52 protein-coding genes, 1 pseudogene and 1 riboswitch (1 of these 54 cut by a window edge) are annotated in these 55651 nt (G+C 75.6%); of the genes and pseudogenes, 32 read left to right on the forward strand and 21 right to left on the reverse strand.

The features are described 5' to 3' along the window. Both ACFSJS_RS03060 and ACFSJS_RS03065 read right to left on the reverse strand, forming a co-directional pair. Positions 1-179, reverse strand: the beginning of a protein-coding gene (locus ACFSJS_RS03060) for a MarR family winged helix-turn-helix transcriptional regulator (protein WP_380896346.1). The gene continues 259 nt to the left of window position 1, outside the view; 179 of the gene's 438 nt are visible here — the first part of the coding sequence; it begins with the start codon at positions 177-179; its stop codon lies beyond the left edge, outside the window. A gap of 346 nt (positions 180-525) precedes the next feature. Further along, a complete protein-coding gene (locus tag ACFSJS_RS03065; protein ID WP_380896348.1) occupies positions 526-2007 on the reverse strand; it encodes an NCS2 family permease in 1482 nt (493 codons plus the stop codon). Positions 2008-2286: 279 nt separating this feature from the next. On the opposite strand from ACFSJS_RS03065, the gene ACFSJS_RS03070 reads away from it, so the two are divergent. Next, positions 2287-2628 (forward strand): DUF2530 domain-containing protein, encoded by a 342-nt coding sequence (locus ACFSJS_RS03070; RefSeq protein ID WP_380896350.1) that lies wholly within the window; start codon positions 2287-2289, stop codon positions 2626-2628. A 133-nt stretch (positions 2629-2761) separates the two neighbouring features. After that, complete coding sequence (locus tag ACFSJS_RS03075) at positions 2762-5272, forward strand: HAD-IC family P-type ATPase (protein ID WP_380896351.1); 2511 nt, start codon at positions 2762-2764, stop codon at positions 5270-5272. A 105-nt stretch (positions 5273-5377) separates the two neighbouring features. On the opposite strand, the gene ACFSJS_RS03080 is transcribed toward ACFSJS_RS03075, so the two are convergent. Continuing rightward, a complete protein-coding gene (locus ACFSJS_RS03080) occupies positions 5378-5710 on the reverse strand; it encodes a hypothetical protein (protein WP_380896353.1) in 333 nt (110 codons plus the stop codon). Between the two features lie 211 nt (positions 5711-5921). Between ACFSJS_RS03080 and ACFSJS_RS03085 the strand changes: the two genes are divergently transcribed. Next, entirely contained in the window at positions 5922-6644 is a 723-nt protein-coding gene (locus ACFSJS_RS03085) for a Type 1 glutamine amidotransferase-like domain-containing protein (RefSeq protein ID WP_380896355.1), read from the forward strand. A 48-nt stretch (positions 6645-6692) separates the two neighbouring features. Here ACFSJS_RS03085 and ACFSJS_RS03090 read toward each other — a convergent pair whose 3' ends face one another. Continuing rightward, complete coding sequence (locus ACFSJS_RS03090; protein WP_380896357.1) at positions 6693-7103, reverse strand: NUDIX domain-containing protein; 411 nt, start codon at positions 7101-7103, stop codon at positions 6693-6695. A 99-nt stretch (positions 7104-7202) separates the two neighbouring features. Between ACFSJS_RS03090 and ACFSJS_RS03095 the strand changes: the two genes are divergently transcribed. Then, on the forward strand, positions 7203-7493 hold the full coding sequence (locus ACFSJS_RS03095) for a hypothetical protein (protein WP_380896359.1): 291 nt from the start codon (positions 7203-7205) through the stop codon (positions 7491-7493). A gap of 64 nt (positions 7494-7557) precedes the next feature. Further along, positions 7558-8097, forward strand: a complete 540-nt coding sequence (locus ACFSJS_RS03100) for an NUDIX domain-containing protein (protein WP_380896361.1) — start codon at positions 7558-7560, stop codon at positions 8095-8097. A gap of 55 nt (positions 8098-8152) precedes the next feature. On the opposite strand, the gene ACFSJS_RS03105 is transcribed toward ACFSJS_RS03100, so the two are convergent. Continuing rightward, positions 8153-11317: a sacsin N-terminal ATP-binding-like domain-containing protein gene (locus tag ACFSJS_RS03105; RefSeq protein ID WP_380896363.1), complete on the reverse strand. Its 3165-nt coding sequence runs from the start codon at positions 11315-11317 to the stop codon at positions 8153-8155. A 312-nt stretch (positions 11318-11629) separates the two neighbouring features. Between ACFSJS_RS03105 and htpX the strand changes: the two genes are divergently transcribed. The 5 genes from htpX to ACFSJS_RS03130 all read left to right on the forward strand — a co-directional run bounded on the left by htpX (position 11630) and on the right by ACFSJS_RS03130 (position 14649). Next, the gene (gene htpX / locus ACFSJS_RS03110) at positions 11630-12535 is read left to right on the forward strand and encodes a zinc metalloprotease HtpX (protein WP_380896365.1); all 906 of its coding nucleotides are present in this window, start codon (positions 11630-11632) and stop codon (positions 12533-12535) included. A gap of 26 nt (positions 12536-12561) precedes the next feature. Then, complete coding sequence (gene pspAB, locus ACFSJS_RS03115) at positions 12562-13140, forward strand: PspA-associated protein PspAB (RefSeq protein ID WP_380896367.1); 579 nt, start codon at positions 12562-12564, stop codon at positions 13138-13140. A gap of 82 nt (positions 13141-13222) precedes the next feature. After that, on the forward strand, positions 13223-13420 hold the full coding sequence (locus tag ACFSJS_RS03120; protein WP_380896369.1) for a hypothetical protein: 198 nt from the start codon (positions 13223-13225) through the stop codon (positions 13418-13420). Positions 13421-14008: 588 nt separating this feature from the next. Next, positions 14009-14308 (forward strand): hypothetical protein, encoded by a 300-nt coding sequence (locus ACFSJS_RS03125; protein WP_380896371.1) that lies wholly within the window; start codon positions 14009-14011, stop codon positions 14306-14308. A gap of 131 nt (positions 14309-14439) precedes the next feature. Further along, complete coding sequence (locus ACFSJS_RS03130; RefSeq protein ID WP_380896373.1) at positions 14440-14649, forward strand: hypothetical protein; 210 nt, start codon at positions 14440-14442, stop codon at positions 14647-14649. A gap of 11 nt (positions 14650-14660) precedes the next feature. On the opposite strand, the gene ACFSJS_RS03135 is transcribed toward ACFSJS_RS03130, so the two are convergent. Continuing rightward, the gene (locus ACFSJS_RS03135) at positions 14661-15596 is read right to left on the reverse strand and encodes a DUF3027 domain-containing protein (protein WP_380896375.1); all 936 of its coding nucleotides are present in this window, start codon (positions 15594-15596) and stop codon (positions 14661-14663) included. Between the two features lie 256 nt (positions 15597-15852). Between ACFSJS_RS03135 and ACFSJS_RS03140 the strand changes: the two genes are divergently transcribed. Genes ACFSJS_RS03140 through ACFSJS_RS03155 form a run of 4 tightly spaced genes read left to right on the forward strand, consistent with a single transcriptional unit; the run spans position 15853 to position 19500 of the window. Beyond that, on the forward strand, positions 15853-17382 hold the full coding sequence (locus ACFSJS_RS03140; RefSeq protein ID WP_380896377.1) for an MFS transporter: 1530 nt from the start codon (positions 15853-15855) through the stop codon (positions 17380-17382). A 26-nt stretch (positions 17383-17408) separates the two neighbouring features. Further along, the gene (locus tag ACFSJS_RS03145; RefSeq protein ID WP_380896379.1) at positions 17409-17894 is read left to right on the forward strand and encodes a DUF2771 domain-containing protein; all 486 of its coding nucleotides are present in this window, start codon (positions 17409-17411) and stop codon (positions 17892-17894) included. A 20-nt stretch (positions 17895-17914) separates the two neighbouring features. Next, on the forward strand, positions 17915-18598 hold the full coding sequence (locus ACFSJS_RS03150) for a futalosine hydrolase (protein ID WP_380896784.1): 684 nt from the start codon (positions 17915-17917) through the stop codon (positions 18596-18598). Next, positions 18589-19500 carry a 1,4-dihydroxy-6-naphthoate synthase gene (locus ACFSJS_RS03155; protein ID WP_380896381.1) on the forward strand — a complete coding sequence of 304 codons (912 nt, stop codon included), beginning with the start codon at positions 18589-18591 and terminating at the stop codon, positions 19498-19500. The genes ACFSJS_RS03150 and ACFSJS_RS03155 overlap by 10 nt, the downstream gene beginning before the upstream one ends. Before the next feature lie 55 nt (positions 19501-19555). Here ACFSJS_RS03155 and ACFSJS_RS03160 read toward each other — a convergent pair whose 3' ends face one another. Then, positions 19556-19939, reverse strand: a complete 384-nt coding sequence (locus ACFSJS_RS03160) for a cold-shock protein (RefSeq protein ID WP_380896383.1) — start codon at positions 19937-19939, stop codon at positions 19556-19558. A 194-nt stretch (positions 19940-20133) separates the two neighbouring features. Between ACFSJS_RS03160 and ACFSJS_RS03165 the strand changes: the two genes are divergently transcribed. Continuing rightward, complete coding sequence (locus ACFSJS_RS03165) at positions 20134-20376, forward strand: hypothetical protein (protein ID WP_380896385.1); 243 nt, start codon at positions 20134-20136, stop codon at positions 20374-20376. 47 nt (positions 20377-20423) lie between these two features. Here the strand turns inward: ACFSJS_RS03165 and ACFSJS_RS03170 are convergent, their stop codons facing one another. Continuing rightward, positions 20424-21038 carry an HAD family hydrolase gene (locus ACFSJS_RS03170; RefSeq protein ID WP_380896387.1) on the reverse strand — a complete coding sequence of 205 codons (615 nt, stop codon included), beginning with the start codon at positions 21036-21038 and terminating at the stop codon, positions 20424-20426. A 107-nt stretch (positions 21039-21145) separates the two neighbouring features. Between ACFSJS_RS03170 and ACFSJS_RS03175 the strand changes: the two genes are divergently transcribed. Genes ACFSJS_RS03175 through ACFSJS_RS03190 form a run of 4 tightly spaced genes read left to right on the forward strand, consistent with a single transcriptional unit; the run spans position 21146 to position 25135 of the window. Further along, complete coding sequence (locus ACFSJS_RS03175; protein ID WP_380896389.1) at positions 21146-22204, forward strand: FecCD family ABC transporter permease; 1059 nt, start codon at positions 21146-21148, stop codon at positions 22202-22204. Continuing rightward, positions 22201-23274, forward strand: coding sequence for a FecCD family ABC transporter permease (locus ACFSJS_RS03180; RefSeq protein ID WP_380896391.1), 1074 nt, complete (start codon positions 22201-22203; stop codon positions 23272-23274). Before ACFSJS_RS03175 ends, ACFSJS_RS03180 begins: the two co-directional genes overlap by 4 nt. Continuing rightward, positions 23271-24167: an ABC transporter ATP-binding protein gene (locus ACFSJS_RS03185; protein ID WP_380896393.1), complete on the forward strand. Its 897-nt coding sequence runs from the start codon at positions 23271-23273 to the stop codon at positions 24165-24167. The genes ACFSJS_RS03180 and ACFSJS_RS03185 overlap by 4 nt, the downstream gene beginning before the upstream one ends. Beyond that, positions 24164-25135, forward strand: coding sequence for an ABC transporter substrate-binding protein (locus ACFSJS_RS03190; RefSeq protein WP_380896395.1), 972 nt, complete (start codon positions 24164-24166; stop codon positions 25133-25135). The genes ACFSJS_RS03185 and ACFSJS_RS03190 overlap by 4 nt, the downstream gene beginning before the upstream one ends. Positions 25136-25152: 17 nt before the next feature. Here the strand turns inward: ACFSJS_RS03190 and ACFSJS_RS03195 are convergent, their stop codons facing one another. Next, a complete protein-coding gene (locus ACFSJS_RS03195; protein ID WP_380896397.1) occupies positions 25153-26235 on the reverse strand; it encodes a hypothetical protein in 1083 nt (360 codons plus the stop codon). A 65-nt stretch (positions 26236-26300) separates the two neighbouring features. On the opposite strand from ACFSJS_RS03195, the gene ACFSJS_RS03200 reads away from it, so the two are divergent. From ACFSJS_RS03200 to ACFSJS_RS03210, 3 genes and pseudogenes are all read left to right on the forward strand, one after another. After that, complete coding sequence (locus tag ACFSJS_RS03200) at positions 26301-28790, forward strand: helicase-associated domain-containing protein (protein ID WP_380896399.1); 2490 nt, start codon at positions 26301-26303, stop codon at positions 28788-28790. Positions 28791-28916: 126 nt separating this feature from the next. After that, entirely contained in the window at positions 28917-30581 is a 1665-nt protein-coding gene (locus ACFSJS_RS03205) for a DNA repair helicase XPB (protein WP_380896401.1), read from the forward strand. A gap of 104 nt (positions 30582-30685) precedes the next feature. After that, positions 30686-31382: pseudogene (locus ACFSJS_RS03210) on the forward strand (alpha/beta hydrolase family protein). A 5-nt stretch (positions 31383-31387) separates the two neighbouring features. Here the strand turns inward: ACFSJS_RS03210 and ACFSJS_RS03215 are convergent. Both ACFSJS_RS03215 and ACFSJS_RS03220 read right to left on the reverse strand, forming a co-directional pair. Then, positions 31388-32590, reverse strand: coding sequence for a glycosyltransferase 87 family protein (locus tag ACFSJS_RS03215; RefSeq protein ID WP_380896786.1), 1203 nt, complete (start codon positions 32588-32590; stop codon positions 31388-31390). A gap of 193 nt (positions 32591-32783) precedes the next feature. After that, positions 32784-33083 (reverse strand): hypothetical protein, encoded by a 300-nt coding sequence (locus ACFSJS_RS03220; RefSeq protein ID WP_380896403.1) that lies wholly within the window; start codon positions 33081-33083, stop codon positions 32784-32786. Between the two features lie 400 nt (positions 33084-33483). On the opposite strand from ACFSJS_RS03220, the gene ACFSJS_RS03225 reads away from it, so the two are divergent. Further along, the gene (locus ACFSJS_RS03225) at positions 33484-35610 is read left to right on the forward strand and encodes a HelD family protein (RefSeq protein ID WP_380896405.1); all 2127 of its coding nucleotides are present in this window, start codon (positions 33484-33486) and stop codon (positions 35608-35610) included. Positions 35611-35682: 72 nt separating this feature from the next. Here ACFSJS_RS03225 and ACFSJS_RS03230 read toward each other — a convergent pair whose 3' ends face one another. Further along, a complete protein-coding gene (locus tag ACFSJS_RS03230; RefSeq protein WP_380896407.1) occupies positions 35683-36411 on the reverse strand; it encodes a copper homeostasis protein CutC in 729 nt (242 codons plus the stop codon). Positions 36412-36470: 59 nt separating this feature from the next. Here ACFSJS_RS03230 and ACFSJS_RS03235 point away from each other — a divergent pair, with 59 nt between their 5' ends. The 4 genes from ACFSJS_RS03235 to ACFSJS_RS03250 all read left to right on the forward strand — a co-directional run bounded on the left by ACFSJS_RS03235 (position 36471) and on the right by ACFSJS_RS03250 (position 40834). After that, positions 36471-37157, forward strand: a complete 687-nt coding sequence (locus tag ACFSJS_RS03235; RefSeq protein WP_380896409.1) for an HD domain-containing protein — start codon at positions 36471-36473, stop codon at positions 37155-37157. A 192-nt stretch (positions 37158-37349) separates the two neighbouring features. After that, complete coding sequence (locus tag ACFSJS_RS03240) at positions 37350-38576, forward strand: Cmx/CmrA family chloramphenicol efflux MFS transporter (RefSeq protein WP_380896411.1); 1227 nt, start codon at positions 37350-37352, stop codon at positions 38574-38576. Positions 38577-38723: 147 nt separating this feature from the next. Further along, a complete protein-coding gene (locus tag ACFSJS_RS03245) occupies positions 38724-39524 on the forward strand; it encodes an alpha/beta fold hydrolase (protein ID WP_380896413.1) in 801 nt (266 codons plus the stop codon). Beyond that, positions 39524-40834, forward strand: coding sequence for a SpoIIE family protein phosphatase (locus tag ACFSJS_RS03250; RefSeq protein ID WP_380896788.1), 1311 nt, complete (start codon positions 39524-39526; stop codon positions 40832-40834). The genes ACFSJS_RS03245 and ACFSJS_RS03250 overlap by 1 nt, the downstream gene beginning before the upstream one ends. Here the strand turns inward: ACFSJS_RS03250 and ACFSJS_RS03255 are convergent. Continuing rightward, entirely contained in the window at positions 40821-41141 is a 321-nt protein-coding gene (locus ACFSJS_RS03255) for a DUF4031 domain-containing protein (RefSeq protein WP_380896415.1), read from the reverse strand. The two genes, ACFSJS_RS03250 and ACFSJS_RS03255, sit on opposite strands and share 14 nt — an antisense overlap. After that, the gene (locus ACFSJS_RS03260) at positions 41138-41542 is read right to left on the reverse strand and encodes a hypothetical protein (RefSeq protein ID WP_380896417.1); all 405 of its coding nucleotides are present in this window, start codon (positions 41540-41542) and stop codon (positions 41138-41140) included. Before ACFSJS_RS03260 ends, ACFSJS_RS03255 begins: the two co-directional genes overlap by 4 nt. Before the next feature lie 152 nt (positions 41543-41694). Between ACFSJS_RS03260 and ACFSJS_RS03265 the strand changes: the two genes are divergently transcribed. Together ACFSJS_RS03265 and murQ are read left to right on the forward strand one after the other, a co-directional pair. Continuing rightward, positions 41695-42594, forward strand: coding sequence for a MurR/RpiR family transcriptional regulator (locus tag ACFSJS_RS03265; RefSeq protein WP_380896790.1), 900 nt, complete (start codon positions 41695-41697; stop codon positions 42592-42594). A 195-nt stretch (positions 42595-42789) separates the two neighbouring features. Then, a complete protein-coding gene (gene murQ / locus ACFSJS_RS03270; RefSeq protein ID WP_380896419.1) occupies positions 42790-43779 on the forward strand; it encodes an N-acetylmuramic acid 6-phosphate etherase in 990 nt (329 codons plus the stop codon). A gap of 140 nt (positions 43780-43919) precedes the next feature. On the opposite strand, the gene ACFSJS_RS03275 is transcribed toward murQ, so the two are convergent. The 5 genes from ACFSJS_RS03275 to thrC form a co-directional block, all read right to left on the reverse strand. After that, on the reverse strand, positions 43920-45401 hold the full coding sequence (locus ACFSJS_RS03275) for an alanine/glycine:cation symporter family protein (protein ID WP_380896421.1): 1482 nt from the start codon (positions 45399-45401) through the stop codon (positions 43920-43922). A 277-nt stretch (positions 45402-45678) separates the two neighbouring features. Next, positions 45679-47307 carry a chaperonin GroEL gene (gene groL, locus ACFSJS_RS03280; RefSeq protein WP_380896423.1) on the reverse strand — a complete coding sequence of 543 codons (1629 nt, stop codon included), beginning with the start codon at positions 47305-47307 and terminating at the stop codon, positions 45679-45681. A gap of 374 nt (positions 47308-47681) precedes the next feature. Further along, positions 47682-47885 (reverse strand): cold-shock protein, encoded by a 204-nt coding sequence (locus ACFSJS_RS03285; RefSeq protein ID WP_004986573.1) that lies wholly within the window; start codon positions 47883-47885, stop codon positions 47682-47684. 518 nt (positions 47886-48403) lie between these two features. Beyond that, the gene (locus tag ACFSJS_RS03290) at positions 48404-48682 is read right to left on the reverse strand and encodes a MoaD/ThiS family protein (RefSeq protein ID WP_380896425.1); all 279 of its coding nucleotides are present in this window, start codon (positions 48680-48682) and stop codon (positions 48404-48406) included. After that, positions 48679-49959 (reverse strand): threonine synthase, encoded by a 1281-nt coding sequence (gene thrC, locus ACFSJS_RS03295; protein ID WP_380896427.1) that lies wholly within the window; start codon positions 49957-49959, stop codon positions 48679-48681. The genes ACFSJS_RS03290 and thrC overlap by 4 nt, the downstream gene beginning before the upstream one ends. A gap of 18 nt (positions 49960-49977) precedes the next feature. Further along, a riboswitch (SAM riboswitch) is annotated at positions 49978-50120 on the reverse strand. A 491-nt stretch (positions 50121-50611) separates the two neighbouring features. Here thrC and ACFSJS_RS03300 point away from each other — a divergent pair. After that, positions 50612-51568, forward strand: a complete 957-nt coding sequence (locus ACFSJS_RS03300) for a glucosyl-3-phosphoglycerate synthase (protein WP_380896429.1) — start codon at positions 50612-50614, stop codon at positions 51566-51568. Positions 51569-51691: 123 nt separating this feature from the next. Then, the gene (locus ACFSJS_RS03305) at positions 51692-53161 is read left to right on the forward strand and encodes an alpha,alpha-trehalose-phosphate synthase (UDP-forming) (protein WP_380896431.1); all 1470 of its coding nucleotides are present in this window, start codon (positions 51692-51694) and stop codon (positions 53159-53161) included. Positions 53162-53240: 79 nt separating this feature from the next. Here ACFSJS_RS03305 and otsB read toward each other — a convergent pair whose 3' ends face one another. Further along, positions 53241-54104, reverse strand: coding sequence for a trehalose-phosphatase (otsB, locus tag ACFSJS_RS03310; protein ID WP_380896433.1), 864 nt, complete (start codon positions 54102-54104; stop codon positions 53241-53243). A gap of 59 nt (positions 54105-54163) precedes the next feature. Then, a complete protein-coding gene (locus ACFSJS_RS03315) occupies positions 54164-54424 on the reverse strand; it encodes a DUF3263 domain-containing protein (RefSeq protein ID WP_380896435.1) in 261 nt (86 codons plus the stop codon). Positions 54425-54651: 227 nt separating this feature from the next. Here ACFSJS_RS03315 and ACFSJS_RS03320 point away from each other — a divergent pair, with 227 nt between their 5' ends. Then, complete coding sequence (locus tag ACFSJS_RS03320; RefSeq protein ID WP_380896437.1) at positions 54652-55596, forward strand: SIS domain-containing protein; 945 nt, start codon at positions 54652-54654, stop codon at positions 55594-55596. Positions 55597-55651 lie beyond the last annotated feature (55 nt).

The raw sequence follows: 55651 nt of genomic DNA on the forward strand, positions 1-55651 counted from the left end.
CGCGCCAGCTCGCCGGGGGTGGCCGAGCCGCAGCGGGCGAGGGTGCCGAGGACCGACATCTCGGTCGGGCTCAGCGACTCGTCGACGCGCTGGTGCTTGAGCCGGCGCGAGAGGCGCATCGTGGCGGAACGGAGGGCGTTGACGGCTTCGGCGTCCTCGCCCCGGGACAGATCCGGCATGTTTATTAGCCTAACTCATTACCTAGTCTAAGGACCAGTGCGAGGCAGGCGCGGGCAGGTGTCCTTCATCACCCGTACGGGTGGGTCCGCACGGAAATCGGCGCACTGCCCCCGCCTACCCCGAGACCGCGTCCTCATGAACCCGTGCATCGAAGGTGCCCAGCCTACGGAGGGGCGGCGCGCCGCTCGAAAACCTCTCCCCCGCACTCCCGCCACGCCCCCGCGCACCACCCCGCGCCGCCCCGCACGGAACGGGCGTCCGGACCGCGCGGTCCGGACGCCCGTCCGAGTCGGTGCCCGCGAGCGCCCTCCCCCTCCGGGGGGCGGCTCCGCGCGGGCGGCGGGGTCAGCCGATGCCCAGCACCTGCTGGATCGGGTCGAGCAGGAAGTAGACGAGGAAGCAGGCGCCCACCGCGTTCAGCAGCCACGGGATCTCACGGAAGCGGCCGGTGGCGGTGCGCAGCAGGATGTAGGACAGCACGCCGATGCCGATGCCGTTGGTGATGCTGTAGGTGAACGGCATCGAGATCAGCGTCAGGAACGCCGGCACCGCGACCGTGTGGTCGCTCCAGTCGATCTCCCGCACGTTCGACGCCATGATCATGAAGCCCACCACGACCAGCGCCGGGGTGGCGGCGTGCGAGGGCACCACGGTGGCCAGCGGTGTGAAGACCAGGGTCAGCAGGAACAGCGCGCCGGTCATGACGTTGGCCAGGCCGGTGCGGGCGCCCTCGCCGACACCGGCGGTGGACTCCACGAAGCAGGTGTTGGCCGAGCAGGAGCCGAAGCCGCCGCCCGCGACGCCGAGGCCGTCCACCATCAGGATGCGGCCCATGCCCGGCAGCCGGCCCTTGTCGTCGGTCAGCCTCGCCTCGTGGCCGACGCCGATGATCGTGCCCATCGCGTCGAAGAAGCCGGACAGCAGCACGGTGAAGACGAACAGCGAGCCGGTCAGCACACCGACCTCCTCGAAGCCGCCGAAGAGGCTGACCTCGCCGATCAGGCCGAAGTCGGGGGTGCTGACGATCTTCTCGGGCACGTTGGGCACCGCCAGGCCCCAGGCGGCGTCCGGGATCCGGGCGATCGCGTTGATCACCACGGCCACGACGGTCATCACGGCGATGCTGATCAGGATCGCTCCCCTGACCCCGCGCACGACCAGCACGAACGTCAGCGCCAGGCCGAGGACGAAGACCAGCACCGGCCAGCCCGTCAGATGGCCGCCCTGGCCGAGGCCGAGGGGCACGGTGGTGTGCGCGGCGTCGGGGTTGCGGGTGACGAAGCCGGAGTCCACCAGGCCGATGAGGGTGATGAACAGGCCGATGCCGATCGCGATGGCCCGCCGGAGCCCGCCGGGGATGGCGTCCATGACGCGCTCGCGCAGCCCGGAGGCGACCAGCAGCATCAGCACGAAGCCCGCCAGGACGACCATGCCCATGGCGTCCGGCCAGCTCATCTGCGGCGCGAGCTGGAGCGAGACCACGGCGTTGATCCCCAGGCCGGCGGCCAGGGCGATGGGCACGTTGCCGATGACGCCCATGAGCAGGGTGCTGAGGCCCGCCATCAGCGCGGTGGCGGTGACGAGCTGGGCGTTGTCGAGCTGCTGCCCGAACTTGTCCTGGCCGGCGCCGAGGATGATCGGGTTCAGCACGACGATGTAGGCCATCGCGAAGAAGGTGGCCAGTCCGCCGCGCAGCTCGCGGCCGACGGTCGAACCTCGCTCGGAGATCCTGAAGAGGCGGTCGAGGCCGCCCGCGGGCGGCGGGCCCCCCGAGTCCTTGCCGGGAGTGCCGGACGTGGCCGTGGTGTCGGTGACCGGAGCGGACATGCGTGACCTTCACTGGGCGGTAGGGGGATGTTCTTGGAGGTTCCTACGAAAGGAACCGGTCAGCCCAAGATGTTTTCAGTATGAACGCACCATGAAAGGAAAGCCATTCCCCCAGGCGGCCTCCGCCCGCATTCGTCCGTGAGACTCCCCACACGACGCGCCCGGTCCCGCACCCCCGGATGCCACTCCCCGGTCGGCACGCCCCTCCCCCCTGGTTACGCTGGTCCGGAACGCCACGGGACGACGGGCGACGGGGTGACGGGACCGAAGGAGCCGGCGATGGGCCTGAGCAGGTGGACGAGCGGCGAGCGCGAGGCGCCCGCGCCCCTGGAGGGGAACATCGTGGCCACGGTGGTCGGCGGCACGGTGGTGTGGTTCACGCTCTTCCTGGTCCAGCTCCCCTTCTACGGCTGGTTCGCCGACCGCGGCCGCACCTGGTGGCTGTGGACCTGCCTGGCCGGCGGCGTCATGGGCCTGTACGGCATCTGGTACGTCCGCCGCCGCGAGGCGGCGCTCCACCGCGCCCGGCCGGAGCGGGAGGCGGCCGGCCCGGCCGCCGGCGCCGGGCCCGCGCAGCGGGACGGCCGGGAGCCCGAGGACGGCCCCGCTCCCACCCGCTGACGCAGAGCCGCGCCCCGGCCGGCCGGAACCCGGCCCCCCGGGACCCGGGTCCCCTCCGGGGTCACCCCGGCATCACCCCGATGTGTGCCGGAAGACGCGCGCCGGACCACGTCCGCCTCGTACTGTCTGGGGCATGACGGAACGGGCCGAGACCCCACACGACGCCGAGGGGCCGCACGACGGCCCGGCGGCACCGCCCGCCGTGCCGCACCAGGACGCGCGGCAGAGGGCCGGGACGGGAGCCGCGGAGGGCACCGCGGGCGGCGCGCACGAGCCGGCCGCCGCCGTGCGCCCGTCCGGCCTCACGGCCGCCGAGGTCGCCGAGCGCGTCGCCCGCGGCGAGGTCAACGACGTCCCCGTGCGCTCCTCCCGCTCCACGGCCGACATCGTCCGCGCCAACGTCTTCACCCGCTTCAACGCCATCATCGGCGTCCTGTTCGCGATCATCCTGGTGGTCGGCCCCCTCCAGGACGGCCTGTTCGGCTTCGTCATCCTCGCCAACACCCTCATCGGCATCGTCCAGGAACTGCGCGCCAAACGGACGCTGGACAACCTCGCCGTCGTCGGCGAGGCCAGGCCGACCGTCCGCCGCGACGGCGTCGGCACCGAGGTCCGCACGGGCGAGATCGTCCTGGGCGACCTGGTGGAGCTGTGCCCCGGGGACAAGGTCGTCGTGGACGGCACGGTCACCGAGTCCGACGGCCTGGAGATCGACGAGTCCCTGCTCACCGGCGAGGCCGACCCCGTCCACAAGCGGCCCGGCGACACCGTGATGTCCGGCAGCTTCGTCGTCGCCGGCAGCGGCGCCTTCACCACCACCCGGGTCGGGCGCGAGGCCTACGCCGCCCAGCTCGCCGAGGAGGCGTCCCGCTTCACGCTCGTCCACTCCGAACTGCGCAGCGGCATCAGCCAGATCCTCAAGTACATCACCTGGATGATCGTTCCGGCCGCGGTCGGCCTGGTGCTCAGCCAGCTGCTGGTGGAGGGCGACGACCCCGACGAGGCGGTCCGCCGCATGGTCGGCGGCATCGTGCCGATGGTCCCCGAGGGCCTGGTCCTGCTGACCTCCATCGCCTTCGCCATCGGCGTCGTCCGGCTGGGCAGGCAGCAGTGCCTGGTGCAGGAGCTGCCCGCCATCGAGGGCCTGGCCCGCGTCGACGTCGTCTGCCTGGACAAGACCGGCACCCTCACCGAGGGCGGCATGGACGTGACCGAGGTCCGCCCGCTGGACGGCGCCGACCCGGCGTACGTGCGGCAGGTCCTCGCCGCCCTCGGCGGCAGCGACCCGCACCCCAACGCCAGCCTGAAGGCGATCATCGGCGCCCATCCCCCCGGCGGCGCGGAGGGCTGGCGCTGCACCGGCACCCTCCCCTTCTCCTCCGCCCGCAAGTACAGCGGCGCGGCCTTCACCGAACCCGGCGGCGCGCGGAGCACCTGGCTGCTGGGCGCGCCCGACGTGCTGCTGCCCCCCGGCTCCCCCACCCTGGCCGAGACCGACCGGCTCAACGAGCAGGGGCTGCGCGTCCTGCTGCTGGCCCGCACCTCCCGCTCCCTGGACGGCCCGGCCCCGGTCGCCGACCCGGCCGCCACCACGCCCGCGGCCCTGGTCGTCCTGGAGCAGCGGCTGCGCCCCGAGGCCGCCGACACCCTGCGCTACTTCGCCGACCAGAACGTCGCGGCGAAGGTCGTCTCCGGCGACAACGCCGTCTCCGTGGGCGCCGTCGCCGCCAAGCTGGAGCTGCCCGGCGCGGAGTCCGCCGTCGACGCCCGCACCCTCCCCGGCGGCCGCGAGGAACTGGCGCAGGCCCTGGAGGAGGGGACCGTTTTCGGCCGCGTCACACCGCAGCAGAAGCGCGACATGGTCGGCGCCCTGCAGTCGCGCGGCCACACGGTCGCCATGACCGGCGACGGCGTCAACGACGTCCTGGCCCTGAAGGACGCCGACATCGGCGTCTCGATGGGCTCGGGCTCGGAGGCCACCAAGGCCGTCGCCCAGATCGTGCTGCTGAACAACTCCTTCGCCACGCTGCCGTCGGTGGTGGCCGAGGGGCGGCGGGTCATCGGCAACATCGAGCGCGTCGCCAACCTCTTCCTCACCAAGACCGTCTACTCGGTGCTGCTGGCCCTGCTGGTCATCTGCTCCCAGGTGCCCTACCCGTTCCTCCCCCGGCACCTGACCCTGCTGGGCGGCCTGACCATCGGCATCCCCGCCTTCTTCCTGGCCCTGGCCCCCAACAGGGAGCGCGCCCGCCCGCACTTCGTGCGGCGCGTGATGCGGTACGCGGTGCCCTCCGGGCTGATCGCGGCGGCGGCCACCTTCACCGTCTACCTGCTGGCCCGCTCCCACTACACCGGCCCCGACGCCCTGGCGGCCGAGACCAGCGCGGCGACGCTGACGCTGTTCCTGGTGGCACTGTGGGTGCTGGCGATCGTCGCCCGCCCCTACACCTGGTGGCGGATCGGCCTGGTGCTCACCATGGCGACGGCGTTCGCGGCCGTCCTGGTCACCCCGTTCCTCCAGGAGTTCTTCGCCGTGCGGCTGGTGGGCACGGTGATGCCGTGGACGGCGGTCGGCGCCGCGGCCGTCTCGGCGGCCGTGCTGGAGGGCGTCTGGCGGTGGATCGGCCGCCGCTTCCCCGACTGACGCGTCCCGCCCGCCGCCCGGGGCGGCGGTGCTCGCGGGGGCCGCGCCCGGGGCGGCGCCGTCCGGGGGCCCCGCCCCCTCGGCACCGCCGCGGGCGACGGGCCGTCAGGCGGCCTCCCAGGCCTCCTTCGTCAACTCCACCGCCGTCCGCAGGCTCAGGGACGGCTCGGCCTCCCGCAGGGCCTTGACCGCGTGCACCGAGTCCAGCGGACCGGCGAAGCCGACCGCCTCCAGCCTCCGGAGCGTCCACCGGGCCCGCGCCGAGGCGTCGTCGGCCGCTCCCGCCTCCCGGACGGCGATCTCCAGGGCCCGTTCCAGTCCGGGCCGCTCCTCCGCGGTCGCCTCCGCCACGGCCCGTTCCAGCGCCGCGAGGATCCCCCCGGAGTCCCTCAGGACGACGACCGCTTCCGTCGTGCCGCGCTTCCCGTTTCCGAACACGGGGACATCGTCCGCGCCGAGGGCGCTCGGACGCCACGGAGTTGAGGAAGTTCTGAGCCGTCCCGCCGGGCGGACCGCGCGGCGGGGCCGCTCGCCGAGGACTCGAACGGCGTGGACGGGGCAGGCGGCGGGCAAAAGGCTTCGCGCTCGCGGTGGACGCGTTGTTACCGTCCGAGCCGCCCCACGCCGTCCCCTGGAGGAACACAGCACCATGAGCATCCATCTGATCGGTGGAGGCCGGAACGAGGAAGCGTCCGCAGAGGTCTACGGGCCGTTCCTCCGGGAGGCCGGGACCGCCCCGGCCGTCGCCTGCCTGGTGCTCGGCGAGGGGGGCGGCACCGAACCCACCGACCGCCTCGCGGCCGTCCTGCGCGCCGCCGTCCCCTCGTGCCGGCCGGTGCCCGTACCGGTGCCGCCGGACGGGGCGTTCGACCCGGCCGTGCTGGCCGGCGCCGACGCGCTCCTGGTCCGCGGCGGTCCCGCCGCCGTCTGCCACGACGCGCTGGCCGGCGTGCTGGACACCGTCGCGCTGCACGTCCTGCGGGGCATGCCGTACGCGGGCGTCTCGGCGGGCGCGGCCGTCGCGGCCGAGCACGCGATCGTCGGCGGGCGGCTCTCCGACGGCGTCCCGGTCTGCCCCCCGGACGCCGCCGAGGGCCTGGAGGAGATCGACGTGCGCCCCGGTCTGGGCCTGCTGCCGGGCGCCGTCGAGCCGCGCGCCGCGCAGCGGGGGACGCTGTCCCGGCTGGTGGAGGTGGTCGCGCGGGGCCGCGCCGGACGCGGGGTGGCGCTCGACGAGGACACCCTGCTGACCGTGGACGGCGACCGGGCCCGGGTGTCGGGCCGGGGCCGGGTGCACACGGTGCGGACGGGCAACGCGACCGGGGACGTGGTGGTGCGGGCGTACGGCGCGGGCGAGGAGTTCACGATCTGACACGCGGCGGTCCGGAGGCGGCGGGCGGGGCGGCGGGGGCGGCGGGCCTCAGCCGTCGAGCGTTCCCTCCAGGTACCGCCGCACCGGCTCGTGCAGCCCGTGCGGCACCCGCTCCGCCAGCCCCGCGCGGGTGCACCAGGCCAGCGCGTCCAGCTCCTCGGCGTCCCGCACCCGTGCCGTCCCGGCGACCACCTCGCACGCCCAGTACGCCACCGTCCGGCGCGTCACCGGATGCGTGCGCTCCCCCAGCGGCGCGACGGCCCGCACCGCCAGGCCCGTCTCCTCGGCCACCTCCCGCACGGCGGCCTGCCGCGCCGTCTCCCCCGGCTCGACCCCGCCGGCCGGGAACTGCCACGACAGTTCGCCCCGAGCTCCTTCGGCCACCCGCCGGCGCACCATCAGCACCCGTCCGGCGCGCACGACGACCGCCGCCGCGATCCCCGCTTCCCCTTCCGCCACCGCGGTCCCCTTCCGTCCCGTCCCGACCGCCGCCGATATGGCCGGTTCCCCCCCTCCCCGGTTCTTCCCCGCGTCCGCGTCCGGCCGCACACTGGCCCCATGCGGGGGAACGTGCGCGAGATATCGGCCGTGGTGCTGTTCTTCGGGGGACTCGGCGTCGGCCTCGGCGCCGTCGGATGGGCCGTGCTCGGCGGAGCACCGGCCCTGGTCGGCTGGGGCGGTGCCGCCGCGGGGCTCCTCCTCCTCGTGGTCGCCGGGGGCGTGGCGCCGGGCACCGGGGAGACGACGGCCCTGGCCGGCGGCGGGGGGTCCGGGAGCTCCGTCGGCGGGGGCGGCGGCTGCGGCGGAGGATGCGGCGGGTGCGGCGGGTGCGGCGGGTGCGGCGGCTGACGGCGCCGGACGCGGGACCGCCCGGAAGGCGTAGGCCCCGAAGCGCCCTGGGAAGAGACCTTCCATGACCGCTACGAGTGACGGGCCCGCGGGCCTGCCCTTCCCGATGGCACGGGCGGACTACCTGGCCACCCTGCCCAAGGCCACCGTCTACGCCTGCCTGTACTTCACCGACGGACGCGGGCGCCCGCTGCAGATGCGCTCGGTCTACAACAGCCGGCCGTGGCAGATCCCCGGCGGCAACCTGGACCCGGGCGAGGACCCGTACCGGACGGCCGTGCGCGAGACGTACGAGGAGACCGGGCTGCGCGTGGAGCGGCCCGGCCCGCTGCTGCTGGTGCACTACATCCGCGACGACCCGGCCGAGGCCCCGATGGCCAAGATCGGGTTCTGTTTCGACGGCGGCGTCCTGGACGACGGGCAGCTCGCGTCCATCCGCCTCGACCCCGGCGAGCACGACCGCTGGGCCGTGGAGGACCTGGCCGTCTGGGAGCGGCTGATGTCCCCGGAGGGCTACCGGCGGCTGGCCGCGCTCGACGAGGCCCGCCGCACCGGCCGCGCGGGCGTGCTGGTGAGCGAACCGATCGCCTCCGAGGGGGCGTGAGGGCGGGTCCCGGGGCCGTCGGCGCCGCCCCGGCGCCGACGGCCCCGGCCGGACCTCAGTCGAACCAGCGGTCCTGGGCCAGCTCGTCCACCCGGGAGAGGTCCTCCAGCAGGGCGGCGGCCTCGAAGCGGCGCGGCCACTGCCCCGCCGCCCAGGCCAGGCCCGCCGCGACGCCCTCCACGGTGGCGGCGTGCAGGGTGCCGTCCGGGGTGAGCCGCCAGTCCAGCTCCACGCCGCCGACGACCAGTTCCTCGTGCTCGACGTAGGAGGCCGGGGCGCCGGGCAGCAGCACCCGCACCGCGTCGGGCACCTCGCGGGCCTCGCCCTCCCCGGTCACCGGGGCCTCCAGCGCCTCGCTCAGGCGGCGCACGTCCAGGACGGCGGCCAGGTCGGCGGCGAGCGCCGGGCGGACCGGCAGCAGCGGGCGGCCGGCGGTCAGGGGCAGCAGGTCGGGGGCGTCGGCGACCAGCGCGTCGGCGGCGTCCACCACCCGTACCTCGCCGTCGACGACGGCCCGCAGCTCGTCGGGGAGGGTCACCTCCTCCGGGTCGAGGGCCGCCAGCAGGGTGTAGAGGCCGTGGAGCTGGGCGGCGCCGACGGGCAGGGAGGGGTCGGCGAGGCGGCCGAGGAGCTCGGAGGCACCGCCGGGCTCGTCCAGCAGGGCGGCGGCGGAGGTGCGGACGCCCAGGGCGCGCAGCACCTGCTCGTCCAGGTCCGCGGTGGTGGCGGAGGCCTCCTCGTACAGTCCGGCCAGCAGCGGGTCGCCTCCCGCGGCGCGCAGTCCGGCGGGGCGGCGGCCGTCCAGGACGGGGTGGTCGCGCAGCCACCAGGCGGTGTAGGGGCGGACGGCCTCCACCGTGCCGTCGGGCAGCAGCACCCGCACGGGGGTGGTGAGCGCGTCGCGCAGCGGGGGGCGGGAGAGCATGGCCAGGGCCTGCGGCCAGCGGTCGTCGTCGACGAGGTCCAGGTCGCGCACGGCGAGCAGTTCGGAGGCGACGGGAGGGACGGGCGTCTCGGGCAGGCCGTCGAGGACGTCCTCGCACCACACGTCGACGGCGTCCAGCAGGCCCGCGTCGTCGGGCTCGGGGTGGTCGGTGTCGCGGGGCTCCAGCTCGTCCGGGTCCAGGACGACGTCGGTGGCGCGGACGAGGGCGAAGTCGGCCAGCACGCCGACCGCCGCCAGCGGCCCCTCGCCCCACTTCCCGGCCAGTCCGGGGTCGCACAGGGGCAGTTCCCCCTCGCGGACGACGCCGGCGAAGGCGCTGCCGGGGAGGACCAGTTCGGCGGCGGGGACGAGTTCGCCGTCCTCGTCGGGCAGGGCGAGCGCGCCGAGCCAGGGCTCGTCGCCGGGGGCGAGCCGGGCGTCGCGGACGAGGGCGAGGACGGTGTCGGCCAGTTCCTCGGGATCGAGGGGGCCGCCGTCCTCCTCGTCGTACCAGGCGTCCCCGGCGTCCAGCGACGCGGCGACCGCCGCCCGCACCTGCGGGGTGGTGAGCACCGCGCGGGGCGTGGCGGGGGTGGCGCCCAGCTTCTCCAGCAGCGGGTGGGCGGCGTCGGCGTGGGCGACCTTCAGCCCGAGGCGGGCCAGGGCTCCGGGGTCCACCGCGCCGCCCCCGCCGCCCGCCGCGTCCGCCGGCGGCAGCAGCACCCGGCGGGGCCCGATGGTGGTGCGGCCGTCGGCGAGGGGGACGGGCAGGCCGGTGAGCCGGTCGGGGTCGACACCGGCGAGGGAGTCGTACAGCCGCCGCCACCAGGAGGGGTCGCGCTCGACGCCGGCGAGCCGGTCGATCAGCTCGCCCAGCGGCACCCGGGGGACCTCCAGGGTGCGCAGCTCGGTGCGGCGCTCCTGCCCGGCGGGCAGCAGCGCGGGGAAGAGCTCCGCCAGCACCGCGACCGTGCCGGCCCCGGCGCCCTCGGCGATCTCGGCGTCGGCGGGGCGCAGCGCGTAGGGCTCGCCGTTCTCGTCCCTCGCCTCGCTCGCCAGGAACGGGGTGCGCGGCAGCCGCTCCAGGACCAGGCGGCGCAGCTCGCCGTCGAGCTCGGCCCTGCCGAGCCGTCCGGGCACCAGGTCGAGGGTGCCGGTGCTCACCGGGTGCCAGTCGCGCAGCAGGGCGGCGTAGGCGTCGGCGGCGCGCTCCAGGAGGAAGTCGGTGAGCGGGCCGGGCGCGATGCGGCGGCGGGACGGCTCCAGCGGGAAGGAGGCGATCAGCAGGGCGGGCAGGCCCATCGGCTCGTCGGTGGGGGTGGGGGCGTGGACGACGGGCGCCGTGCCGGGGCGCTCGGGCGCGCCGGAGCCGTCCACGGGCACGGCCCAGGTGACCGACCAGAACGGCCGCAGCCGCTCCTCGACGGGACGGTCGGCCAGCAGCGCGGGATCGGTGCGCCCGGAGTCGGCGGCCACGCGCCACCGGGTGGCGCCCCGCTCGGAACCGCTGTCCTCGACCACGGTGTACGGGCCGTCCTGGCGGCGGGTCAGGGTCCGCTCCCCGCCGTCGGTCTCGACCACGACCTCGTCGAGCCCCGGCAGGGTGAGCAGCAGCGCGTCGTCGACGGCGGTGAGCAGCCGGACCGCCAGCTCCTCGGCGGCCGCGTCCCGCAGCGGCAGCACCACCGCCGTGTCGTACCCCTGCGGGGCGCCGCCCTGGGCGGGCATCGGCAGCCGCAGCAGCGGCACGTGGCCCTCGCGGCGGCGCAGTTCGTCGGCGAGCCCGGGGCTGTGGGCGGCGGCCTCGGCGGCCATGTCCCGCGCTTCGGCCAGCGACCAGCGGGCGCCGCCGGTGCGGCAGACGACGGCGGGCTCGTCGCTGACGGCCAGGACGGCGGCGAAGCCGACGCCGAAGCGGCCGACGGGGCCCGGCCGGTGCCCGCCTTCCGCCCCGTCGTCGCGCTTGGCGGAGGCGCGCAGGGTGGACAGGGACTCCACGCCGGCCGCGTCCAGGGGCGCCCCGGTGTTGGCGGCGACGAGCACCCCGTCGCGCAGGGTGAGCCGCAGCCGGCCGGGCACGCCCGCGCGGGCGGCCGCGTCGGCGGCGTTCTGGGCCAGTTCGACCACCAGCCGGTCGCGGTAGCCGCCGAGGGCGAGGTCCTCCTCGGCGTTGGCGTCCTCCCGGAAACGGGCGGGGGACGCCGCCCAGGCGTCGAGTACGCCCCGGCGCAGCCGCGCGGTGTCGAAGGGATCCGCTCCGTCGCCCGCGCCCTGCACCAGCACCGTGCCGCTCACGTGTCCGTCTCCTCCGTCACGTCCGTCACGGGACGAGCCCGATTGCCTGTCTGCGGCGACGGTACTGCGTCCGGGGCGCCCCGTGTGCGCCGGGCCGCCGGTGGCGCGGGGCGGCGTCCCGTTCCCGGCCAGGAACGGGACGTTCCGGAACATTGGGGTATACAGAAGGAAAGGCATCCGCGTCTCGGCCCGCGGTCCCGGTCGGCGGGAGCGCGGCGGACAGGAGGATCCCATGGGCACGAGGGTCACGACGGCCGCGCGGGCCCCCGGCGGGCCGCTCGGCGGGAGCCCGGCTTCCGGGGCGGGTGCGTGATGCGCAGCCGCTTCGAGCCCGACCGGCGGCTCACCGGACGCATGGTGCTCACGATGTTCCTGCTCGGGCTGCTGTACGTGGGGTTCGTCGCCGCGCTGGTCGCGCTGCTCGACTCCCTCGTCCTGGTCGTCGTCATCGCCGCCGTCCTGCTGGGCGCGCAGTTCTGGTTCTCCGACCGGGTCGCCCTGTACGCCATGCGCGGCCGCCTGGTCACCCCGGAGGAGGAGCCGCGGCTGCACGGGGTGATCGACCGGCTGTGCGCCACCGCGGACATGCCGAAGCCGCGGGTCGCCGTCTCCGGCATGGACCTGCCCAACGCGTTCGCCACCGGCCGCAACGCGGACCACGCCGTGATCTGCGTGACCACCGGGCTGACACGGCGCCTGGAGACCGAGGAACTGGAGGGCGTCCTCGCCCACGAGCTCTCCCACGTCGCCCACCGCGACGTGGCGGTGATCACCATCGCCTCGTTCCTGGGCGTGCTCGCCGGACTCGTCGTCCGTTTCGCCTTCTACTCCCAGCTCTTCGGCGGGGGCCGCCGCGACCAGAACACCGCCGCCGTGCTCGCGACGGTCATGCTGGTCTCCGCCGTCGTGTACGCCCTCAGCTTCCTGCTCATCCGGGCGCTGTCGCGCTACCGCGAGCTGGCCGCCGACCGCGCCGCGGCCATGCTCACCGGGAAGCCCTCCGCCCTGGCCTCGGCCCTGACCAAGGTCAGCGGCGACATCGCCCGGATCCCCACCCGGGACCTGCGCACGGCCCAGGCGTTCAACGCGTTCTTCTTCACCCCCGCCCTCGGGTCCGGCAGCACGGTGGCCGGACTGTTCTCCACCCACCCCAGCCTGGACCGCCGCCTGGAGGCGCTCGCGGAGATCTCCGCTCGGCTGGGCGGCGAGGCGCCCTGAGAACCGGATCCGGGAAGGAGTCGCCCGTGGGCCTGTGGGACGTGCTGTTCGGCCGGAGCAAGCCGGCCCAGCCGGACCTCGACCGGCTCTTCGGCCTGCCCTCGGCGGCGATCGCCCTCCAGGCCGCCGCGGGCCTGTCCCCCACCGGGGCGGGCGCGGTGTGCTTCGCGAGCATCGAGGGCGGCGCCTTCGCGCGGATCCGGCAGGAGGTGCGGGCCCTGCTGGGCGCGGACTCCGGACGCGACAGCGGGACGGTGGAGTTCAGCGAGGACGGCTACGGGTACTCCTGGCTGCTCTCCCGCCGCTCCCCCGACGAGCTGCCCTCCCTGGTCAACGACCTGCACGCGGTGAACACCACGCTGCGGGACAGCGGCTTCGGCCCGCAGCTCCTGTGCTCCCTGATCACCTTCCGCACCCCCGGCCGGCACCCCCTCGCGCTGGTCTACCTCTACAAGCGCGGCACCTTCTACCCCTTCGCCCCGCTGCCCGGCCGCAAGCGCGACAACCCGCTGGAGCTCCAGGTCAGGGCGGCCCTCCAGGACGACCTGACCATCGAGCCGGACCTGGGCCGCTGGTTCCCGCTCTGGGGCGCCCCGGGCCTGTGACGGAAAGCAAGCCGGCCGGGGGCATGGTGCCGGAGGAGGCCCGCGACCCCGTCGACGCGATCGCCGTAGAGGATGCGACGCGATGCCGACCGGGCACCTGCCGGGAGTGGTGCGGGCCACGGAGTGGCGCTTCAAGTCGCCGTTCGCGGTGCGGCCGACCATGCGAGGCGGGCTGACCACCCGCTACCGGATCCACGAGGGCGGCGCGCCTCCCACCGCCGGGCGGCGGGGATCCCCGGCCGGGACCACCTCGACCCGGCTCGCGTCGGAGCGGGGCTGAATACAGATCTTGAGAATTCGCCGCACGGCTGTTCGGCCGGGCCGGAAAGGATCGGCCCGATCGGCGGGAAGCCGCCTGGCCGCCGCCCTGCCATCCCGCGCGGGCCCGCCGGAGAATACGCAGGAAATTCCCTGGATGATTGGGACGGAAAAAGTTCTCAGCCAACCCCCACGGCGCCCATTGAAACGTAGTTCACCCTGGTGCCAGCATTGCATCCGCAGCCGATCGCCGGTTTCCGGTCGAAGAACGGGCGATCCGCTCTGCCAGAAGGGGAAAACCTGGAGAAGGAGAATGAGTTGCCCAGAAAAACCGGTTTAGGCGCAGCATCCCTGCGCGCCGCCGCATGGGCCACCGGCATCGCGCTGACCCTGGGAGCGATCGCGCCGAGCGCCTCGGCCCTCCAGAGGGACACCGGTCGCTCCGGTGCCGCCCCGCCCGCGGCGACGGAAACCACCCGTGCGCTCCCCTTCGGGGAGGGGGCGGGGCTCTCCGGCGGTCCGGGGACCACAGCCTCCGAGGATGTCATCGAAGTCCTCGTGGGCGACAAGGAGGATCACGGCGCCCTCCAGGAGGTACCGCTGAGGACCGGTGGCTCCCTGCTCTTCGACCGCCGGGGCGAGGGGAGCGGGGAGGTCGCCCCCCCTGGCACGCATCGGCGCCGGGTGGTACGTCTACGTCTACCTGACCCCCAGCGAGCAGCGACTGCTCATCTCCGGAAGCCAGGCCGCCGTGACGGCGGCGATCTGCGCCGCCGCGTCCGTAGTCATCGGCGAGGGCGCCAACTGGCTGCGCAACAACGGCGTCTGCTCGGGCGAGATGGAACTCCGCTACAGTTACTCGAGTGTTATCGCGGGCAGGCCGATCCTGAGCGGCATCAAATGCATCTGATATCCCGGAAGTCATCGAATTCGCACGGGGGATCCTGACCCGGAGGAACCGCCCGCCCGCCGCGCGCGATCGGCCGTGCGCGGCGCCTCGTCATTTCGTCATCAGCCGGTGGAAAGAAAAGGGGTGGGCACGTGGGTGCCGCGAGGAAGAACAGGCGCTGGCTCTGGGTCAACGCGGGAATCGCCGCCGCCTTCTGCTCCGTGTGGCCCATCCGCGGCATGGTCGGCGGTGAGCTCTCCGCCGCGGAGGGCGCCCTGTACCTCGCCGTCGCCCTGGGGGTCGTGGCCGGGGTCTTCGCACTGGTCGGCCGCGTCAGGGGATCGAGCGGGCAGGGCGGGTAGGGCAGGCGGGCCTACGTCCCGGCGCCGTCCCCGTCCTCGCCCGTGTCCCCGTCGGCGACGGGGGCCCGCGGCCCTTCCTCGGTGCCGCCCAGGGGCATCTCGTCCACCTTCGTCTCGTCGATCACCGGCGGCGCCGGGCGGGGCGTCCTGGGCATGACGGCGGCCTCCGAGTGGGCGCCGCAGCCGAAGGCGAGGGAGACCACGCGGCCGTCGGCCGGGGAGAACTCGTTGGCGCACACCCCGAACGCCTGGCGCAGCGAGCCCGCCATCGGCACGAGGAACCCGCAGCTCTCGCAGGAGGCGGGAGCGGCCTGCGCCATGGGCGTCTTGGAGCCGAACGCCTCCTCCCAGCGGTCGGCGGCGGCGTGCAGTCCGTAGCGGGACAGGACCCGGGGCCGGCCCATGCCGATCTCCTCGACGACCGCCGCGATGCTGCCGCGCGCCGGGGCGCCGGGGAACTCGCCGGGCTCGTTGGTGGAGACGTCGGCGTCCTCGGCCTCCGCCACCCCCTCGGCGCCGGCCTCCTCCCAGGCCGCCTCCACGACCGCGGCGTGCGGCGAGGGGTCGCCGCCGCCGGTGTAGCCCGGCTCCAGGCGCAGGTCGTCCGCCTCGGTGGGCAGCAGGTCGCCGGGGCCCAGGTCGCCGGGGCGCAGCCGCTCGCTCCAGGGCACCCACTCGGGGGCGAGCAGCGCGTCGGGGCCGGGCAGCAGGACGGTCTCGTCGACCGTCACCACGCGCGCCCGCGAGGCCCGCGCGACCGTGGCGGCCCAGCGCCAGCCGCGGTACCCCGGCTCCAGGCACGCGAAGAAGTGCGTGACGACGCGGTCCCCCTCGGCCACGGCGCCCAGGTGATCGCCGATCCTGCCGGGGTGGGCGGCCTCCTGTGCCGCCTCCCGCGCCAGCTCGACCGCCTCGGCGCACAGGCGGTCAGGGGTACGGCCTCGCATCGCAGCACTCACAAGAATCGATTCTCTCCTACGCCGTTTCGCGGGTGCGCCTGCAGTGCGCCCGGGCAGGACGGGTGCGGACGGAGCGGACCGGCGGACCGCTGCGACGTCCGGACCCCAGCGGCCTCACCGGGCGGAGCGCACCATCCCCCCACGCTACCCCACGCACGTGCCGCGTCGGCCGTCGCACCTTCAACCGGTCCCCACCAATCGAAAGGCCCCGGGTAGAAGGGCCCCGGTGGGGCACACTGGCGACGTGACGGCCTTCAGGGCGTCCCCGGAGGAAGGGGGACGGTTCCGGCGGACGGCGCGGGCGATCGCCCGCGCCGTGCACGCGCCTCCCCGCGCGCTGGGCAGGCGGATCCGGCGGGCCACCCACGCGCAGGGCGCGGGCGAGTCGGGGCTGGGCAAGCTGATCGAGCTGCACGCCGTGAACTCGGCGGGCGACATGATGATCACCGTCGCCCTGGCCTCCACCATCTTCTTCTCCGTCCCCACCGGGGAGGCGCGCGGCCGGGTCGCCCTCTACCTGGCCGTGACCCTGGCCCCCTTCGCGCTGCTCGCGCCGGTCATCGGGCCGCTGCTGGACCGCATCCCGCACGGCCGGCGCGCCGCGATGGCCGGGTCGATGCTGGGCCGCGCGCTGCTCGCGCTGAGCATGGCCGGGGCGGTGGCCACCGGCAGTCTGGAGCTGTATCCGGCGGCGCTGGGCGTGCTGGTGGCGTCCAAGGCGTACGGGGTGGTCCGGTCGGCGGTGGTGCCGCGGCTGCTGCCCCACCGGATCTCGCTGGTGAAGGCGAACTCGCGGGTGACGCTCGCCGGGCTGCTGGCCACCGGGGCAGCGGCGCCGATCGGCGCCGCCCTGCACCGGCTGGGCCCGTCCTGGCCGCTGTACGGGGCGTTCGCGGTGTTCGTCGTGGGGACGTTCCTGTCCTTCTCGCTCCCCCGCACGGTGGACTCCGCCAAGGGCGAGCGGAAGGCCCTGCTGACCGCCTACGAGGCCGCGCACCAGAGGGCGGCGGAGGGCGCGGACGAAGACGGGGACGGGGACGGGGACGGCGGGAGCCGGCCCGGTCGGCCCGCGTCCGGCGCCTCCGGCACCGCCCCGGCGGGCGGGGCCGCGGGCGGCGGTGCGGGCGCCGGCGTGCCCGGTGCCGCCGGCACGAGGGGGAGCGGCAGACCGCGCCGCCCGGGCCTGCGCACCGTCGGCGCGCCGGTGTTCAACGCCCTGGTCGCCAACTCCTCCCTGCGCGCCCTCTCCGGTTTCCTCACCTTCTTCCTCGCCTTCATGCTGCGCGAGAACCCGCTGAGCGGGCTGAGCGCCGTGGTCTCGCTCGGGGTGGTCGCCGTCGCCGCGGGCGGCGGCAACGCGCTGGGCACGGCGCTGGGCGCCTGGCTGCGCGACCGCGGCCCGGAGCTGATCATCGCCTCCGTCCTGGGTCTGGCGCTGGCCGCGACCACGGTGGCGGCCGTGCTCTACGGCACGGTCACCGTGCCCGTCGTCGCCGCGACCGCCGGACTGGCGCAGGCGCTGGGCAAGCTCTCCCTGGACGCGCTGATCCAGCGTGACGTGCCGGAGCTGGTGCGCACCTCGGCCTTCGCCCGCTCCGAGACGCTGATGCAGATGTCGTGGGTGGTGGGCGGCGCCGTCGGGATCGCGCTGCCGCTGATCGGCCCGGTCGGCATGGGGGTGGCGGGGCTGGTCGTCGCGGCGGGCGCGTTCGCCACCGTTCGGCCCCTGTTGTCCGCCGCACGTCACGGCACACCCCACCCGCGCGTCGCCTGAACCGGGCCGCCGGGTAGCCTGCCGCCATGACCCACACGATCTCCCGGGGCAAGGGCAGCCGCACGATCCGCACTGCCGTAGCCATCGGTGCGGCCACCCTCGGGCTCGTCGCCCTCTCCGCCTGCGAGAAGCCGACCCCCCGTGCGACCGTGACCGTCGGCTCCGACAGCGTGTCCACCGAAGCCGCCTGTTACGAGGACGGCGGCGCGATCTCTCAGGAGAAGGTCCTCTCCTGCGCCAAGCAGGAGACGACGACCTCCATCTCGGTCGACGAGGGCGACCTGCTGCGCATCGGCGTCGACCCCGAGATCGCCGAGGAGGGCTGGGTGCTGTTCCTCGACGGCCAGCCGGCGGTCACCGACAAGATCGGCAAGACCTACCGCAGCTTCTCCGGCGACGCCTTCTTCCGGGACGGCGAGGCGAAGTCCGTCCGGCTCGGCATCGTCGGGTACGACGGCAGCGAGTACCACGGCGTGTGGAACATCGAGCTGAAGAAGGCGAGCGAGGGCTGACGTCCGCCCCCTCCGCCGCCGTGCGCGTCCTGGTCGCCACCGCCGTGCCCGCCGAGCGGGACGCGGTGGCGGCGGCGTGCGCGGCGGCGGGCGCCGGTGTGGAGGCCGACGTGCTCGCCACCGGTGCCGGGCCCGCCGCCGCGGCGGCCCGCACCGCCGTGGCATTGGCGCGGGAGGCGGCGCGCGGCCGTCCGTACGCGCTGGCGGTCTCGGCGGGCATCGGCGGCGGTTTCGCCCCGGCCGCGCCCGTCGGCTCGGTGGTCGTCGCCTCCGAGATCGTCGCCGCCGACCTGGGCGCCGAGACGCCCGGCGGCCCCGAGCCCTTCGCCTCCGTGGCCGACCTGGGCTTCGGCACGGCCGTCCACCGCCCGCCCACGGCGCTGGCCCGGGCCGCCGCCGAGGCGGCGGGCGCGGCGCTGGGGCCGGTGCTGACGGTCTCCACGGCGACCGGCACCGCCGGGCGGGCCGCGCTGCTGGCCCGGCTCCGCCCGGGCGCGCTGGCCGAGGCGATGGAGGGGTTCGGCGTGGCCGAGGCCGCGGCGGCCTGCGGCGTCCCCGCGCTGGAGGTCCGTGCGGTCTCCAACGCGGTGGGCCCGCGCGACCGGGCCGCCTGGCGGATCCCGGAGGCGCTGGCCGCCCTGGGGGCGGCCTTCGGCGCCATCGTGCCCGTACTGGACGGTTGGAGGGAACGGACATGGTCCTGAACAGCACCGGCGGAGCGCCGGAGGCGGCGGGCGCGGACGGCGCCGCCGGACGGGACGGGCGGCTGCGGATCGCGTACTCCCCCTGCCCCAACGACACCTTCGTCTTCCACGCCTGGGCGCACGGCCTGGTGCCGGGCGCCCCGCCGCCGGACGTGACGTTCGCGGACATCGACGTCACCAACGGCATGGCCGAGCGCGGCGAGCTGGACGTCCTCAAGGTCTCCTACGCGGTGCTGCCGTGGGTGCTGGAGGAGTACGCGCTGCTGCCGTGCGGCGGCGCGCTGGGACGCGGCTGCGGCCCCCTGGTGCTCACCCGGGAGCCGGGCACGGGCGCCGGGCTGCGCGGGGCGACGGTCGCGGTGCCCGGCGAGCGCTCGACGGCGTACCTGCTGTTCCGGCTCTGGGCGGCCGAGGCGGTGCCCGGCGGGGTCGGGCGGATCACGGTGATGCCGTTCCACGAGATCATGCCGGCGGTGCGCGACGGGGCCGTGGACGCCGGGCTGGTCATCCACGAGGCCCGCTTCACGTACCGGGAGTACGGACTCCACAGGCTGGCCGACATGGGCGAGCACTGGGAGACCGCCACCGGGCTGCCGATCCCGCTGGGGGCGATCGTCGCCCGGCGCTCGCTGGGGGCCGAGCGGCTGCGCGCCCTGGCCGGCGCCGTCCGCACCTCGGTGCGGATGGCGTGGGACGACCCGGAGGCGTCGCGCCCCTACGTGCTGGAGCACGCGCAGGAGATGGACCCGTCGGTCGCGGACCGGCACATCGGCCTGTACGTCAACGAGTTCACCGCCGACCTGGGCGAGAGCGGCTACGCGGCGGTGCGGGCGCTCCTCACGCGTGCCGCGGCCGAGGGGCTGGTGCCGCCCCTCGGCCGCGGTGCGCTGGACTTCGTCTGACCGCGCGGCTCCGCACGGGCCGGGACCCGGCGGGCGGGGAGCCGCGTGCCGGGTGTCAGACGTCGAGCTGGTCGGCCACCACCCGGAGCATGTTGGCGATCTTGTGGCCCTGCTGGCGGTCGGGGTAGCGCCCGCGCTCCAGCTGCTGCGCCACCCCGTCCAGCAGGGTGGTGAGGTCCTGCACGATCGACGCCAGCTCGTCGGGTTTGCGCCGCTGGGCGGCGGCCACCGACGGCGCCGGATCCAGGAGGGTGACCGAGAGCGCCTGGTCACCGCGCTGGCCAGCGACGACGCCGAACTCGACGCGCTGGCCGGGCCTCAGCGTGTCCACTCCGGCCGGGAGCACCGACGAATGCACGAAGACGTCTCCGCCGTCGTCGCGGGAGAGGAAGCCGAAACCCTTCTCACTGTTGAACCACTTGACCTTGCCGGTAGGCACGTCTGTCCTCGTCTTCGAAATCGTCCGGGTGGCCGGTCTGCCACTACGGGGAGAAGCAACGGATCCGAATAAAACACCGGCGGGCCGCTCGACCCGCCGCAACAAGATTAATGATCCACGTCCGGGTGACAAGACGCCCCGGGACCGCACCCCCGTGTGCCGCGCGCGGCCTGCCACGGAACTACCCTGTCCCGGTGACCAGTGAAACGTCCCGCCCGGGAGATCTCCTCGTGCGCGTCGGCGCCGCCGTCTTCGCCGTCGGCGCGGTGGCGACGCTCGTGACCATCACGCCGCTGTTCCTCGGCTGGGACCCGCTGCCCACGGCCGCCTACCTCGTCAGCATGCTGATGGGGGTCGGCTTCGCCGTCGCCGGCGCCGGGGTGCTGCGCTCGATCGCGGCGCAGCGGCGCGAGGCGCGGGAGTCGTCCCCCCGCTAGCCCGGCGCGCCGTCCCAGGCCCGGTTCCGGCGCGAGCGCCGCCGGGCTCAGCCCGCGTACGCCTCCAGCCAGGCGGGGAACTCCGTCAGGTCCTCCAGGACGACGTCGGCGCCCGCCTCCCGCAGCTCCTCCGCCGCGCACGGCCCCGTCGGCACGGCCACCGACAGCGCGCCGGCCGCCCGCGCCCCGCGCACGTCGCCCAGGTGGTCGCCGACGTAGACGCCCGCCCCGTGCTCGACCAGCGCCTCGGCCTTGGCCTCCGCCCACAGCCAGCCGACCACCGCGTCCGGGGTGATGCCCAGGTGGTCGAGGTGGAGCTTGGCGTTGGGCTCGTGCTTGGCGGTGACCACGATCGCCTTGCCGCCCGTGCGGTGCACCGCCTCCACCGCCTCCCGGGCGCCGGGCATGGCGAGGGTGGGCTCGATGGCGTGGTCCACGTACAGCTCGCGGTAGCGCTCGGCGGCCCCGTCCAGCTCCTCCTCGGGGAACCAGTGGGCCAGCTCGACCTCCAGCGGCGGCCCGAGGCGGGTGACGGCCAGGTCGGCGTCGATGGGGGTGCCGGTCTCGGCGGCGAGCGCCCGGTAGGTCGCCCGGATGCCGGGGCGGGAGTCGATCAGCGTCATGTCCAGGTCGAAGCCGACCGTCACCGGGCGAGAAGTCATGTCCTTCATTGTGCACTCCGGGCCCGGTCGGCGTACGGCCGGTGCGGGAGGGCCTGGTTAGGTTAACCTAACCGGGCCCTCCCTTCCCCGGACGCCCCGAGGTGCCGATGCCAGCCGCCGCCACCGCCGCCGAGCACGGCGGGGACCTCGGCCCGCGCGCCCCCGCGCGCCGCACGGCCGTCCGCCGGCTGCTGTGGACGGCCGCCGCGGCCGCCGCCCTGGCCGCCGCGGCGGTGCTGAGCCTGGCCGTCGGCAGCCGCGCGATCGCCCCGTCGGAGGTGTACGGGGCGCTGCTGCACGGCGGCGACGGTCCCGCCGCCCAGGTGGTGCGCACCCTGCGCGTGCCCCGCACCGTGCTGGCGGTGCTGGTCGGCGCGGCGCTGGGCATGGCGGGCTGCGTGATGCAGGGCCTGACCCGCAATCCGATCGCCGAACCGGGGGTCCTCGGCGTCAGCCAGGGCGCCGCGCTCGGCGTCGTCCTGGCCATCGCCTGTGCCGGGGTGCACACGCTCACCGGCTACGTCTGGTTCGCCTTCGCGGGCGCGGGCGTCGCGGGCGCCGCCGTCTACCTGGTCGCCGCCCGGGGGCGCGACGGGGCGACGCCGGTGAAGCTGGCCCTGGCCGGCGCCGCCGTCAACGCCCTGCTGTACTCGGTGGTGGCGGGCGTGCTGACCACGCGGGCCGCCACGCTGGACGAGTTCCGCTTCTGGCAGGTCGGCTCGGTGGCCGGGCGCGACGCGGAGGTGATCGGGCAGGTCTGGCCGTTCCTGGCGGTGGGCGCGCTGCTGGCGCTGGGCGTGGCGCGCGGCCTGGACTCCCTGGCCCTGGGCGAGGACATGGCCAGGGGGCTGGGGCAGAACGTGGCGGCGGTGCGGATCACCGGCGGGATCGGCGCCACCGTCCTCACCGGTGCGGGCGTCGCCGCCGCCGGGCCCATCGCCTTCGTCGGCCTGGCCGTGCCCCACATCGCCCGCGCCCTGGTCGGCTCCGGCCACCGCCGGCTGCTGGCGATGTCGGCGCTGCTGGGCCCGGTGGTGCTGCTGGCGGCGGACGTGGTGGGGCGGATCGCGGTGCCGCCGGGCGAGGTCCCGGCGGGCGTGATGACGGCGCTGATCGGGGTGCCGTTCCTGGTGGCGCTGGTGCGCGGGAAGAGGGTGGGCTCGTGACCGCCGCCGGGACCGCGCCGAAGGGGCCGGCCGTCCGGCCCGCCGGGTACGGGCTGGTGCGCCGCGGGCGCGCCTCGTTCCTCGTCCACCGCCGCTCCCTGCTCACCGCCGCCGCCCTGGCCGCCGCCCTGGCCGCCGCCGCCGTCGCCTCGCTCTCCCTGGGCGAGACGGCCACCGCACCCGCCGAGGTGGTGAAGGTGCTGCTGGGGCAGCCCTCGCCCGAGGAACTGGTGGTGGGGACGCTGCGGCTGCCGCGCCTGGTCGTCGGGGTGCTGGTCGGCGCCGCGCTGGCCGTGGCGGGCGGGCTGATCCAGACCGTCGCCCGCAACCCGCTGGCCAGCCCGGAGATCATCGGCGTCACACAGGGCGCGGCCGCCGTGACCGTCGGCGCGATGACCTTCGGCGTGACCTCGTACGCGCTCCTGCCCTACCTCTCCGTCGCGGGCGGGGTGCTGGCCGCCGCGCTGGTCTACCTCTTCGCCTGGCGGCGCGGCATCCACGCGGCCCGCTTCGTCCTCATCGGCCTGGGCTTCTCCGTCGCGCTGCGCTCGGTCACCCAGCTGTTCATGACCAAGGGCGACTTCCTCGCCGCCCAGCAGGCCCAGGTGTGGATGACCGGCTCGCTCAACGGCCGCGGCTGGGAGCAGGCCGGGCCGCTGGGCTGGGCGCTGCTGGCGGCGCTGCCGGCCGTCGTGTGGTGCGCCCGCGCCCAGCGGGACGCCTCCCTGGACGACGGCACCGCCACCGCGCTCGGCGTGCGCCCGGACCGCACCCGCCTGGGGCTGACCGCCACCGGCGTCGTCCTGGCCTCCGTGGCCACCGGCGCCGCCGGGCCGGTGGACTTCGTGGCGCTGCTCTCCCCGCAGATCGCCCGCCGCCTGACCCGCACCGCGCAGGTCCCGCTGGTCGCCACGGCCCTGCTGGGCGCCCTCACCGTCACCCTCGGGGACCTGCTGGCCCGCAGGATGTTCGCCCCCGTCGAGCTGCCGGTCGGGGTGCTGACCGCGGCGATCGGGGCACCGTACCTGATCTGGCTGATCGCCCGTAGCCGCACCGGAGGCACAGCATGACGACCGACGAACCCGCCGGGCCGGACGCCCCCGCGAGCCGGCCGGCCGCCCCCGCGAGCCGGCTGGCCGCCCGCGGCCTCACCCTCGCCTACGAGGACCGCACCGTCGTCGACGGCCTCGACCTGGACGTCCCCGACGGCCGCGTCACCGTCATCGTCGGGCCCAACGCCTGCGGCAAGTCCACCACCCTGCGGGCACTGGGGCGGCTGCTCAAGCCCCGGGGCGGGGCGGTGCTGCTGGACGGCCGGGAGCTGTCGGACATCCCCACGCGGCACATCGCCCGCTCCCTCGGGCTGCTCCCCCAGGCGCCGGTCGCGCCCGAGGCGATCACCGTCGCGGACCTGGTGGCCCGGGGCCGCCGCCCCCACCAGCGCTGGTGGCAGCAGTGGTCGGAGACCGACGAGGCGGCCGTCGCCGAGGCCATGGCCCGCACCGGCGTGACCGGTCTGGCCGGACGCCCCGTGGACGAGCTCTCCGGCGGGCAGCGCCAGCGGGTGTGGATCGCGATGGCCCTCGCCCAGGACACCGAGCTGCTGCTGCTGGACGAGCCGACGACGTACCTCGACATCGCCCACCAGGTGGAGGTGCTCGACCTGGTGCGGCGGCTCAACCGCGAGCGGGGCCGCACCGTGGTGATGGTCCTGCACGACCTCAACCAGGCGGCCCGCTACGCCGACCACCTCGTCGCCCTGCGCGAGGGCCGGATCGCCGCGCAGGGCCCGCCCGCCGAGGTCGTCACCGCCGACCTGGTCCGCGAGGTCTTCGGCCTGGCGGCCGTGGTCGTCCCCGACCCGGTGACCGGCGGTCCGCTGGTCGTCCCCGGCGCCCCCTGGAACTCCCCCACGGCCCCCACACCCGTGACCGCCTCCGGCCCTGGAAAGGCAACCGCATGACTCCCATCCGACGCCGTACGCTCACCGCCCTGGTGCTGGCCGCCGCCCTGGGCCTGTCCGCCTGCGGCTCCGACTCCGGTCCGGGCCCCGGCCCGGACGGGGGCGCCCCCGGCGGCACCCGCGTGGTGGAGACGGCCAACGGCGACGTCGAGGTGCCGGACGACCCCAAGCGCGTGGTCGTCCTGGACACCGCCGAGCTGGACTCGGCCGTCACCCTGGGCGTCAGGCCCGTCGGTTCCACCCGCTCCGACGTCGCCTCCGGCTTCCTGGCGTACCTGCCGCGGGAGAAGGTCGAGGGCATCGAGGACGTGGGCACCATCGCGGCGCCCAACCTGGAGCGGATCGCCGCCCTCAGGCCCGACCTGATCCTGGGCAGCAACGTCCGCGACAAGGACCGCTACGACGAGCTGTCGAAGATCGCCCCGACCGTCTTCACCGAGACCACCGGCGCCCCGTGGAAGGAGAACTTCCTCCTCCACGCCGACGCCCTGGGCAGGGCGGACGAGGCGCGGAAGGTCGTCGCCGCCTACGAGAGGAAGGCCCGCGAGGTCACCGAGGCCCTCGGCGGCCCCGAGAAGGCGAAGGAGACGACGGTGAGCGTCGTCCGCTTCGTCGAGGGCGCCGACACCCGCATCTACGGCCGGGAGAACTACATCGGCACGATCCTCGCCGACATCGGCGTCGACCGCCCGGCCATCGCCGACGAGGCCCCCGACGGCTTCTCGGTCGACGTCAGCCCGGAGAAGGTCGACCAGGGCGACGCGGACGTCGTCTTCTACACCTCCTACGGCGACCCGGCGAAGTCCGGCGAGGAGAAGGCCGTCGGCGGCCCGCTGTGGAAGGGCATGGAGGCGGTGCGCAACGGCCGCGCCTTCCGCGTGGACGACGAGACCTGGATCCAGGGCATCGGCTACACGGCGGCCGGCACGATCCTGGACGAGATGAAGGGGCACCTCACCCGGGGCTGACCCCGGGCGGGAGCCCCTCAGCCCCTCGGCCGCCGCGCGCGCCAGAGCAGGTACAGCGCGCTGGCGACGGCGGCGGCGCGCAGCGCCCAGGGCCAGGAGGCGGCGAGCTCGTCGCCCAGCGCGCCCCGGGCGACCGGCTCGCCCCAGCGGCCCTCGGTGCGGCCCCACAGCCACACCAGGCCGGCGGCGGCGACCGCGCCGGGGACGACCGCCACCGCCCGCTTGGCCTCCTGGCGGCTCAGCCGGGGCGACCACCAGGCGGCCAGCCAGCCCAGGCCCAGCGGGACCAGCGAGCCCACCACCGCGCCCGCCACCAGCAGGGCGGCCGCCAGCAGTTCCACCGCGCCGCCCCTGCGCGGAACGCGCCCGCCCCCGGCGGCACCCGCGGTGCGGGGGCGCAGCAGCCGCGTCCACGGCCTGCGGGAGGCGGCGGGCGCCTCCCGGGCCACGCCCTCGTCGGCCGCCTCCACCGCCTCGCCCGCCGGCGTTCCCGGGAGCGGCGCCCCGGCCGCCTTCCCCGCCGCGGCCCGCTCCCGCTCCCGCTCCGGGTCCGGCGGCGGCTTGAGGACCTCCGGCAGCTCGATCCCGCCGGTGAAGCCGCCCACCGGCACCTGCCCGCCGGGCGCGTACCGGCCCGCGGGAGGACTGCGCCACCAGTCGGAGCCGCCCTCCGGCGAGCCGCGCTCCCCGGAGCCCGCCAGGTGCGGCGAGGAGGCGGCGGGCGGCGGGGCGGACGGGCCCTGCGCTCCGGCGGGCCGGGCGGTCCCGCCGGATCCCGTGCGCCCGGAGCGCCCGGCGGCCGGACGCGGCGCCCTGGGCTGCGGCACGGCCACACCCGTCCGCGCGACGACGTCCTCGGGCCGCCCGATCCCGTCCAGGATCCTGCGGACCCCGGCCACGGTGTCCGCGCCGCCCGACTCGGCCCGGCGCCGGTCGATGTCGGCGCGCACCCGGCTCACCAGGCGGGCCCGCTCGGCGGCCGACATGGCCGTGCCGTGCGCCAGATCGCCGATCCGGCTCAGATAGTCGAAGACGAGCTGCTCGCTCTCGATGCCCACCGAACTCCCCAGCGGCTCCCGGACCTTGACGCCCCTACGCATCCGACCGTACCGCGCCCCACCGTCGCCGGAGCCGATCGGCGCAGCGTGCCGGTACCGTGGTACGGATGACGCCAGAGCCCGGAGCGCGCCGCCGAGCAGCCCCCCGCACGCTCGCCGACGAGCTGCGCTCCCGTTCCGACGACGCGCTCGCCGAGCTGCTGCGGGCCCGCCCCGACCTCCTCTCGCCCGTCCCCGGCGACCTCTCCCAGCTCGCCACCCGGGCCGGCGCGCGCGTGTCGGTCCTGCGGGCGCTGGAGCGGCTGGACCGGTTCGCCCTCCAGGTCGCCGAGGCGCTGGCCGTCGCCCCCGACCCGTGCCCGTACGAGGAGCTGGCCGCCGGGCTGCCCGGCGGGGAGGCCGAACTACCGCGCGCGCTGGGGCTGCTGCGGGAACGGGCGGTGGTGTGGGGCGGCGACGACCGGCTGCGGCTGGTGCGCACCGCCCGCGAGCTGCTCTCCCCCACCGCGAAGGGCCCCTCCACGACCGGCCTGGGCCCGTCCCTGGCCGAGGCCGCCACCGGGATGTCGCCCGGCCGCCTCCAGGAGATCCTGGCCGCCGCCGGGCTGCCCGCCACCCACGACCCGGTGAGCGCGCTGGCCGCCCTGTCGGGCCTATTCACCGACCGGGAGCGGATGGCCGCCCTGCTGGAGTCGGCGCCCGAGGAGGCCCGGTCGATGCTCGCCAGACTGACCTGGGGCCCGCCGTGGGGCGAGGTCTCCGGCGCCCCCTCGCCCCCGGTGCGCTGGCTGCTGGACCGCGGACTGCTGCTGCCGGCCGCGCCCCGGACAGTCGTCCTGCCCCGCGAGGTGGCCCTGCACCTGCGCGGGGGCCGGATCCACCGCCGCCTGGAGCCGCTGCCGCCGGAGCCGGAGCCGGAGCCGGCGCGCACCCGTCCGCGGGAGGCGGTGGACGGGGCGGCCGCGGGCCAGGCGCTGGCCGCGCTCACGACCGTCGAGGAGCTGCTGACGCTGTGGGGGACGGCGTCCGGGGCGCCGCCCGTGCTGCGGGCGGGCGGCCTGGGCGTGCGGGACCTCAAGCGCACCGCCGTCGCGCTGGACGTGCCCGAGCCGGTCGCCGCCTTCTGGGTCGAACTGGCCTACGCCGCCGGGCTGCTGGCCTCCGACGGCGAGGCGGACGAGCGGTACGCGCCCACGCCCGCGTACGACGCCTGGCTGGAGCTGCCGCCCGAGCGGCGGTGGACGCGGCTGGCCGGCGCCTGGCTGGCGGCCACCCGGCTGTCCGGGCTGGTCGGCGAGCGCGACAGCCGGGGCCGCCCGCTGAACGCGCTCGGTCCCGGTCTGGACCGCGGCCCGGCGCCCGAGCTGCGCCGCCGCACCCTGGCGCTGCTGGCCCGGTGCGCGGACGGGGACGGCGCGGCGGCGGCACCGGAGGCCGACGCGGTGGTGGCCCGGCTGGACTGGGAGTGCCCGCTGCGCGGCGGCCCGAAGCTGCGGGAGCGGATCGTGCGGTGGACGCTGGCGGAGGCGGAGCTGCTGGGCGTCACCGGACGCGGCGCCCTCGCCTCGTACGCGCGCCCCCTGCTGGACGCGGACGCCGGGGCGCACACCGCCCTGGAGGACGGGGCGGAGGACGCGCTGGGCCCGGCCGGCGAGGAGGCCGCCGCCCTCCTGGCCCCCCGCCTCCCCGAGCCGCTGGACCACGTCCTGCTCCAGGCGGACCTGACGGCCGTGGCCCCCGGCCCGCTGCGGCGCCCGCTGGCGGAGACGCTGAACGTGCTGGCCGACGTGGAGTCCAAGGGCGGCGCGACGGTCTACCGCTTCACCCCGCAGTCGGTGCGCCGCGCCCTGGACGCCGGCCGCACCGCCTCCGAGCTGCACTCCTTCCTGACCGCCCACTCGCGCACCCCCGTCCCGCAGCCGCTGGCGTACCTGATCGACGACGTGGCGCGGCGGCACGGGCGGCTGCGGGTCGGCGCGGCCGGGGCGTACGTGCGCTGCGACGACGACGCGCTGCTGGCCGAGATCGCCGCCGACCGCCGCGCCGCCGGGCTGGGCCTGCGGCTGCTGGCGCCGACGGTGCTGGCCGCCAGGGCGGACCCGGGCACGCTGCTGGAGCAGCTGCGCGCCCTGGGGTACGCGCCCGTCTTCGAATCGTCGGAGGGGGACGTGGTGATCCACCGCGCCGACACCCTGCGCACCCCGCCGCGCACCGCCCCCGACCCGGTGCCGGACGGCCCGCCCTCCCCCGACGCGCCGCTGCTGGCCGCCGCCGTGCGCGCCATCCGGGCGGGCGACCTGGCGGCCACCGCCCCGCACCGCCCCCGGCGGCCCGCCCCGGACGCGCCCGACGGCCGTCCGCCGCGCACCACCGCGGCCGACACCCTGCGCACCCTGCGCTCGGCGGCCCGCACGGGGGCGCCGGTGTGGATCGGCCACGTGGGCGCGGACGGCACCGCGACGCAGCGCATCATCGAGCCCGTCCGGGTCGAGGGCGGGTTCGTCACGGCGTACGACCACACCGCCGAGGAGGTCCGCACCTACCCCGTGCACCGCATCACGGGCGCGGCGGAGCTGGCGGACACCGACGACGGCTGAGGCGGGCCGCCCGCGGCGGACGGCCGGGCCGCGCCCCGGCCGTCCGCCGGTCCGATGCGGCACACTGGACGGTCGGCCCCGCGCACCGCCCGTGTGCGGTGCCCCGTCGGAGGCAGGAGGAGCCACGTGACCGGACCGCTCATCGTCCAGAGCGACAAGACCCTGCTGCTGGAGGTCGACCACGAGCAGGCCGAGGCGTGCCGCCGCGCCATCGCGCCCTTCGCCGAGCTGGAGCGGGCCCCGGAGCACATCCACACCTACCGGATCACCCCGCTGGGCCTGTGGAACGCCCGCGCCGCCGGGCACGACGCCGAGCAGGTCGTCGACGCCCTGGTCACCCACTCCCGCTACCCGGTGCCGCACGCGCTGCTGGTCGACGTCGCCGAGACGATGGCCCGCTACGGGCGGCTGCGGCTGCTGCGGCACCCCACCCACGGCCTGGTGCTGGAGACGACCGACCGGCCGGTGCTGGAGGAGATCCTGCGCTCCAAGCGGATCCAGCCCCTGGTCGGCGCCCGCATCGACCCCGACACCGTCGCCGTGCACCCCTCCGAGCGCGGCCAGATCAAGCAGGCGCTGCTCAAGCTGGGCTGGCCCGCCGAGGACCTGGCCGGCTACGTGGACGGCGAGGCCCACCCCATCGAACTGGAGGAGGACGGCTGGGCGCTGCGGCCCTACCAGCGGCAGGCCGTGGAGAACTTCTGGCACGGCGGCTCCGGCGTCGTCGTCCTGCCCTGCGGCGCGGGCAAGACGCTGGTGGGCGCGGGCGCCATGGCCACGGCGAAGGCCACCACCCTGATCCTGGTCACCAACACCGTCTCCGCCCGCCAGTGGAAGAGCGAGCTGGTGCGGCGCACCTCGCTGACCGAGAACGAGATCGGCGAGTACAGCGGCGCGAAGAAGGAGATCCGCCCGGTCACCATCGCCACGTACCAGGTGCTGACCACCAGGCGGAAGGGCGTCTACCCCCACCTGGAGCTGTTCGACTCCCGCGACTGGGGCCTGATCGTCTACGACGAGGTGCACCTGCTGCCCGCGCCGGTGTTCAAGTTCACCGCCGACCTCCAGGCCCGCCGCCGCATCGGCCTGACGGCCACCCTGGTGCGCGAGGACGGCCGCGAGGCGGACGTGTTCTCCCTCATCGGCCCCAAGCGCTTCGACGCGCCCTGGAAGGAGATCGAGGCGCAGGGGTACATCGCCCCGGCCGACTGCGTGGAGGTCCGGGTCGACCTCACCGACTCCGAGCGGCTGGCGTACGCGACGGCCGAGTCGGAGGAGAAGTACCGCTTCTGCTCCACCACGGCCTCCAAGCGGCGCGTCACCGAGGCGCTGGTGCGCCGCCACGCCGGCGAGCAGACCCTGGTCATCGGCCAGTACATCGACCAGCTCGACGAGCTGGGCGAGCACCTGGGCGCACCCGTGATCAAGGGCGACACCGGCAACGCGCAGCGCGAGAGGCTCTTCGACGCGTTCCGCTCCGGCGAGCTGTCGGTGCTGGTGGTCTCCAAGGTCGCCAACTTCTCCATCGACCTGCCCGAGGCCACCGTCGCCATCCAGGTGTCGGGCACCTTCGGCTCCCGGCAGGAGGAGGCCCAGCGGCTGGGGCGCGTGCTCCGCCCGAAGGCCGACGGGCACGAGGCGCGCTTCTACTCCGTCGTCGCCCGCGACACCGTCGACCAGGACTTCGCCGCCCACCGCCAGCGCTTCCTGGCCGAGCAGGGCTACGCCTACCGCATCGTGGACGCCTCGGAGATCCTCGCGGACGAGGCGGAGGCGGACGGCGTCGGGTAGCCTCCCCCGCTCCCGGTTCCAGGGGAGGAGCGGGGAGGCGCGAGCCGTACCCGCCGGTCGAGCCGTACGGGACGGGGACGCAGGACGTCGGCGACGGCGACCGCGTGTACTGGGAGACCTGCGGCACCCCGGACGGCAGGCCCGCCCTCGTCGTCCACGGCGGGCCGGGCTCCGGCTGCGGGACGGGCGCCCGCCGCCTGTTCGACCCCGAGCGGTACCCGGAGCGGGTGCCGCAGATCGTGGCCTCCGGCGTCACCGCCGCCCGCCGCTCGGAGACCGGCTGGCTCCACCGGGGTGGCCCGCTTCCTCCCCGAGCAGTGGGAGCGCTTCGCGGCCGGGGTGCCGGACGCGCCGCGCGACGGCGACACCGCCGAGCTGCTGGGGGGCGTACGCACGGCTGACGGAGCACCCGGACGCCGCGGTGCGGGAGAGGGCCGCCGCCGACTGGTGCGCCTGGGGGACGCGGTGGTCTCCGGCGGGCCGTACGCCGGGCCCGCCCCGTACGGCGGATGCCCCTCGGCCGCCCGGCTGGCCGTGGTGCGGATCTGCGCCCACCACTTCTCGCACGGCGCGTGGCCGGGGGAGGGCGCGCTGCTGCGGGGCGCGGGGCGGCCGGCGGGCATCCCGGGCGTCCTGGTCCACGGCCGGCTCGACCCGAGCAGCCCGCTGGAGACCGCGTGGCGGCCGGCCCGCGCCTGGCCGGACGCGGAGCCGGCCGTCGTCGGCGCCGAGGACCACCTCGGCGGCCCCGCCACCCGCGCCCGCGTGCTGGAGGCGCTGGACGGCTTCGCCCGGCGGTGACGCCCTCACCCCCGGGGGGGTCCGCCGTTCCGGCCGGCACCGGCCCGGTCGCCTCCTGCGGGCGCCCCGGCGGAGGGCGGGAGGCGGGGTCCGCCCGCGCCGGGGGGCTCCGGCCGGACGTCCCGGCGCAGCCGCCACGCCGCGTACGCCCCCAGCCCCAGGGCCAGGAGCGGGTACGGGGAGGCGAGGGGCTGCTGCCACCAGGGCAGGTGGAGGTCGAGGTCGCCGGAGTGCGGGACGAGCCAGTGGGAGCGGGCCGTGAACAGCGCCGCGACCGCGTACGCGCACAGCGGCCACCGGCCGCGCGGACCGGCCAGGACGGCGAGCAGGGGCACGCACCACACCCAGTGGTGCGACCAGCTGATCGGCGAGACCAGCAGCGCCGTGCCCGCGGCGGCCAGCACCCCCCACGCCTCCCGGCCGGACAGGTGTGCGCGGCGGGCGAGCCACAGGCCCAGCAGGCCGGCCGCGGCCGCGGGCACCGCCCACCACAGCCCCGGCTCGGGGGTGTGCAGGACGCGGGCCACCAGCCCCTGGAGGGACTGGTTGTCGACGATCCACGCCTTGCCGACCCGCCCGGTCTCGAACATCCGCCGCGTCCAGAAGTCCGCGCTCGCGCCGGGCAGGGCCGCCGCCCCCAGCGCCACCGTCCCGGCGAAGCCCGCCAGCGCGGTCAGCCCGGCCCGGATCCGGCCGGTCAGCAGCAGGTGGACGGCGAAGATCGCGGGGGTGAGCTTGATCCCGGCCGCGACGCCGATGGCCAGGCCCTTGCCGCGCGCCCCGTCCGGGCGCGTCAGGTCCCACAGCACCAGGCAGGCCAGGGCGAGGTTGATCTGGCCGAAGAGCAGGGTCTGGAAGACCGGTTCCAGCCACACTCCCAGTGCCGTGGCGGCCACCGGCACGACGGGGTTCGTGCGCCGTCCGGCCAGCCGCAGGGAGAGGTGGACCAGCAGGGCGAGCAGGGCGACGTTGCCGACCGCGAAGAGCGCCTGGGCGACGGGCAGGGGCGGCACGGCGACGGGGACGAACAGCAGCGCGGCGAAGGGCGGGTAGGTGGCGGGCAGCCTCCACTCGGTGACGGTGAAGCCGTACAGGTCGCTCCCCTCGACGACGGCCCGGCCCTCGGCGCGGTAGACGAGGAGGTCCACCAGCGGGTTCGGCTGCGCCGCGCAGAGGGCCGCGAGGACGGCGAGGGAGACGGCGAGCAGGGCGACGGCCGCGTACGCGCGCAGCCCGGTGCGGGGGCGGGCGGCGTCGGCGTCGGGGGTGGGCGCGGTGGGCACTCGGCCGCCTCCTGGTCGTTCCGGTCCGCCGGTGTCGGCCGCCGGTCGTCACCGGCCGCGGAGCGACCCTAACGGACGTTCCGAAGCGCCCGGAACGCCCGTCCCGCCTCCGTGCGCCTCAGGCCCCGGCGGCGGTTCCGGACGGCCGCCGCCCGCGGGTGCCGCGGCCCTCGCCCTCGCCGTCGCGCTCGTCGTCGCGCTCGTCGTCGTCCTCGTCGCGCGCCTCCGCGTAGTCGCCGAGGACGGCGACGTCGAAGGCGGCGCCGGCGAAGACGGAGATCGCCCGGACGGCGTCGCCCAGGAGGTGCCTGCGGTGGCGGTGCCCCCCGCCGTCGGCGTGCGGGCCGGACGCGCCGAGCGCGGTGGCCCCCGACGCGGGGCCGCTGGAGGCCTGGGAGGGGATGGATGCGCTGTTCATGGCTCCATGGATTTCCGGTTTGGCCCGATTGGTCCACTTCCATCCTAGGCCCCGTCACGGCTTTCCTCCGCCCGCAACCCAAAGGGCCCGCCCGCCTTCCCGGCGGCGGATACCCGCTCGCCCGCCCGGGCGGGGAGGGTTACAATCACGCCTCTCCCGCCTCCCGCGCCGCGGTGGCACACGAGCCGCGCGAGTCCGCGCGGCCCGTCCGCCGCACCGCCGGGGAGGAGCCGGCCGGTCGGTACCGGCCGGCCGACCGCGCCCCTCGACGGCGAAGCCCCCGTCCGGCCCCGCGGTCCCTTCCGCCCCAGTCGTCCACCGCACCCGGTGCGCGGCTCCCCCGCACCCCGCCGTGCCGGGCCGCCCCGCTCCGCCGTGCGCACCCACCGGAGGCTCCGCCGTGCCCTCGCGCACTCCCGACCAGCACACCGCTCACCGCACCGACCGGCCCGCCGGGTCCACCGGGCAGTCCGCCGGACCCGCCGGCCCGCTGGAGCGCGAGCGTGCCCACCTCGCCGCCTCCCGGGCCGCGCTGCGCGCCATGCGCGAGGACGTCGAGGCGCTCGACATCTCCGACGTCACCGCCAACTGGGTGAACGCCGAGGTGCTCCAGCGCCAGATCGACGCCCGCATCGAGGCCCTGGCCGACCTCTCCGGCACCCCGCTGTTCTTCGGCCGCCTGGACCTCGTACCGGACCCGGAGCCGGCCCGCTACTACATCGGCCGCCGCCACGTCCACGACGCCGACGGCGACCCGATGGTCGTCGACTGGCGCGCCCCCGTCTCCCAGCCCTTCTACCGCGCCTCGCGGAAGGACCCGCAGGGCGTCGGGCTGCGCCGCCGCTTCGGCTACACCGGCGGCGAGCTGACCGCCTACGAGGACGAGGACCTGACCGACCCGGAGGAGACCGAGCAGGTCAGCGCGCTGCTGAAGCGGGAGATCGAGCGCCCGCGCGTCGGCCCGATGCGCGACATCGTGGCCACGATCCAGCCCGAGCAGGACGAGATCGTCCGCACCGGCATCGAGGGCACGGTCTGCGTCCAGGGGGCGCCCGGCACCGGGAAGACGGCCGTCGGCCTGCACCGCGTGGCGTACCTGCTGTACGCGCACCGCGAGCGGCTGGCCCGCACCGGGACGCTGGTCATCGGTCCGAACCGGTCCTTCCTGCGCTACATCGAGCAGGTGCTGCCCGCCCTGGGCGAGCTGGCGGTGCGGCAGACGACGGTGGAGGACCTGGTCACCGGCGCCACCGGCGTGGAGGTGCGCGGCACCGACGACCCGGAGGCCGCCCGGATCAAGGGCGACGCCCGCATGGCCGAGGTGCTGCGCCGCGCGGTCCGCGCGGGGGTGGCGATGCCGACCGAGCCGTGCGTCGTGGTGCGCGGCTCGCGGCGCTGGCGGATCCCGGCGCACGAGCTGGAGGAGATCGTCCGCGAGCTGCTGGACCGCGGCATCCGCCACGGCGCCGCCCGCGAGGCCCTGCCGCAGCGCGTCGCGCACGCCGTGCTGACGCGGATGGAGCGGGCGGGCGAGGCGCCGGACGACCGGGTGCAGGACGCGGTCGCCCGCACCCCGGCGGTCAAGGCGGTCGTCAAGGCGGTGTGGCCGGAGGTGGACCCGGCGAAGCTGGTGCTGCGCCTGCTGTCGGACGCCGCTTTCCTGGCCGAGCAGTCGGAGGGACTCCTGACCGACGAGGAGCGCAAGGCGATCCTGTGGGCGAAGCCGCCGCGCGGGGTGCGGTCGGCGAGGTGGTCGGCGGCCGACGCCGTGCTGATCGACGAGGCCGCCGACCTGGTGCGGCGCACCCCCTCGCTCGGCCACGTCGTCCTCGACGAGGCGCAGGACCTCTCCCCCATGCAGTACCGCGCGGTGGGGCGCCGCTGCGCGACGGGCTCGGCGACGGTCCTGGGCGACCTGGCGCAGGGCACCACCCCGTGGGCGACGGCGAGCTGGGCCGAGGCCCTGTCCCACCTGGGCAAACCGGAGGCGGCGGTGGAGGAGCTGACGCGGGGCTTCCGCGTGCCGCGCGAGGTCATCTCCTACGCCTCCCGGCTGCTGCCGCACATCGCCCCGGGCCTGTCCGAGGCGACGTCGATCCGCGAGGCGGCGGGCTCCCTGCGGGTGCGGCCGGCGGCGGTGGAGGAGCTGGACGCGGCGGTGGTGGACGCCTGCCGCGCGGCGCTGGCGAAGGAGGGCTCGGTCGGCCTGATCGCCGCCGACGCCCGCCTCCCGGCCCTGACCGAGGCGCTGGACGCCGCCGGCCTCCCCCACCTCGTCCCCGGTGCGGAGACGGACGCCGGCACCCGGCTCACCCTCGTCCCGGCGAGGCTCGCCAAGGGCCTGGAGTACGACCACGTGGTCCTGGACGAGCCGGCGGCCGTCGTGGACGGCGAGCCGGACGAGCGCACCGGTCTGCGGCGCCTGTACGTGGCGCTGACGCGTGCGGTCTCCGGCCTCGCCGTCGTCCACGCCGCCCCCCTGCCGGAGCCGCTGGCCGGCGGCGCGGGGGGTGGCGGGAGCGCCTGAGGGCCCCGCGTCCCCGTCCCGGGAAGCGCGGGCCGGACCGGGCCGCCTCCGCGGCGGCGCCCGGCCGAGGGCTCAGACCCGGCCGGCCACGGCCGGGGACCGGCCGTCCAGCAGGCCGCGCCAGACCCGGACCGCGTCCGGGTCCACCGGGGCGTCCCAGCCTCCGGCGCGGGCTGCGCCGCCGATGTGGAAGGCGGTGACGCCCGCCGCGCGCAGCGCGGGGACGTGGTCGAGGAGGAGGCCGCCGCCGGCCATCAGCAGCGGCCGGTAGCCGGGTTCGCCGGCCGCCGTGCGGGCGGCCTCGGCGCACAGCACGTCCAGGCCCGCCGCCACGCCGTCCGGCGAGCCGGCGGTGAGGTAGGTGTCCAGGCCGGGCAGGCCGTCGAGCCGTTTGCGCAGCACGCCGCGGTCGGCGCAGCCGTCGATGGCGCGGTGGAAGGTCCAGCGGCAGCCGGGCACGGCGTCCAGGAGGGCGCCGATCGCGGCGAGGTCGGGGGTCCCGGTGTCGTCGAGGAAGCCGAGCACGAACTCCTCGGCGCCCTCGGCGCGCAGTGCGCGGGCGCGCCGGCACAGTGCGTCGAGCGCATCGGGGCCGCCGGCGGCGAAGCCGTCGGCGGCGCGCAGCATCACGCGGACGGGCAGGTCGACGGCTGCGCGCACGGCGGCGAAGACCGCGGGGTCCGGGGTGAGGCCGCCGGCGGACATGACCGCGGCGAGCTCGACGCGGTCGGCGCCGCCCTCCCGCGCGGCGACGGCGTCCCGGGCGTCGAGCGCGATCACTTCCAGGATTGGTCTAGACATATAGCGGAGCCTGCCACACCGCCGGACACGGTGGGAAGGAGCGCCCCACAATTGGCGCCATGTCCACCCCCGAAAGCCGCCATCCGGCCCACGAGGACCTCCGCGAGCGCTGGACCCGCACCCTCCTGGCCGTCCGCCGCCCGGACGTCTCCCCCGGCGACGTCCCGTCCCCGTACGCCTACGCCGACGACCTGCTCGCCCGCTGGGCCGAGCCCCACCGCCGCTACCACACCACCGACCACCTGGTCGCCGTGCTGGACCGCGTCGGGCTGCTCTCCGCGCACTGCACCGGACCGGACGCGGTGGCGGCCGCGACCCTGGCGGCCTGGTTCCACGACGCGGTCTACCTGCCCGAGCGCTCCACCAACGAGGAGCGCAGCGCGCGCCTGGCCGAGCGCGCCCTCCCCGAGGCGGGCGTCCCGGCGGCACTGGCCGCCGAGGTCGCCCGGCTGGTCCGCCTGACCGCCACCCACGACCCCGCCCCCGGCGACACCGCCGGCGAGGTGCTGTGCGACGCCGACCTCGCCGTCCTGGCCGGGACACCGCAGGAGTACGCGGCCTACGCCGCCGCCGTCCGCGAGGAGTACGCCTTCGTGCCCGACGACGCCTTCCGCGCCGGCCGCGCCGACGTGCTGCGCCGGCTCCTCGACCTGCCCGCCCTGTTCCGCACCCCCTACGGCCGCGACCACTGGGAGCACAGGGCCCGCCGCAACCTGGCCGCGGAACTGGAGCTGCCGGCCTCCTGAGGGCACGCCGTCCGCGCCGCCGGACGGACACCGCGAACCGCCGGCGGGAGCGGTCCGGCGCAGCCGGACCGGCGGGAACGCGCGAACGGGCCGGCGGGAATGCGCAACCCCCCGGCGGTGTTGGTCCCGGGCATGCCACACCCCGACACCCCGCCCTCCGCCAGCGGTCACACCCCGCGTTCCCGCGCCCGCATGCCCCTGGCCGTGTACGTCCTCGGCCTGTCCGTCTTCTCCCTGGGCACCTCGGAGTTCATGCTCTCCGGGCTGCTCCAGCCGCTCGCCCGCGACCTGGGCGTGTCCATACCGCAGGCCGGACTGCTGGTCTCCGCCTTCGCCGTCGGGATGGTGGTGGGGGCACCGGTGCTGGCCGCGGCGACGCTGCGGCTGCCCCGGCGCACCACCCTCATCGCCCTGCTGGCCGTCTTCGGGCTGGGGCAGGTGGCCGGGGCACTGGCGCCGACGTACGGGACGCTGTTCGCCTCGCGGGTGGTGAGCGCGCTGGCGTGCGCCGGGTTCTGGGCCGTGGGCGCCGCGGTGGCCGTGTCGCTGGTGCCGCCGGGCATGAAGGCGCGGGCGATGGCGACGATGATCGGCGGCCTGAGCGTCGCCAACGTCATCGGGGTGCCCGCCGGGGCGCTGCTGGGGCAGCACGCCGGCTGGCGCTCGGCGTTCTGGGCGGTGGCCGCCCTGGCGGCGGTCGGCCTGGTCGGCGTGGTCACGCTCGTCCCGCGCACCGGGCCGCCCACGGGCGACGACCGTCCGGTGCTCCGCCGCGAGCTGCGGATCTACCGGGACGGCCAGGTGTGGCTGGCCCTGGTGATCACCGCGCTCAACGCCGCCGCCACCTTCTGCCTCTTCTCCTACCTCTCCCCCCTGCTCACCGACACCGCCGGTCTGGACGAGGGCTGGGTGCCCACCGTGCTGGCGCTGTTCGGCGTCGGCGCGCTGATCGGGTCGGCGACCGGCGGCCGGGCCGGCGACCGGAACCTGTTCGGGACGATGTACGGGGGCATGGCCGCCACCACCGCCGTCCTGGCCCTGCTGGCGCTCACCGCGCACGTGCCGGCGGCGGCCGTCGGGCTCGCGCTGCTGCTGGGGGTGACGGCCTTCTTCACCGCCCCGGCCATCAACGCCCGGATGTTCGACGTGGCGGGCTCCGCCCCCACCCTGGCGGGCGCGACGACGACCTCCGCGTTCAACCTGGGCAACACCATCGGCCCGTGGGTCGGCGGCCTGGTGATCACCGCGGGCTGGGGCTACACGGGCGTCTCCTGGGTCAGCGCCCTGCTGGCGGCCGCGGCCGTCGGCGCGACGGTCGCGGCCGCCCGGTGGCACCGGCGCACCGCCGCCTCCCGCGTGGTGGCCGGCGCCCCCGGGGGCGCCTCCGCGAAGGAGCCGGTCACCGAGGCGAAGGGCTGAGGAGGGCCGGGCGGTAGCGCGGGCGTTTTCCGGGCACCTGGCTTTTCGAGGGTGGCGCTACCCTCGGGGGCCAAAGCCCCGGAGCAGACCGGTCCGTGGTCGCCCCTCCGTCCGGAGGGGCGCGGTGAGAACGGAAGGACGCGTCACGTGGACGTGCGCACCAGGAACAACATCACCGTCACCGGCCGGGAGGGCGGCCCCGTACTCCTGCTCGCGCACGGCTTCGGCTGCGACCAGAACCTGTGGCGGCTGGTGGTGCCCACCCTCGCCGAGGAGTTCACCGTGGTCCTCTTCGACCACGTGGGCTCCGGGCGCTCGGACCCGGCCGCCTGGGACGCGGAGCGCTACTCCTCGCTGGCCGGGTACGCGGAGGACGTCCTGGAGATCTGCCGCGAACTGGACCTGCGGGACGTGGTGTTCGTGGGCCACTCCGTCAGCTCCATGATCGGGGTGCTGGCGGCCGTGCGGGAGCCGGAGCGGTTCGCCAAGCTGGTCCTGCTCACCCCCTCCCCCTGCTACATCGACGACGGCGACTACCGGGGCGGGTTCAGCCGGGAGGACATCGAGGAGCTGCTGGAGTCCCTGGACAGCAACTACCTGGGCTGGTCGGCCGCGATGGCGCCGGTGATCATGGGCAACCCGGACCGGCCGGAGCTGGGCGAGGAGCTGACCAACAGCTTCTGCCGCACCGACCCGGAGATGGCGCGCGTCTTCGCCCACACCACGTTCCTCTCCGACAACCGCGAGGACCTGGAGGGGGTGCGCCTGCCGACGCTGGTGATCGAGTGCCTCCAGGACGCGATCGCCCCGCGCGAGGTGGGCGCCTTCGTCCGGGACCGGATCGCCGGCAGCACCCTGGTGACCCTGGACGCCATCGGGCACTGCCCGCAGCTGAGCGCCCCCGAGGCCACCGCGGAGGCGATCGCCTCCTTCGCGAGGGACCGATGATGTGCAGTACGGGGCCCGGCCCGGGCCCCGGAGGGGACGGCGGGGGCGGCGCCTGCGACGACGCCGCCTTCTCCGCCCTGCTGGAGGACAGCGTGGAGGACCTCTACGAGAACGCCCCCTGCGGCTACCTGTCCACCCTCATGGACGGGAGGATAGCCAAGGTCAACACCACGCTGCTGAACTGGCTCGGCCGCACCCGCGAGGAGCTGGTCGGCCGCCGGTACTTCTCCGACCTGCTCACCGTCGGCGGCCGCCTCTACCACGAGACGCACTTCGCGCCGCTGCTGCGGATGCAGGGCCACATCGGCGGGATCGCGCTGGAGATGAAGGCCGCCGACGGGACGCGGCTGCCGGTGCTGGTCACCTCCACCGTCAAGACCACCTCCGACGGCCGGCCCCTGCTGATCCGCACCACCGTCTTCGACGCCCGCGACCGCCGCTCCTACGAGCGCGAGCTGCTGCGCGCCCGCCGGGAGGCCGAGCGCGAGCGCGAGAACGCCCAGCGGCTGGCCCGGACCCTCCAGCGGAGCCTGCTGCCCCCGGCCCTGCCCGAGGTGCCGGGGACGGAGCTCGCCTCGCACTACCACACCGCCTCGGCCGACGAGGTCGGCGGCGACTTCTACGACGTGTTCCCGCTCGCCGACGGCCGGTGGGGCCTCTTCCTGGGCGACGTGACCGGCAAGGGCGCGGGCGCGGCGGCCGTCACCTCCCTGACCCGCTACACGCTGCGCGCCGCGAGCGTCTACGACCCCGACCCGGTCACGGTGCTGGGCAACCTCAACACCGTCCTGGAGCACGAGAGCCGCGGCAGCGACCCGCGCTACTGCACCGTCGTCTTCGGCGTGCTCACTCCCGGTGAGCGGGGCTGCTCCCTGACCCTGGCCTCCGGCGGCCACCCCCCGGCCCTGCTGCTGCGCTCCGACGGCACCGCCGACTACCTGGCGACCCCCGGCGGCCAGCTCGTCGGCGCGCTGCCCCGAGCCCGCTTCGCCACCACCACCGTGCACCTGGGCCCCGGCGACACCGTGGTGCTCTACACCGACGGGCTGACCGAGGCCCGCACCGACGACCAGGGCGGCCGCTACGGCGAGGAGGCGCTGCTGGACTTCGCCGGCGAGCTGGCGCCGGCGGGGGCGGCGGCCGCCGTCGCGGCCGTCGCCCGGCTGCTGGACGGCTTCGGCGAGGGCCTGGAGGACGACACCGCCGTGCTGGCCCTCGGCGTCCCCGGGAGCGCCGAGGCCGCCGCCGGGGGCAGCGCGTCCTCCGCCGTCCCGCGCGGCGGCGCGGCGCGGACCGTCAGGACGGTGTGACCGCCGCACCACCCGCGTCCGGCGCGGCCTGGGGGACGGCCCGGACGCGCGGCGGCCTGCGCCGCCGCAGCCCCGCCTCCGTCAGCCGCCGCAGCAGCTCCTTGCTGCCCACCTCGACCGCGCCCAGCCCCACGGCCCGCTCGTAGCGCTCCTCGGGCACGTCGTAGTGGTCGCGGTCGAAGGCGCGGCGCGGGCAGCCGAGGGCGGCGGCGAACGCGTGCAGCTCCTCGTGGGAGACGTCGCTGACCAGGTGCGACCACATCCGGCCGTGGCCGGGCCAGACCGGCGGGTCGATGTAGACGGTCACCGGACGCTCCCCAGCTCCCCGACCGGCGCCACCGCCGTCGCCGTCCTGGCGCACACCCAGTGCGGGTCCGGGCCGAGCTCGGGCTCGACGTCCAGGGCGTGCTCCTCGGGACCGTGGCACACCGGGCAGTCCGGCCAGCGGCCGTGGCGGTCCAGCAGCGCGTCCTGGACGTCCTGGGCGATCAGGCCCGCCACGAAGGAGACGCCCTCGGGCCACTGCTCGACCCACCAGCGCCGGTGCGAGACGGCGTCCTCGACCAGCGAGACGACCTCGGCCCCCGCGATGCCGCAGGCGGTGAGGTCGGCGAGGACGAGGGCCCGGCCGGTGTGGAGGGCCCGCTCCAGGCCGCCGGGGGCGCCGGAGCCGTCGGGGGCGTCGGGATCACGGGGGTGCTCGCTCATGACCCTCCCATTGGACCAGACGCGCCCCGCCGGCCGCGATCGCCTCCGGCGGCGGGCCCGCGGGCACCCTTGACGGCCTCCGCGGCTGAAAATACCTTCCTTCCGTGACCAATACACTGAAGGAAACTTTCGCCGGTCCGGTCCGCGGCACCGTGCCGGGCCGCACCCCCAGCCCCCCGGGGCCCGCCGCCCTCGCCGCCAAGGTGCGCACCATGGCGCCCTCCATGACCCGGTCCATGCAGCGCGTCGCCGAGGCCGTCGCCGGCGATCCGGCCGGATGCGCGCAGCTCACCGTCACCGGCCTGGCCGAGCGGACCGGCACCAGCGAGGCCACCGTCGTGCGGACCTCGCGCCTGCTGGGCTACCCCGGCTACCGGGACCTGCGGCTGGCGCTGGCCGGGCTCGCCGCGCAGCAGGCGTCCGGCGCGGCCCCCTCGGTGACCGCCGACATCGCCGTGAACGACCCCATCGAGGACGTCATAGCCAAGCTCGCCCACGACGAGCGGCAGACCCTCGCCGACACCGCCGCCGGACTCGACCCGGGACAGGTCGAGGCGGCCGTGCACGCGATGGCCTCCGCCCGCCGGATCGACGTCTACGGGGTGGGCGCCTCCTCCCTGGTCGCGCAGGATCTGGTGCAGAAGCTGCTGCGCATCGGGCTGGTCGCGCACGCGCACCCCGATCCGCACCTGGCGGTCACCACCGCCGTGCAGCTGCGCGCCGGGGACGTCGCCGTGGCGGTGACCCACTCCGGCCGCACGGTGGACGTGATCGAGCCGCTGCGGGTGGCCTTCGACCACGGTGCCACCACCGTGGCGGTCACCGGCCGGCCGGACGGCGAGATAGCGCAGTACGCCGACCACGTCCTGACCACCTCCACGGCGCGCGAGAGCGAGCTGCGCCCGGCGGCCATGTCCAGCCGGACCGGCCAGCTCCTGGTCGTGGACTGCCTGTTCATCGGCGTGGCCCAGCGCACCTACGAGACGGCCGCCCCGGCCCTGTCGGCGTCCTACGAGGCGCTGGCCCACCGCCACTCGCCCCGGCAGCGCTGACCGCCGGGCCGCCGGTCCCGCCGGACCGGCGCCCCCGCGCACCACCCGCCACCGGCACGACGAGAGCACGCCGCCCGTCCCGCGGCACCACGCACCGCCCGCCACCCCCCACCTCCGGGCACCGGTACGGGAGGCCGCCCCGGCCCACGGCCGGCCGACGCCCGGCCCACCGAGAACGGAAAGAGCCGCACCCCGATGACCTCCTCCCCGACCGCCTCCGGCAACGGAACCCCCGGCAGCCCCCGGAACGGCGCCCCGCAGGGCCCCTACGACCGGATCCGGGCCGAGCTGGAGACCCTCACCACCGAGGCGTTCCGCAGCGAGCTGTCCGAGATCGACCGGCTGCCCACCCTGGAGATCGCCAGGATCATGAACGGCGAGGACACCACCGTCCCGGCCGCCGTCTCCGCCCAGCTCCCGAACATCGCCGCCGCCATCGACGCCACCGCCGAGCGGATGGCGCGCGGCGGCCGGCTGGTCTACGCGGGGGCGGGCACGGCGGGACGGCTGGGCGTGCTGGACGCCAGCGAGTGCCCGCCGACGTTCAACACCTCCCCCTCCCAGGTCGTGGGGGTGATCGCGGGCGGCCCCGAGGCGCTGGTGCGCGCCGCCGAGGGCGCCGAGGACCGCGGCGACCTGGCCGCCGCCGACCTGGACGGACTGGGCGTGGGCCCCGACGACGTGGTGGTCGGCGTCTCCGCCTCCGGACGCACCCCGTACGCCGTGGGCGCGGTGGAGCACGCGCGCCGGCTGGGCGCGCTGACGGTCGGGCTGTCCTGCAACGCGAACTCGCCGCTGGCGGCGGCCGCCGAGCACGGCATCGAGGTCGTCACCGGGCCGGAGCTGCTGACCGGCTCCACCCGGCTGAAGGCCGGCACCGCCCAGAAGCTGGTGCTCAACATGATCTCGACGATCACCATGATCCGGCTGGGCAAGACGTACGGGAACCTGATGGTCGACGTGCGGGCGTCCAACGAGAAGCTGCGGGCCCGTTCGCGCCGGATCGTCTCGCTGGCCACGGGCGCCGGCGACGAGCGGATCGAGTCGGCGCTGGCCGACACCGACGGCGAGGTGAAGAACGCCATCCTCACCATCCTGGGCGAGGTCGACGGGCCCACCGCCGCCCGGCTGCTGCGGGAGTCGGGCGGACACCTGCGGGCGGCGCTGGAGGCCGCCCGGAGCTGAGCCGGGCCGAGGGCGCCCGGTGACGGGGCCGCCCCTTCCCCGCCCGGACGCGCAGAGGCCTCCGGCCCGCACCGGAAGGGGTGTGCGGGCCGGAGGCCGTGAGCCGGGGCCGGGCCGGGGCCCGGCCCGGCCGGTCCGGGTCAGCGCGTCGTCGTCGCCCGGGGCTCGTCCTCCCCGCCGCGCGCGCCGGAGGCCGCCGGCTCCCAGCACTCCACCCCGGTCAGACCGGGCAGGCGGTCGCGGGTGAAGACGGGGTTGAGGCCGTCGCGCCGCTGGGCGAGGTAGTCGTCCAGCAGCCGGAAGGCGATCACCGACAGCGGCAGGATGGCCAGCAGGTTGACCAGCGCCATGGCGCCCATGGTGACGTCGGCGAGGTTCCACACCACGCTCACCGAGCCCAGCGCGCCCAGGAAGGTGGCGGCCAGCACCAGGCCGCGGTAGCCGAGCATGACCGAGCGCCTGCCGGTGATGAACTCGATGTTGGACTCGCCGTAGTAGTAGTTCCCGATCATGGAGCTGAAGGCGAGCATGAAGACCACCACCGTCAGCAGGTGGCCCGCCCAGCTCCCCAGGGTCTCCTGGAGCGCGGACTGGGTGAGGTCGGCGCCCTGGCGGCCGGAGAGCTCGGGGTTGGTGGAGAGGATGATGAAGGCGGTCATCGAGCAGACCACCAGGGTGTCGAAGAAGACGCCCAGGGTCTGCACCAGGCCCTGCTTGACCGGGTGGGAGGTCTCGGCCGCCGCGGCGGCGTTGGGGGCGGAGCCCAGGCCGGCCTCGTTGGAGAACATGCCGCGGCGCACGCCCTGCTGGATGGCGGCGCCGATGCCGCCGCCCACCACCTCGCGCAGGCCGAAGGCGCCGCCGACGATGTCGGCCATGACGCGCGGCACCTCGGAGACGTTGAGCACGACGACGGCGAGGCCGACCAGCAGGTACACGACCGCCATCACCGGCACGAGCACCTGCGTGACCGAGGCGATCCGCCGCACCCCGCCGAACACGGCGAGGCCCAGCAGCGCCGCCAGCGCCACGCCCGCGACCGGCGCGAACCAGCCGGGGGTCCCGTCGCCGAGCGACCCGGCGGTGACGGTGGAGATGGTGTTGGACTGCACGGCCGTGAAGACCAGCCCGAAGGTCAGGGTGATGATCACGGCGAAGAGCACGCCGAGCCAGCGCCGGCCCAGGCCGCGCTGCATGTAGTACGCGGGACCGCCGCGGTAGGTGCCCTCGCCGCCCTTGCCGCGGTCGCGCACCTTGTACAGCTGGGCGAGGGTGGACTCCACGAAGGAGGAGGCGCCGCCGACGACCGCCATGACCCACATCCAGAAGACCGCACCGGGCCCGCCGACGGTGATGGCGCTGGCGACACCGGCGACGTTGCCGGTGCCGATCCGGGCGGCGGCGGAGATGGTGAAGGCGCCGAAGGCGGAGACGGGCCGGGGCCTGCCGGCCTGGTTCCCGGGCCGCTCCTTCACCACCCGGAGCATCTCCGGGAGCAGCCGGAACTGGAGGGCCCTGGAGCGGAGGGTGAAGTACAGACCCGCCCCGGCCACCAGGGGAATCAGCAGATAGGTCCAGAAGTGGTCGTTGATCTCTACGACCACCGTGTCGATCGTGCTCATTGCGTCGTCCAGGATCGGAGGGGGGGATCGGCTGCGCGGGCCGTCCGCGGCGAGCGGGGGAAGGGCACCTCCGCGAGCGGCCTCCGGGAGGCTATCTGCCGGTCCGGGGCCCGCAACAGTCGGCGTTCCGGTGCCGAATCTCACATTCCGGACAACGGCGAGGGCGGGGGCGGCACCCGAGGGGTGCCGCCCCCGCCCGTGTGCGGGAACCGCGCGTACGGCCGGACGGCCGATCCGCTCGCGGGGACCGGGCGGCGTGCCCGGTCCCCAGGGCGGATCAGAAGTCCATGCCACCGCCCATGCCACCGGCGGCGGCGTCGGCACCGGCCGCGGCCTTCTCCGGCTTGTCGGCGATGACGGCCTCGGTGGTGAGGAAGAGCGCCGCGATGGAGGCGGCGTTCTGCAGCGCGGAGCGGGTGACCTTGGCCGGGTCGATGATGCCCTCGGCGATCATGTCCACGTAGTCGCCGGTCGCGGCGTTCAGGCCGTGGCCCGGGGTCAGGTTGCGCACCTTCTCCACGATGACGCCGCCCTCGAGGCCGGCGTTGACCGCGATCTGCTTCAGCGGGGCCTCCAGCGCGGCCTTGACCGCGGCGGCACCGGTGGCCTCGTCGCCCTCCAGCTCCAGCTTCTCGAAGACGTTGGACGCCTGGAGCAGGGCCACGCCACCACCGGCGACGATGCCCTCCTCGACGGCGGCCTTCGCGTTGCGGACGGCGTCCTCGATGCGGTGCTTGCGCTCCTTGAGCTCGACCTCGGTGGCGGCACCGGCCTTGATGACGGCCACGCCGCCGGCCAGCTTCGCCAGACGCTCCTGGAGCTTCTCGCGGTCGTAGTCGGAGTCGGAGTTCTCGATCTCGGCGCGGATCTGGTTGACCCGGCCGTTGACCTGCTCGCTGTCGCCGGCACCGTCGACGATGGTGGTCTCGTCCTTGGTGATGACGACCTTGCGGGCGCGGCCCAGCAGCTCCAGACCGGCGTTCTCCAGCTTGAGGCCGACCTCCTCGGAGATGACCTGGCCGCCGGTGAGGATGGCGATGTCGCCCAGCATGGCCTTGCGGCGGTCGCCGAAGCCCGGGGCCTTGACGGCGACGGACTTGAAGGTGCCGCGGATCTTGTTGACCACCAGGGTGGACAGGGCCTCGCCCTCGACGTCCTCGGCGATGATCAGCAGCGGCTTGCCCGCCTGCATGACCTTCTCCAGGAGCGGCAGCAGGTCCTTGACCGCGGAGATCTTCTGGTTGGCGATCAGGATGTAGGGGTCCTCCAGGACCGCCTCCATCCGCTCCATGTCGGTGGCGAAGTAGGCGGAGATGTAGCCCTTGTCGAAGCGCATGCCCTCGGTGAGCTCGAGCTCCAGGCCGAAGGTCTGCGACTCCTCGACGGTGATGACGCCTTCCTTGCCGACCTTGTCCATCGCCTCGGCGATCAGCTCGCCGATCTGGGTGTCGGCGGCGGAGATGGAGGCGGTCGAGGCGATCTGCTCCTTGGTCTCCACCTCCTTGGCCTGCTCCAGCAGGGCGGCGGAGACGGCCTCGGTGGCCTTCTCGATGCCGCGCTTGAGGGCCATCGGGTTGGCGCCGGCGGCGACGTTGCGCAGGCCCTCGCGGACGAGCGCCTGGGCGAGGACGGTCGCGGTGGTCGTACCGTCACCGGCGACGTCGTCCGTCTTCTTGGCGACCTCCTTGACCAGCTCGGCGCCGATCTTCTCGTACGGGTCCTCGAGCTCGATCTCCTTGGCGATGGAGACACCATCGTTGGTGATCGTGGGGGCGCCCCACTTCTTCTCAAGGACGACGTTGCGGCCCTTGGGGCCGAGCGTGACCTTGACGGCGTCGGCGAGCTGGTTCATCCCGCGCTCGAGGCCGCGCCGCGCCTCCTCGTCGAACGCGATGATCTTGGCCATGTGAAGTGGTCCTCCCTGGGGTTCCCCATGCCGAAGGCCAGGGGCGGGGTTGGATTTCTCCGGACCGCTCTGGCGCCCGCGACGGACGGCCCTCCAGCCCGGAGGCTCCTTGCTCCGCCGGGCTCTCGGACCTCACCGAACCGGTCCTGCTGCTGTCACTCTCACCTTCAGAGTGCTAACGCCAATGATTAGCACTCGACCCCCGCGAGTGCAAGCGCGTCGGGCGTGCGCGCCCCACGCGCCCGGCCGCACAGACGGGAGGGCAGACGGGAGGCAGACGGGAGGGCCCGCACCCCCTGCCGGGGATGCGGGCCCTCCTGTGCCGTCTCGGTGCTTGTTTCGTCCGTGGTGCGTTGCGTGCGCGGCCCGGCGCTTCAGGCCGTCACGCGGACCATGTCCGCCTGCGGGCCCTTCTGGCCCTGCGAGATCTCGAACTCGACCCGCTGCCCTTCCTCAAGGGTGCGGTAGCCGTCCATCTGGATCGCGCTGTAGTGGACGAACACGTCCGCCCCACCGTCGACCGCGATGAAGCCGTAGCCCTTCTCCGCGTTGAACCACTTGACGGTGCCTTGAGCCATTCCTAACTCCCCTATTGCTGGCCCTTGCACGAATCCGCACTCCGCGGACCCGGGTCAGAAGTCACCCCCCGGCGAGAGGGGGTGTGCGCCGGAACGCGTCGACCGCGGCCGAATGTATCTGGGCGGACGCCCTCCGCAACAGGTCTGTCCGACGAGAATTCCGGTCACGCCGGATTGCCGATAACCAGATGAACGGTGGCGAAGCAGGGCAACTCGGGCCGGGCATAGCGGACCAACACGACAATTGCCGCGGCAAATTCGCGCACAAGTTGTCGCGTTCTCATGGGCGCTGAAGCGCACGTTCGGGGGGAGGCGTGCTCACTCTACCGCTCTTCCGAGGCCGGAATTACCAATTCCGTTCACCACCGGGGACGGGACCGGACCAGGTGGGGCGCACACGCACGCGGCCCCGCCCCCGGCTGGTCGAAGCGCCGGTGGCGGGGCCGCGTGCGCGGGTGGGCGCGGCGCGCCCGTACGGGCCGGAGCCGGCCCGGAGGGGCCGGCCGCGGAGGGGCCGGTCAGCAGCCGCCCGCGACGGCCGGAATGATCGAGACGCCCGCGCCGTCCGGCGTCGCCGTCTGGAGGCCGTCGGCGAAGCGGACGTCGTCGTCGTCGACGTAGACGTTCACGAAGCGGCGCAGCTTGCCGGAGTCGTCCAGCACCCGCGCGGAGATGCCCTGGTGGTTCTTCTCCAGATCGGCGATGACCTCGGCGAGCGTGGCGCCCTCGGCGGACACCTCGGCCCGCCCGCCGGTGTAGGCGCGCAGGATGGTCGGGATACGGACGGTGACGCTCATGCCAGGCCAGCCTCTCGGAAGGAGTCCAGGTTCGGACGGATGATCGCGGACGGTCCGGTGGTCGGGGCCACCGCGTCCAGGGTCTTGAGGCCGTCGCCGGTGTTGAGGACGACGGTGGTCAGGGAGGGGTCCAGGGCGCCCGTCTCGATCAGCTTCCTGGTCACGCCGACGGTCACGCCGCCGGCGGTCTCCGCGAAGATCCCCTCCGTCCGGGCCAGCAGCTTGATCGCGTCGACGACCTGCTCGTCGTTCACGTCCTCCACGGCACCGCCGGTGCGGCGGGCGATGTCCAGGACGTAGGGGCCGTCGGCCGGGTTGCCGATGGCCAGCGACTTGGCGATGGTGTCCGGCTTCACCGGCCGCACCACGTCGTGGCCCTCCTTGAAGGCCCGCGCCACCGGCGAGCAGCCCTCGGCCTGGGCACCGAAGATCTTGTACGGCCTGTCCTCGACCAGGCCCAGGGCCACCAGCTCGCGCAGCCCCTTGTCGATCTTGGTGAGCTGGGAGCCGGAGGCGATCGGGACGACGATCTGGTCCGGCAGCCGCCAGCCGAGCTGCTCGCAGATCTCGTACGCCAGGGTCTTGGAGCCCTCCGCGTAGTACGGGCGGAGGTTGACGTTGACGAAGCCCCAGCCCTCGCCGAGCGGATCGCCGATCAGCTCGGAGCAGAAGCGGTTCACGTCGTCGTAGGTGCCCTCGATGCCCACCAGGTCGCCGCCGTAGACCGCGGCCATCACGACCTTGCCCTGCTCCAGGTCGTGCGGGATGAAGACGCAGGAGCGCAGGCCCGCGCGGGCCGCGGCGGCGCCGACGGCGCCGGCCAGGTTGCCGGTGGAGGAGCACGACAGGGTGGTGAAGCCGAAGGCCCGGGCGGCCTCCACGGCGATGGCCACCACCCGGTCCTTGAAGGAGTGGGTGGGGTTGCCGGAGTCGTCCTTGACGTGCAGCTGCCCGGTGACGCCCAGCTCGCGGGCGAGGTTGTCGGCCTTCACCAGCCGGGTGAAGCCCGGGTTCAGGTTGGGCTTGTCCGCGACGTCGGCCGGCACCGGCAGCAGCGGGGCGTAGCGCCAGATGCTGTTCGGCCCGGCCTCGATGCGCGCCCGCAGCGCCTCGGGGTCGCCTCCGGGCAGGTCGTACGCGATCTCCAGCGGGCCGAAGCAGGCCTCGCAGGCGAAGACCGGCCCGAGCGGGAAACGCTCACCGCACTCGCGGCAGGAGAGCGCCACGGCGGGGCCGAGCGAGATTTCGGTGCTGCTTCCAACAGTCTGCACAGCCATGGATGGCGAGGCCCTTTCTCCTCATCTTCCCCGTGGCGCCTTTCGCCGCGGGCCGGAATTGGCACCTTCCCCACCGTGGCCTCGGACTGTTGTGAACGAGTGCCGGCGGGAGGGTTGCCGGGGCTTCAACGGGCCGTTCCCTCTGCCCCTCTGGATGAGCTGTATGGCACCCGGCCGATACCCTGGCCGGGGCGTTTGTGCACGCCGGCCCCCGAGATGCGGAACACCGGTGTGTCGCCCAAGACTGTAACCGACGCCTTCGGCGGCCACAGGGGCCGTCCGAACCGCGAGACGGAGGCGGACCGGCCGCCCCCGGGTGCGGAAGGGCCCGGGAACACCCGGCGAGCCGCTTCCGGGGCGCCCCGGCGCCCCGCCGGGCAAGCCCCCGGGAGAACCGGGAGAACCTGTCCGTGACCATGCATGAAGGGCCACCGACGGGCAACCAGGATCCGACACCGCGACGGTGCGGACCCGCCCGGAGAACCGTCTCGGGGGCACGGCGGCGGACCGGCACCGCCGGACGTCACCGCGCCACCGACGCGACCGACGCGACCGACGCCGAGAACACTCCGGGAACATCCGGGAAATCCCGGTCCCGCAGAATGCCTGGGACCGGCGGAACCGACCAGGATGCCGAGGACAGGAGGCGCACGTGCTGGATGAGGTCGACCACTGGCTGGAGCGACGCTCATGGAGCGCTGCCGACCGTCCGCTGCCCCGGCTGCTGGCCGCGAAGCGGGCGGCGGGACCGGCGGGCAGCGTGAGCGTGGTGCTTCCGGCGCTGAACGAGGAGGCGACGGTCGGTGACATCGTCGCCGCCATCCGCCGCGACCTGATGACCGAGGACGTGCCCCTGGTCGACGAACTGGTCGTGGTGGACTCCGGCTCCACGGACCGCACCTCGGAGGTCGCGGCCGCCGCGGGCGCCAAGGTGGTGCACCGCGACGAGCTGCTGCCGCGGGTGCCCACCGTGCCCGGCAAGGGCGAGGTGCTGTGGCGCTCGCTGCTGGCCACCAGCGGTGAGATCGTCTGCTTCGTCGACGCGGACCTGCGGGACTTCGACTCCACGTTCGTCTCGGGGATCGTCGGCCCGCTGCTGACCGATCCGCCGCTGGCGATGGTCAAGGCGATGTACGACCGCGCCTTCGGCGACAGCAACGTCGGCGGCGGCCGGGTCACCGAGCTGGTGGCCCGTCCCCTGCTCAACCTGTACTGGCCGCAGCTGGCGGGCTTCGTCCAGCCGCTGGGCGGCGAGTACGCGGCCCGCCGCTCCCTGCTGGAGCGGCTCAGCTTCCCCGTCGGCTACGGCGTCGAGCTGGGCCTGTTGATCGACGCGCTGCACACCGTCGGGCTGGACGCGCTCGCCCAGGTCGACGTCGGGGTGCGCAGGCACCGCAACCAGGACGGGCTGGCGCTGGGCCGGATGGCCGCCGCCATCCAGCGCACCGCCCACGCCCGGCAGGCGCGCGGGGGCCTGGTACGCCCGGTGCTGACGCAGTTCGACCGCTCGCCGGAAGGGGGCTTCACACCGCACTCCCATCCGGTGGACACCGAGGAGCGCCCGCCGATGCGCACGGTCCCGGAGTACACCAGCCGCCGCGCGGCCTGAGCGCCGCGCGGCTCCGCGGCCGGGGCGGCCGGTGGCGGCCTGCGCCGGCCGCGGGGCCGGCCGCGGCCGGGTGTGACGGGAACCGCACGTTTGCACGGTCCGGACAGCGGCTAGGTTCCGAGCATGGTCACTCGGCACCAGGTACTCGTCGCGTCCAATCGCGGGCCCGTCTCCTACTCCGTCGGGGAGGACGGCTCGCTGACGGCCAAACGCGGCGGCGGAGGGCTGGTCTCCGGGCTGTCGGCGGTCAAGGGCGACGCGATGTGGGTCTGCGCGGCGCTGGGCGACGGCGACCGCGAGGCGGTGCGGCGCACGCGGGGCGCCCTGGACCCGTCCGACACCGGCGGCCAGACGGTGCGGATGCTGGACATCCCGGCGGAGGTCTTCTCCGACGCCTACAACGGCATCGCCAACTCCGTGCTGTGGTTCGTCCACCACATGCTCTACCAGACCCCGCTGGAGCCCGCCTTCGACACCGCGTTCGAGCGGCAGTGGCGCTCCTACGAGGCGTACAACGCGGCCTTCGCCGACGCCCTCGCCGAGGAGGCCGCCGAGGGCGCGGCCGTCCTGGTGCAGGACTACCACCTCACCCTCGTCCCCGGGATGCTCCGCGAGCGCCGGCCCGACCTGCGCATCGGCCACTTCTCCCACACCCCCTGGGCGCCGGCGGACTACTTCCGGATGCTGCCGGACGACCCCGACGGCGGGATCGCCGCCCAGGTGCTGCGCGGCGTCCTCGGCGCCGACCGCGCCGCCTTCCTCACCCAGCGCTGGGCCAACGCCTTCACCGACTGCTGCGTGAGGCTGCTGGGCGCGGAGGTCGCCGTGGGCGAGGACGGCGAGATGGTCGTCACGCACGAGGGACGCCGGACGCGGATAGGCGTCCACGGGCTGGGCGCCGACGCCGGCTTCCTGCGCGAGCGCTCCCGCCGGCCGGACGTGGACGAGCGGATGGCGGCCCTGCGCGAGCAGATCGGCCGCGCCCCGGACGGCGCGCCGCGCAAGGCGATCGTCCGGGTGGACCGCACCGAGCTGTCCAAGAACATCGTGCGCGGCCTGCACGCCTACCGGCGGCTGCTGGAGGAGCGCCCCGAGTGGCGCGACCGCGTCGTGCACGTCGCCTTCGCCTACCCCTCCCGGCAGGACCTGGCCGTCTACCGCGACTACACCGCCGAGGTCTCCCGGGTCGCCGACGCGATCAACGCGGAGTACGGCACGGCGGAGTGGACCCCGGTCGTCCTGCACGTCAAGGACGACTTCGCGCGCTCCCTCGCCGCGTACCGGCTGGCCGACGTCGCCCTGGTCAACCCGATCCGGGACGGCATGAACCTGGTCGCCAAGGAGGTCCCGGTGGTCTCCGACGGGGGCTGCGCGCTGGTGCTCTCCCGTGAGGCCGGGGCCTTCGCCGAACTGGCCGAGGACGCGATCACCGTCAACCCCTACGACATCGGCGCCACCGCCGACGCCCTGCACCGGGCGCTGACGATGGAGGCGGGCGAACGCGCCGAGCGCACCGAGCGGCTCGCCGCGGCGGCGACCGCCCTGCCGCCCACGGCCTGGTTCACCGACCAGCTCGACGCCCTGCGCGGCTGAGCCCTGCGCGGCCGACCGGAGCCGGGCGCGGCGGGCACGGGCCGTGCCCTGCGCGCCCGGCCGGGCGCCGTCCGGTCCGTCAGCCCGCCAGGGCGTCCGCCACCGCGCCCAGCAGCGCGACGACCCCGGCCGGGCCGTCCACGACGAGGTCGGCCCGTTCGGCCAGGGCGGTGACCTCCTCGCTGCCGCTGCACACCAGCAGCCCCGGCAGCCCTCCGCCGCGCAGCCGGTCCACCGCGTCGTAGGCGGCGAGGTCGCCCAGGTCGTCGCCGCCGTAGAGCACCGACCCGGCGTCCGTCTCGCGGAGGAAGTCCGTCAGGGCGACGCCCTTGTCCATGCCCGGGGGCCGCAGCTCCAGGACGAGGCGACCGGGCTCGACGGCCAGCCCGTGCCGCGCGGCCAGCTCCTCCAGGGGGGCGCGCAGCAACTCGAAGGCGCCCTGCGGATCGGCGGCGCGCCGGGTGTGGACGGCGACGGCCCGGCCCTTGTCCTCGATCCAGGTGCCCTCCGGGGCGCCCGCCCCCTCCAGCAGCCCCGGCAGCTCCTCCCGCACCGCCTCCACCCCGGGGTGGGGCGGCGGGGTGCGCGTCTCGCCCGTGGCGGCGTCCCAGCGCTCCGCGCCGTAGGCGCCGAGCACCACCAGGCGCTCCAGGCCCGGCGCCCCGGCGAAGCCGCCGTAGCGCGCCGCGACCTCGGCCGGACGGCCGGTGACGATCACCACGGCCCGCAGCAGCGGCGCCAGCCGGGCGAGGACGGGCACCGCGCCGGGGTGCGCGCGGGCCCGGTCGGGGTCGGGGACGATCGGGGCGATCGTCCCGTCGAAGTCGAGGGCCACCACGGCCCGCCCGGGGTCGGCCAGCAGTGCGGCGAGACCGTCGCGCCCGGCGGGGGTGGCGGGTTCGGGGAGCTGTCCGGGAAGGGGGTGAGAGGAGTGGCTGCCCATGTCCGGCACACTACCCGGCTCCGGGCACCCCGTCCCCGGCCGTCCCCGGCGCCTTCGGCCTACCTGCGCCGGCCGCGCTGCGCGTCCCGGCGGCGGCGCAGCCGGTTGACGGTGACCGGATCGCGGGCGAGGGCGCGCGGATCGTCCAGCAGGGCGTTGAGCACCTGGTAGTAGCGGGTCGGGGACATGCCCAGCCGCTCGCGTATCGCCCGCTCCTTGGCTCCCGGACCGGGCCAGCCGCGCCGCTCGATGGCGAGTACGGCCTCGTCCTCCTCGGACAGGCCGCCGCCCTCGTACGGCTGCTCGCCACCGGTGCTCACTCCTCCAACCTACTGCCGCTCTCGGACACCGCATCCCGAGCCGCGTCCCGAACCGCGTCCCGGTCCGCGGCCACGGCACCCGACCCTCCCGGCGGTCTGGACCACATCGGGTATCTCTTCGGCAACGTTCCTTCTCTCCGCAGGTCAGGGCTGCTATCCACAGGCGTGTACCCCCCGGCCGGGGGTGCACTGCCGATCGCACGCCGCCCCCGCACCGAGGAGCCCGCATGGCCGCCGAGCAGTCCCGCACCGCCGCCGAGATCGCCACCCAGCCCGCCTGCTGGCGGAAGGCGGCCGAGGCCGCGGAGGACGCCTCCGGGGCGCTGCCGCACCCGGGCGAGCGGGTGGCGGTGACCGGCTGCGGCACCTCCTGGTTCGTGGCCCGGTCCTACGCGGCGCTGCGTGAGGCGGCCGGGCAGGGCGAGACGGACGCCTTCGCCGCCTCGGAGTTCCCCGTCGGGCGCTCCTACGACCGGGTGGTGGCCGTCACCCGCTCCGGCACCACCTCCGAGGTGCTCCACCTGCTGGGCGAGGTGGCGGGCCGCGTCCCGACCACCGCCCTGACCGCCGACCCGGACACCCCCGTCGTGGGCGCGGCCGACCGCACGGCTGTCCTGGAGTGGGCGGACGAGGAGTCGGTCGTCCAGACCCGCTTCGCCACCTCAGCCCTGGCGCTGCTGCGCGCCGGGCTGGAGCGGCACGGCGGCCTCCCGGCCGGGGTCAAGACGGTGGCGCGGGCGGCCGTCGACGCCGAGCGGGCCGTCGTCCAGCCGCTGCCGGAGGCGGCGCTGGCCGCGGAGCAGTGGACGTTCCTGGGGCGCGGCTGGACGTACGGGCTGGCGCTGGAGGCGGCCCTGAAGATGCGCGAGGCGGCCGGCGCCTGGACGGAGGCGTACCCGGCGATGGAGTACCGCCACGGCCCCATCGCCGTCACCGGGCCCGGCCGGGTGGCCTGGCTGCTGGGCTCCCTGCCGAAGGGGCTGGCGGGCGACGTGGAGCGGACGGGCGGCACCCTGCTGGCCGAGTCCGACTGCGCCGCCACGGGCGAGGGCGCCCTGGACCCGATGGCCGACCTGGTCCGCGTCCAGCGCCTGGCCGTCGCCCTGGCCGAGTCCCGCGGCGCCGACCCGGACCGCCCCCGCAACCTCACGCGCAGCGTGATCCTGGGCTGACGCGGACGCCGCCCGGCGCCGGCGACCCGCCCCCGCGTGCGGCGCTCCGCGGACC

Origin of the sequence: Streptomyces desertarenae, from assembly GCF_042681365.1 — a bacterium.
Taxonomy (GTDB): domain Bacteria; phylum Actinomycetota; class Actinomycetes; order Streptomycetales; family Streptomycetaceae; genus Streptomyces; species Streptomyces desertarenae.

Coding starts and splice junctions, on each gene's coding strand:
- ACFSJS_RS03065 (WP_380896348.1), bottom strand. CDS start 2,007: ATGTCCGCTCCGGTCACCGACACCACGGCCACGTCCGGCACTCCCGGC.
- ACFSJS_RS03070 (WP_380896350.1), top strand. CDS start 2,287: ATGGGCCTGAGCAGGTGGACGAGCGGCGAGCGCGAGGCGCCCGCGCCC.
- ACFSJS_RS03075 (WP_380896351.1), top strand. CDS start 2,762: ATGACGGAACGGGCCGAGACCCCACACGACGCCGAGGGGCCGCACGAC.
- ACFSJS_RS03085 (WP_380896355.1), top strand. CDS start 5,922: ATGAGCATCCATCTGATCGGTGGAGGCCGGAACGAGGAAGCGTCCGCA.
- ACFSJS_RS03095 (WP_380896359.1), top strand. CDS start 7,203: ATGCGGGGGAACGTGCGCGAGATATCGGCCGTGGTGCTGTTCTTCGGG.
- ACFSJS_RS03100 (WP_380896361.1), top strand. CDS start 7,558: ATGACCGCTACGAGTGACGGGCCCGCGGGCCTGCCCTTCCCGATGGCA.
- htpX (WP_380896365.1), top strand. CDS start 11,630: ATGCGCAGCCGCTTCGAGCCCGACCGGCGGCTCACCGGACGCATGGTG.
- ACFSJS_RS03120 (WP_380896369.1), top strand. CDS start 13,223: ATGCCGACCGGGCACCTGCCGGGAGTGGTGCGGGCCACGGAGTGGCGC.
- ACFSJS_RS03135 (WP_380896375.1), bottom strand. CDS start 15,596: ATGCGAGGCCGTACCCCTGACCGCCTGTGCGCCGAGGCGGTCGAGCTG.
- ACFSJS_RS03145 (WP_380896379.1), top strand. CDS start 17,409: ATGACCCACACGATCTCCCGGGGCAAGGGCAGCCGCACGATCCGCACT.
- ACFSJS_RS03155 (WP_380896381.1), top strand. CDS start 18,589: ATGGTCCTGAACAGCACCGGCGGAGCGCCGGAGGCGGCGGGCGCGGAC.
- ACFSJS_RS03170 (WP_380896387.1), bottom strand. CDS start 21,038: ATGACTTCTCGCCCGGTGACGGTCGGCTTCGACCTGGACATGACGCTG.
- ACFSJS_RS03175 (WP_380896389.1), top strand. CDS start 21,146: ATGCCAGCCGCCGCCACCGCCGCCGAGCACGGCGGGGACCTCGGCCCG.
- ACFSJS_RS03185 (WP_380896393.1), top strand. CDS start 23,271: ATGACGACCGACGAACCCGCCGGGCCGGACGCCCCCGCGAGCCGGCCG.
- ACFSJS_RS03190 (WP_380896395.1), top strand. CDS start 24,164: ATGACTCCCATCCGACGCCGTACGCTCACCGCCCTGGTGCTGGCCGCC.
- ACFSJS_RS03195 (WP_380896397.1), bottom strand. CDS start 26,235: ATGCGTAGGGGCGTCAAGGTCCGGGAGCCGCTGGGGAGTTCGGTGGGC.
- ACFSJS_RS03200 (WP_380896399.1), top strand. CDS start 26,301: ATGACGCCAGAGCCCGGAGCGCGCCGCCGAGCAGCCCCCCGCACGCTC.
- ACFSJS_RS03220 (WP_380896403.1), bottom strand. CDS start 33,083: ATGAACAGCGCATCCATCCCCTCCCAGGCCTCCAGCGGCCCCGCGTCG.
- ACFSJS_RS03230 (WP_380896407.1), bottom strand. CDS start 36,411: ATGTCTAGACCAATCCTGGAAGTGATCGCGCTCGACGCCCGGGACGCC.
- ACFSJS_RS03235 (WP_380896409.1), top strand. CDS start 36,471: ATGTCCACCCCCGAAAGCCGCCATCCGGCCCACGAGGACCTCCGCGAG.
- ACFSJS_RS03240 (WP_380896411.1), top strand. CDS start 37,350: ATGCCCCTGGCCGTGTACGTCCTCGGCCTGTCCGTCTTCTCCCTGGGC.
- ACFSJS_RS03250 (WP_380896788.1), top strand. CDS start 39,524: ATGTGCAGTACGGGGCCCGGCCCGGGCCCCGGAGGGGACGGCGGGGGC.
- ACFSJS_RS03260 (WP_380896417.1), bottom strand. CDS start 41,542: ATGAGCGAGCACCCCCGTGATCCCGACGCCCCCGACGGCTCCGGCGCC.
- murQ (WP_380896419.1), top strand. CDS start 42,790: ATGACCTCCTCCCCGACCGCCTCCGGCAACGGAACCCCCGGCAGCCCC.
- ACFSJS_RS03275 (WP_380896421.1), bottom strand. CDS start 45,401: ATGAGCACGATCGACACGGTGGTCGTAGAGATCAACGACCACTTCTGG.
- groL (WP_380896423.1), bottom strand. CDS start 47,307: ATGGCCAAGATCATCGCGTTCGACGAGGAGGCGCGGCGCGGCCTCGAG.
- ACFSJS_RS03285 (WP_004986573.1), bottom strand. CDS start 47,885: ATGGCTCAAGGCACCGTCAAGTGGTTCAACGCGGAGAAGGGCTACGGC.
- ACFSJS_RS03290 (WP_380896425.1), bottom strand. CDS start 48,682: ATGAGCGTCACCGTCCGTATCCCGACCATCCTGCGCGCCTACACCGGC.
- thrC (WP_380896427.1), bottom strand. CDS start 49,959: ATGGCTGTGCAGACTGTTGGAAGCAGCACCGAAATCTCGCTCGGCCCC.
- ACFSJS_RS03305 (WP_380896431.1), top strand. CDS start 51,692: ATGGTCACTCGGCACCAGGTACTCGTCGCGTCCAATCGCGGGCCCGTC.
- otsB (WP_380896433.1), bottom strand. CDS start 54,104: ATGGGCAGCCACTCCTCTCACCCCCTTCCCGGACAGCTCCCCGAACCC.
- ACFSJS_RS03320 (WP_380896437.1), top strand. CDS start 54,652: ATGGCCGCCGAGCAGTCCCGCACCGCCGCCGAGATCGCCACCCAGCCC.